This window comes from Flexithrix dorotheae DSM 6795 (assembly GCF_000379765.1).
Classification (GTDB): domain Bacteria; phylum Bacteroidota; class Bacteroidia; order Cytophagales; family Flammeovirgaceae; genus Flexithrix; species Flexithrix dorotheae.
Map to the genome: position 1 here is coordinate 1 of NZ_KB903443.1, position 57,671 is coordinate 57,671.

The 57,671-nt window shown below is 36.0% G+C and carries 43 protein-coding genes; 19 read left to right on the top strand and 24 right to left on the bottom strand.

The genetic code is table 11. From position 1 onward, the window contains the following. Positions 1-252: 252 nt before the first annotated feature. On the bottom strand, positions 253-2,019 hold the full coding sequence (locus tag A3EM_RS45870) for a tetratricopeptide repeat protein (RefSeq protein WP_020529121.1): 1,767 nt from the start codon (positions 2,017-2,019) through the stop codon (positions 253-255). Positions 2,020-2,501: 482 nt separating this feature from the next. Here A3EM_RS45870 and A3EM_RS42545 point away from each other — a divergent pair, with 482 nt between their 5' ends. After that, entirely contained in the window at positions 2,502-6,371 is a 3,870-nt protein-coding gene (locus A3EM_RS42545; RefSeq protein WP_020529122.1) for a T9SS type A sorting domain-containing protein, read from the top strand. 60 nt (positions 6,372-6,431) lie between these two features. On the opposite strand, the gene A3EM_RS42550 is transcribed toward A3EM_RS42545, so the two are convergent. Continuing rightward, positions 6,432-7,427, bottom strand: coding sequence for a glycosyltransferase family 2 protein (locus A3EM_RS42550; RefSeq protein ID WP_020529123.1), 996 nt, complete (start codon positions 7,425-7,427; stop codon positions 6,432-6,434). Between the two features lie 122 nt (positions 7,428-7,549). Further along, positions 7,550-7,816: a hypothetical protein gene (locus A3EM_RS0115420; RefSeq protein ID WP_020529124.1), complete on the bottom strand. Its 267-nt coding sequence runs from the start codon at positions 7,814-7,816 to the stop codon at positions 7,550-7,552. Positions 7,817-8,129: 313 nt separating this feature from the next. On the opposite strand from A3EM_RS0115420, the gene A3EM_RS0115430 reads away from it, so the two are divergent. From A3EM_RS0115430 to A3EM_RS0115440, 3 genes are all read left to right on the top strand, one after another. Continuing rightward, positions 8,130-10,427, top strand: a complete 2,298-nt coding sequence (locus A3EM_RS0115430) for a TonB-dependent receptor (RefSeq protein ID WP_026210321.1) — start codon at positions 8,130-8,132, stop codon at positions 10,425-10,427. A gap of 25 nt (positions 10,428-10,452) precedes the next feature. After that, a complete protein-coding gene (locus tag A3EM_RS42555) occupies positions 10,453-10,938 on the top strand; it encodes a thioredoxin family protein (RefSeq protein ID WP_157637912.1) in 486 nt (161 codons plus the stop codon). A gap of 219 nt (positions 10,939-11,157) precedes the next feature. After that, positions 11,158-13,692, top strand: a complete 2,535-nt coding sequence (locus A3EM_RS0115440; RefSeq protein ID WP_020529127.1) for a sodium-translocating pyrophosphatase — start codon at positions 11,158-11,160, stop codon at positions 13,690-13,692. A 56-nt stretch (positions 13,693-13,748) separates the two neighbouring features. On the opposite strand, the gene A3EM_RS0115445 is transcribed toward A3EM_RS0115440, so the two are convergent. Next, complete coding sequence (locus A3EM_RS0115445; protein ID WP_020529128.1) at positions 13,749-14,864, bottom strand: tyrosine-protein phosphatase; 1,116 nt, start codon at positions 14,862-14,864, stop codon at positions 13,749-13,751. A gap of 32 nt (positions 14,865-14,896) precedes the next feature. Next, positions 14,897-15,325, bottom strand: coding sequence for an arsenic resistance N-acetyltransferase ArsN2 (gene arsN2 / locus A3EM_RS0115450; RefSeq protein ID WP_020529129.1), 429 nt, complete (start codon positions 15,323-15,325; stop codon positions 14,897-14,899). A gap of 168 nt (positions 15,326-15,493) precedes the next feature. Between arsN2 and A3EM_RS0115455 the strand changes: the two genes are divergently transcribed. From A3EM_RS0115455 to A3EM_RS0115465, 3 genes are all read left to right on the top strand, one after another. Beyond that, positions 15,494-17,068: a polyamine aminopropyltransferase gene (locus A3EM_RS0115455; RefSeq protein WP_020529130.1), complete on the top strand. Its 1,575-nt coding sequence runs from the start codon at positions 15,494-15,496 to the stop codon at positions 17,066-17,068. Positions 17,069-17,168: 100 nt separating this feature from the next. Then, positions 17,169-17,765 carry an RNA polymerase sigma-70 factor gene (locus A3EM_RS0115460; RefSeq protein ID WP_020529131.1) on the top strand — a complete coding sequence of 199 codons (597 nt, stop codon included), beginning with the start codon at positions 17,169-17,171 and terminating at the stop codon, positions 17,763-17,765. 20 nt (positions 17,766-17,785) lie between these two features. Beyond that, positions 17,786-18,307 (top strand): MOSC domain-containing protein, encoded by a 522-nt coding sequence (locus A3EM_RS0115465; RefSeq protein WP_020529132.1) that lies wholly within the window; start codon positions 17,786-17,788, stop codon positions 18,305-18,307. A 49-nt stretch (positions 18,308-18,356) separates the two neighbouring features. On the opposite strand, the gene A3EM_RS47570 is transcribed toward A3EM_RS0115465, so the two are convergent. From A3EM_RS47570 to A3EM_RS0115495, 6 genes are all read right to left on the bottom strand, one after another. Then, a complete protein-coding gene (locus A3EM_RS47570) occupies positions 18,357-18,557 on the bottom strand; it encodes a hypothetical protein (RefSeq protein ID WP_157637913.1) in 201 nt (66 codons plus the stop codon). Positions 18,558-18,710: 153 nt separating this feature from the next. Further along, a complete protein-coding gene (locus A3EM_RS42560; RefSeq protein ID WP_020529134.1) occupies positions 18,711-19,079 on the bottom strand; it encodes a hypothetical protein in 369 nt (122 codons plus the stop codon). Positions 19,080-19,128: 49 nt separating this feature from the next. Continuing rightward, positions 19,129-19,899 (bottom strand): LytR/AlgR family response regulator transcription factor, encoded by a 771-nt coding sequence (locus A3EM_RS0115480; protein WP_020529135.1) that lies wholly within the window; start codon positions 19,897-19,899, stop codon positions 19,129-19,131. Further along, positions 19,896-20,927 carry a sensor histidine kinase gene (locus A3EM_RS0115485; RefSeq protein WP_026210323.1) on the bottom strand — a complete coding sequence of 344 codons (1,032 nt, stop codon included), beginning with the start codon at positions 20,925-20,927 and terminating at the stop codon, positions 19,896-19,898. The genes A3EM_RS0115480 and A3EM_RS0115485 overlap by 4 nt, the downstream gene beginning before the upstream one ends. 263 nt (positions 20,928-21,190) lie before the next feature. Next, the gene (locus A3EM_RS0115490) at positions 21,191-22,960 is read right to left on the bottom strand and encodes a fasciclin domain-containing protein (protein ID WP_083925245.1); all 1,770 of its coding nucleotides are present in this window, start codon (positions 22,958-22,960) and stop codon (positions 21,191-21,193) included. A gap of 172 nt (positions 22,961-23,132) precedes the next feature. Beyond that, entirely contained in the window at positions 23,133-23,669 is a 537-nt protein-coding gene (locus tag A3EM_RS0115495) for an SRPBCC family protein (protein ID WP_157637914.1), read from the bottom strand. A gap of 207 nt (positions 23,670-23,876) precedes the next feature. Here A3EM_RS0115495 and ffh point away from each other — a divergent pair, with 207 nt between their 5' ends. Further along, positions 23,877-25,202, top strand: a complete 1,326-nt coding sequence (gene ffh / locus A3EM_RS0115500; RefSeq protein ID WP_020529139.1) for a signal recognition particle protein — start codon at positions 23,877-23,879, stop codon at positions 25,200-25,202. Between the two features lie 187 nt (positions 25,203-25,389). Here the strand turns inward: ffh and mtaB are convergent, their stop codons facing one another. Both mtaB and A3EM_RS0115510 read right to left on the bottom strand, forming a co-directional pair. Then, complete coding sequence (gene mtaB, locus A3EM_RS0115505; RefSeq protein ID WP_020529140.1) at positions 25,390-26,709, bottom strand: tRNA (N(6)-L-threonylcarbamoyladenosine(37)-C(2))-methylthiotransferase MtaB; 1,320 nt, start codon at positions 26,707-26,709, stop codon at positions 25,390-25,392. 187 nt (positions 26,710-26,896) lie between these two features. Beyond that, complete coding sequence (locus A3EM_RS0115510; RefSeq protein WP_026210324.1) at positions 26,897-27,469, bottom strand: adenylate kinase; 573 nt, start codon at positions 27,467-27,469, stop codon at positions 26,897-26,899. Positions 27,470-27,834: 365 nt separating this feature from the next. Here A3EM_RS0115510 and A3EM_RS0115520 point away from each other — a divergent pair, with 365 nt between their 5' ends. Then, the gene (locus tag A3EM_RS0115520) at positions 27,835-29,835 is read left to right on the top strand and encodes a DUF3352 domain-containing protein (protein ID WP_020529142.1); all 2,001 of its coding nucleotides are present in this window, start codon (positions 27,835-27,837) and stop codon (positions 29,833-29,835) included. A 168-nt stretch (positions 29,836-30,003) separates the two neighbouring features. Further along, positions 30,004-30,462 carry a DUF3592 domain-containing protein gene (locus A3EM_RS0115525; RefSeq protein ID WP_157637915.1) on the top strand — a complete coding sequence of 153 codons (459 nt, stop codon included), beginning with the start codon at positions 30,004-30,006 and terminating at the stop codon, positions 30,460-30,462. A gap of 2 nt (positions 30,463-30,464) precedes the next feature. On the opposite strand, the gene A3EM_RS0115530 is transcribed toward A3EM_RS0115525, so the two are convergent. Then, positions 30,465-31,061, bottom strand: a complete 597-nt coding sequence (locus tag A3EM_RS0115530) for an RNA polymerase sigma factor (RefSeq protein WP_020529144.1) — start codon at positions 31,059-31,061, stop codon at positions 30,465-30,467. A gap of 447 nt (positions 31,062-31,508) precedes the next feature. Between A3EM_RS0115530 and A3EM_RS0115540 the strand changes: the two genes are divergently transcribed. From A3EM_RS0115540 to A3EM_RS0115560, 5 genes are all read left to right on the top strand, one after another. After that, complete coding sequence (locus tag A3EM_RS0115540) at positions 31,509-34,436, top strand: FAD-binding and (Fe-S)-binding domain-containing protein (protein WP_020529146.1); 2,928 nt, start codon at positions 31,509-31,511, stop codon at positions 34,434-34,436. 298 nt (positions 34,437-34,734) lie between these two features. Continuing rightward, positions 34,735-34,884, top strand: a complete 150-nt coding sequence (locus A3EM_RS0115545; protein WP_157637916.1) for a hypothetical protein — start codon at positions 34,735-34,737, stop codon at positions 34,882-34,884. A gap of 284 nt (positions 34,885-35,168) precedes the next feature. After that, positions 35,169-37,619: a bifunctional aspartate kinase/homoserine dehydrogenase I gene (gene thrA, locus A3EM_RS0115550; protein ID WP_020529148.1), complete on the top strand. Its 2,451-nt coding sequence runs from the start codon at positions 35,169-35,171 to the stop codon at positions 37,617-37,619. A gap of 119 nt (positions 37,620-37,738) precedes the next feature. Then, a complete protein-coding gene (locus A3EM_RS0115555; protein ID WP_157637917.1) occupies positions 37,739-38,596 on the top strand; it encodes a hypothetical protein in 858 nt (285 codons plus the stop codon). Between the two features lie 62 nt (positions 38,597-38,658). After that, positions 38,659-38,946, top strand: a complete 288-nt coding sequence (locus A3EM_RS0115560; protein ID WP_020529150.1) for a hypothetical protein — start codon at positions 38,659-38,661, stop codon at positions 38,944-38,946. Between the two features lie 68 nt (positions 38,947-39,014). On the opposite strand, the gene A3EM_RS0115565 is transcribed toward A3EM_RS0115560, so the two are convergent. From A3EM_RS0115565 to A3EM_RS0115605, 8 genes are all read right to left on the bottom strand, one after another. Continuing rightward, a complete protein-coding gene (locus tag A3EM_RS0115565) occupies positions 39,015-39,911 on the bottom strand; it encodes an aldo/keto reductase (RefSeq protein WP_020529151.1) in 897 nt (298 codons plus the stop codon). Positions 39,912-39,965: 54 nt separating this feature from the next. Beyond that, the gene (locus A3EM_RS42565) at positions 39,966-40,931 is read right to left on the bottom strand and encodes a hypothetical protein (RefSeq protein WP_020529152.1); all 966 of its coding nucleotides are present in this window, start codon (positions 40,929-40,931) and stop codon (positions 39,966-39,968) included. A gap of 247 nt (positions 40,932-41,178) precedes the next feature. Continuing rightward, the gene (gene gldJ, locus A3EM_RS0115575; RefSeq protein ID WP_020529153.1) at positions 41,179-42,405 is read right to left on the bottom strand and encodes a gliding motility lipoprotein GldJ; all 1,227 of its coding nucleotides are present in this window, start codon (positions 42,403-42,405) and stop codon (positions 41,179-41,181) included. Between the two features lie 150 nt (positions 42,406-42,555). Then, positions 42,556-45,933, bottom strand: a complete 3,378-nt coding sequence (mfd, locus tag A3EM_RS0115580) for a transcription-repair coupling factor (protein ID WP_020529154.1) — start codon at positions 45,931-45,933, stop codon at positions 42,556-42,558. A 246-nt stretch (positions 45,934-46,179) separates the two neighbouring features. Beyond that, positions 46,180-46,749, bottom strand: a complete 570-nt coding sequence (lptC, locus tag A3EM_RS42570) for an LPS export ABC transporter periplasmic protein LptC (RefSeq protein WP_020529156.1) — start codon at positions 46,747-46,749, stop codon at positions 46,180-46,182. Between the two features lie 198 nt (positions 46,750-46,947). Then, on the bottom strand, positions 46,948-48,303 hold the full coding sequence (locus A3EM_RS0115595; RefSeq protein WP_026210326.1) for a tetratricopeptide repeat protein: 1,356 nt from the start codon (positions 48,301-48,303) through the stop codon (positions 46,948-46,950). Between the two features lie 15 nt (positions 48,304-48,318). Further along, positions 48,319-49,587, bottom strand: coding sequence for a BamG family beta-barrel-assembly machinery protein (gene bamG / locus A3EM_RS0115600; protein ID WP_020529158.1), 1,269 nt, complete (start codon positions 49,585-49,587; stop codon positions 48,319-48,321). Next, on the bottom strand, positions 49,577-50,296 hold the full coding sequence (locus A3EM_RS0115605; protein ID WP_020529159.1) for a type III pantothenate kinase: 720 nt from the start codon (positions 50,294-50,296) through the stop codon (positions 49,577-49,579). The genes bamG and A3EM_RS0115605 overlap by 11 nt, the downstream gene beginning before the upstream one ends. A gap of 43 nt (positions 50,297-50,339) precedes the next feature. Here A3EM_RS0115605 and miaA point away from each other — a divergent pair, with 43 nt between their 5' ends. The 4 genes from miaA to purN all read left to right on the top strand — a co-directional run bounded on the left by miaA (position 50,340) and on the right by purN (position 53,996). Continuing rightward, on the top strand, positions 50,340-51,251 hold the full coding sequence (miaA, locus tag A3EM_RS0115610) for a tRNA (adenosine(37)-N6)-dimethylallyltransferase MiaA (protein WP_020529160.1): 912 nt from the start codon (positions 50,340-50,342) through the stop codon (positions 51,249-51,251). 112 nt (positions 51,252-51,363) lie between these two features. Next, positions 51,364-52,281 carry a hydroxymethylbilane synthase gene (gene hemC / locus A3EM_RS0115615; protein WP_020529161.1) on the top strand — a complete coding sequence of 306 codons (918 nt, stop codon included), beginning with the start codon at positions 51,364-51,366 and terminating at the stop codon, positions 52,279-52,281. Between the two features lie 103 nt (positions 52,282-52,384). Next, positions 52,385-53,266 carry a geranylgeranylglycerol-phosphate geranylgeranyltransferase gene (locus tag A3EM_RS0115620; protein ID WP_020529162.1) on the top strand — a complete coding sequence of 294 codons (882 nt, stop codon included), beginning with the start codon at positions 52,385-52,387 and terminating at the stop codon, positions 53,264-53,266. A 151-nt stretch (positions 53,267-53,417) separates the two neighbouring features. Beyond that, positions 53,418-53,996 carry a phosphoribosylglycinamide formyltransferase gene (gene purN / locus A3EM_RS0115625; RefSeq protein WP_020529163.1) on the top strand — a complete coding sequence of 193 codons (579 nt, stop codon included), beginning with the start codon at positions 53,418-53,420 and terminating at the stop codon, positions 53,994-53,996. Positions 53,997-54,019: 23 nt separating this feature from the next. Here purN and A3EM_RS0115630 read toward each other — a convergent pair whose 3' ends face one another. Both A3EM_RS0115630 and A3EM_RS0115635 read right to left on the bottom strand, forming a co-directional pair. Then, positions 54,020-55,300 carry an exo-beta-N-acetylmuramidase NamZ family protein gene (locus tag A3EM_RS0115630; protein WP_020529164.1) on the bottom strand — a complete coding sequence of 427 codons (1,281 nt, stop codon included), beginning with the start codon at positions 55,298-55,300 and terminating at the stop codon, positions 54,020-54,022. Positions 55,301-55,413: 113 nt separating this feature from the next. Further along, positions 55,414-57,306 carry an amidophosphoribosyltransferase gene (locus tag A3EM_RS0115635; RefSeq protein ID WP_026210328.1) on the bottom strand — a complete coding sequence of 631 codons (1,893 nt, stop codon included), beginning with the start codon at positions 57,304-57,306 and terminating at the stop codon, positions 55,414-55,416. Between the last annotated feature and the right edge of the window lie 365 nt (positions 57,307-57,671).

Sequence of the window (57,671 nt, forward strand, 5' to 3'; positions counted from 1 at the left end):
TTCTTATTCTTTTGATAAACACCATCTCCAAGACTTTCCTGAAAGACTTCCCGACCTAACTTTAACCACAATTCGGTAAAGCTTTTTTCATATTCATAGCCACTGGTTTGGTCGGCTTGTGAAGCATACCAGCTGGCTAATTCTTCCTTAAATTTTTTGGCTAACTGTTCTTGATTCATGTTTTGGATAGTTTGGTTATTGTACTTTTACAAGATAATACTTTTTATTTCCCAATGCCCAGTTTTTTTACCCTCAGGAAGTCCTTCGTACACCCCTGTAGTAAGCCACTCCTCTGAAATTAAAAATATTGGCATGCTTTAAATCAAGCTCAATTGCCCTGTTATAGGAAATTATGGCAGTATCATATTTTTGCAGATCAGCAGCCACAATTGCCTTATAGTAAAAATACTGAGGTTCCTTTTCATTCAACTTTTCCAATTTTTCGAAATCCTTAAAAGCTTCCTCCTTCATATCCAGGCTATAATAAGTATTTCCCCTGTTGAAATAAGCTTTTTCAAAAGTGCTATCCTTTTCAATTGAGATGGTAAAATCTGGCAAAGCATTTTTAAAATCATTCAGGTAATACTTGGAAAGTCCTCTTCGGTTGTAAGCATCTGCATAGCCCGGATTTAGCTCCACCGCTTTGTTAAAATCGCTTATGGCTCCATAAAAATCTCTTTTCCCATTTTTGGCTGCTCCACGGTTGTTGTAATAAACCGCCTCACCGGGATTTATATTAATTGCCTTATTGTATTCAATTATTGCATCTTCAAAATTGCCCGCTTTAAAATGGGCAATTCCCAGTTCATTAAAATGTTCACTTTGCTTAAAGACATTATTTTCTTTAGCTTTCAAATTTTCAGGAATTTCAAATAGACTTTCCTTCACTTCTTCTAAAAATTTAATTTCATCAAAATTAAAATGATTCACCATATCAAGTGTCACCTGCTTGATTCGTGATGGGATTGGAATACCGTCCACATCCTTGATATCATACAAATATTCCAACTCATTATTTTTATCCGTTCTGCACACAAAAAAGGAAACTTTATCCACAAATTTGGTAATCCTTGCCTCCTCTTTTTCAAAAACAATTCTATAAGCAGGTATATCATCTACAAGTGCTTCATTATATAGCACCACTTCATAGCCCTCATCAATCAGGCTTTGTAAATGATTTTTCTTATAGACAGATTTTTCCTTAAATTCCTCTACATCAAAATCCTCTACGGAAAGCTCGTCCGTCATAGGGTTATAAGACCAGGATTTTACGCCATTGGCAGCCATTAAAAAACTAAGGTTTTGCATTTCCATTTTCATGTAAAACTTATCTGGGTAGGCAAAAACAGAATAAGCCGGCATCTCCATTTTATTAATGATTACTTTTCCTGAAAATTCCAGGTTTACTGATGCTCCATCAAAAGGAGGGTTCTGCTCCCCATGTTTCCTGACTAGTTCCTCAAAAGAAAGATCAGGTTTTCCTTCCAAAACCCTGGTCTCACCAAATAACTTAATATTATTTTTAATTTTGTCCCCTATCTCAATCATCTCCTCTTTTGTTAAACCAGATTCCTTCTTGAGGTTATACCTGGCTTCCTTTTTTCCTTCCGGGTTCAACCAATACCCTGAAATGGTTTCAGTTTGTGTAATTGGAAATTTATATAATCCTCCAAACTTCATATCATAACCCTGTGTAAGTTCGTAATCACGGAGATAAAGTGTATCATTTTTTAATTCCCCTTCAAATTTGGATTTACTATTGAAATAATCCGGCCAGTACATAGTTCCGTAAACTTTACATTTCTCTACTTTTTCCACAGCAACTACCATCATAAATGTGGTTGGGGAATAGTCAAGTTCCCATTGCCCAAACCATTTTCCAACAAGATGTTTTACCTCACATTGGGAAGTTTTTTGTTTTGGCTTTTTTTGGCCAATCGCCTCTCCACTACCAAAAACCACCAACACCAATAGACAAAAACTGATTTCTCTTAAAACAGACATTCGATTATTTTTCATTAAAACTGGATGAATTTGTTTACGGATTTAAATCCGTTCTATTATTAAACTTTTTATTTATAAAATTATTTATAAATAGATATCAGGCTATCAATAAAAAAAGAGTGAATTTTGAAAATTTAACAAACATTCCCACTAATTGGGCTTAAGCTTAATAAGATTAGGATAAGGCACACCAAATCAGCAGATATCCTTTTTTATTCTTTATACCAATCTATTTTTCGAATAGCAAACAACCTATTCAACCCTGTCAGAAATCCCACAAGTTTAATGTGAATGTAACATAAAAGTAAATTTAGATTTCTCATAAAGTTTAAACTTCGTAATTATATTTGCCCACCTACCAAATTACAATAAGCAGTTGCTATAAAAACTATTATAATACAAAATTATATTGAAATCATACAATTTCTCAATCCTTGTAATTGCATCTGAACTTTTTAAAAAAACTAATCGAATCATTTAAACTACGTCCATTTAAAATGAAAGTAAAAAAATTACTATTTTTCAAGGCCAAAACAGTCCTTGTCTTTACGCTATTTTGGGTAATGGGATACCAGATATATGCCCAAACACCAGTTTTTATTAATGAAATCCACTATGACAATGCCAGTACTGATGTTGGTGAAAGCATAGAAATTGCCGGACCTGCAGATACTGATTTAACCGGATGGAGCATTGTGTTATATAATGGAAGCAATGGCAGTGTTTATAATACCTCTCCTTTATCTGGAACAATCAATGACCTTGGGAATGGTTATGGAGTTGTTACACAAACCTATCCTTCAAATGGCATCCAAAATGGAGCTCCTGATGGAATTGCCTTGGTAAATGCCGGAGGATCTGTCATTCAATTCTTAAGTTATGAAGGAACTTTTGCAGCTGTAGAAGGTCCTGCGAATGGCCTTACAAGTACTGACATTGGAGTAGCTGAGACCTCCAGCACACCTGAAGGAGCATCCCTCCAACTTAATGGGACAGGAACTAATTATGAGGATTTTACCTGGTCTATACCAGCAACGTCCACTTTCAATGCATTTAACATTGAGCAAACTTTTGGGACTCCTGTAGTTAAAATTGTTATCAATGAAATTGATTCGGACAATCCTGGGACTGATGCTTTGGAGTTTATTGAACTTTACGATGGAGGAGTTGGAAATTCACCCCTGAATGGCTTGATAGTAGTACTGTATAATGGCAGTAACGATGAAAGTTATAATACCATAGATTTATCGGGAGAAGTAACCGATGCCAATGGCTATTTTGTAATTGGTAGTGCAAATGTTACAAATGTAGATTTAGTGGCATTCACCACAAATGGTTTACAAAATGGTCAGGATGCTGTGGCGCTTTACATGACTGATCCAGCCTTATTCCCAAACAATACCCCGGTTACTACTACTGATCTTATAGATGCAATAGTTTATGGAACAGGTGACCCCGATGACACTGAACTCAGTATTTTACTGAATGCAGGTCAGGCCCAACTGGATGAAAATATCAATGGAGATAAGGACAATCAATCTCTACAAAGAATTCCAAATGGAGAAGGTGGAGAAAGAAATACTTCCAGTTTCGCAGCCACCACTCCAACTCCGGGAGCTTCCAACGCTCTTAATGTACCAGTTGCTGATTTCGTAGTAATTAATGAAATTGATGCAGACCAAATCAGTACTGATGCCGGTGAATTTATCGAATTGTATGATGGCGGAATAGGAAATACAGCATTAGATGGCCTAAGTATTGTATTTTACAACGGATCTGACAATGCCAGTTATGCGGCTTATGATTTAGATGGATTTACGACCAGTAACGATGGCTATTTTGTTTTGGGAAATGCGGCTGTTGCGAATGTAGGGTTAGTTTTTCCAGATAATTCATTCCAAAACGGGGCTGATGCCATTGCACTGTATAAAGGAGATGCAGCAAATTTCCCAAATGATACACCTTTAAGTCTTACTGATTTAATTGATGCGGTGGTTTACGATACTGATGATGCAGATAATCCAACCTTACTTACACTATTAAATAATTTAGAACCTCAGCTTAATGAAAATGAAAACGGAGCTAAAGACACTGAATCCCTGCAAAGAATCCCTAATGGCGATGGGGGGCAAAGGAATACTTCTGCCTTTTCAGCTGCCACGCCCACTCCAGGTGAGGCCAATGATGACTATGTTAATCCACCAACAGGTGATCCTATAAGCATAGCTGAAGCAAGAAGTAAAGCTATAGGAGAAACAGTTACCATTCAGGGGATATTGACGGTAGCTGATGAATTTGGAGGACCAGCCTATATTCAGGACACTACTGGAGGGATTCCGATTTTCGATAATTCTATTCATGGAAACGGTTTATTTCAAATTGGCCAGGAATTGAAAATCACTGCGGAAAGAACTGAATTTCAGCAGCAAATTCAATTGGGAAATGTTTCTGCAGTTACTTTATTAGGCGCTGCTTCAGTACCTGCTCCGGTTGATATTACTCTTGCTGAACTAGGTATTTACGAAGGCCAGTTGGTAAGAATTGCCAGTGCCACTTTCCCTAACCCCAATAATTTGTTTTATGGAAATAGTAATTACATTATTTCGGATGCCTCGGGAAGTGGAGAATTGAGAATTGACGGTGATGCAAGTGGTTTATCTGGAAAAACCCAGCCTGAAAACTGTGAGGTAATTGGAGTGGTGGGAAGTTTTGCAGGAACTCCTCAATTACTCCCAAGATATGGATCAGATCTTCCTTGTGCAGAGGCCTTTACCCCTCCTCCTGGATCAGGTTCATCAGAAACTGCCCTGGATATTGTTACCTGGAATATTGAATGGTTTGGAAATACAGGAAATGGACCTTCTCCTGAATCTGAGCAAAAAGACAGTGTAAAATCTGCTATCCTGCAAATGGATGCTGATATTTATGCCCTACAGGAAATTGCCGATGAAAACTTATTGGCACAATTGGTTAGTGAACTACCAGCATACGATATGGTAATTCAGACTGATTTTGTCTCATATCCTCCAAATGTTCCGGGAAATTCCCAAAAACTGGCCTTTGTTTACAAAACCGCTATTATTGCTCCGGTTTCCTCTAAAGGATTACTGGCTTCTATTCATCCCTATTATAACGGAGGAAATACCAGTCTGCTGCCGGGCTATCCCGATCCGGATGTATCCAGATTTTATGCAAGTGGAAGACTTCCATTTTTATTGGAAGCTGATGTAAACATAAATGGGACCACTGAAAGGGTTCATTTTGTAAACTTACATGCCAGAGCCAACAGCAGCAGTGATGCCCAGCTTAGATATGAAATGAGAAAATATGATGTAGAAGTATTGAAAGATAGCCTGGATGTACATTTCTCCGACAAAAATCTGGTTTTATTGGGTGATTATAATGATGATGTGGATGAAACCGTAGCGGATATTTCCAGCACAATGGTCTCTTCTTATGAAGCATTCGTAAATGATCCTGATAATTATGCGGTTAAAACTATTTCCCTAAGCAATGCCGGTTTTCGCTCTTATGCCTTCAGAGAAAATATGATCGACCATATTACCCTCTCTAATGAATTATTTGATAATTTTAATGAAGGATCAGAAATAGTGCATTTGGAATTTTTTAGCGGAAATTATACTAATACTACTTCCGATCATTTTCCTGTTTCATTAAGTCTTAATTTTGAAGAAGATATCCCTGAATCTCCTGTTTCTGGCTTTACTATGGTTAATCCCAAAACAGGGAAAGATATCGGATCATTAAATGATGGGACTATTATTAATATTCAGGATTATTCTGCTGAGCAAAGAACAAGTTTTATTGCAATCAAAGCGGAAACTGCTGAAAAAGAAGTAGAAAGTATTTATTTCAAACTTGAAGGAGATTACAATTGGAGATGGGTGGATAATAAAGCTCCATACAGCCTATTTGGAGATTTCTGGAAATTCTATTTTGGAAGAAGGCTAAGAGCAGGGAAATATACCCTTTCAGCTACGCCATACAGTAAAAATTATGCAAAAGGGGAAGCAGGTATTCCATTATCCATTTCATTTGAGGTAATAGATGGAACCGCATCCAATTCCCGAATTGCAGCAGAAATAAATGATCTGGAACTTCCAGAGATAACTTTTGATGTTTACCCTAATCCCTCTTCAGGAGATGTAAATTTCTTTGTAAATCTTCAGGAATTTCCTTCAGCCAAATTATCGGTTTACAATGCCATGGGGCAATCTGTTTTCCAAAAACAATTATCCCAAACCGGGGTGGAAATTATGGACTTTAGTAAACTAGGAAAGGGCATTTACTTTACGAAGTTTATTTTAGGAGATCGTATTCAAACTAAAAGATTTGTAATCGAATAAGCTATAAACAAATTACATTACAGAAAATCCATTGTCTTTCGATAATGGATTTTTTGTTTTCTAAATCCGCTTACCGTATTTCAGCCTGAAATAAATCCGGTAGGGGCCGTTTGCGGGAAACCTCATCCTTCCTAAAAAAAGGATTATTCGGTCTGAAATTTTCAGCTTATCGGTTTGCTTCAATAATTTGAAAAATTTGATGACAAGAGGAAAGTTTTCGGTAAAAAGAGAAAGCTTCATATGATACCTGATAGATACTGCCAAAGCCTGATTTTCGGTCTTGGTTTTATTAAGGTCAAAAGCCTTATAACAAACTCTTAAAGTAGAATGCAAATGCCGGTTGTTCTTTTTTTGATAAAAATGGGAAGTACTGGAATTTGAAATCACCCTTTTCTGCACAAGCACTTCATCGATGAAATGATATTTGTAATTTCTGCCTGATCTCACCCAAAAATCATAGTCCTCATAACTTAGCGATTCGTCATACCCACCCAATTCGTCCAATACCTTTTTCCGCATCATCATGGTAGGACTACAAATTACCATTTTTCTAATTAATTGCCTGTAAATTTCCCCGGAAGGGACTTCAGCAATTAATTTTCCCTTATGATTCCTTTTATAAAAATTTCCAATTTTATCAGACTTTTCATCAATGAGTTCGGCATCGGAAAATACCACTCCAAATTCAGTTGAAATGGAATTAAAAGCTTGTATCTGAGTGGAAATAGTGTGAGGAAATAATTTATCATCTGCAGCCAGGTCAATAATATAAGCTCCTTTTGCCTCCCGAAAACCTGCATTAAATGCTGCACAATTTCCCCTGTTCCGAGAAAGTCTTTTAAATTTCACCTGAGGATAATCCTCAACAAACCTTTCAATAATTTCAGGGCTTTTATCCTTACTGCCATCGTCAACCACAATTAATTCAATATTGGGATAGGATTGGGCCATTACGGAATGGAGACTTTCCAGCACAAACTTTTCGTGATTAAAACTAAGACAGATTACACTAACAAGTGGATTGGGATTGAGGGGAACTTCCAATGGCTTAATCAAATTTTAGTGGATAAACATACAAACCCAAATCTGAACAATAGTTTTAAAAAAACAAAAACTTAACCCCAAACACCAGCAACTTGTGTAGGATTAAGTTTTACTATAAAAAAATACTTCAGGTTTCAGATAGTTGCTCTGTTTCCCAAGTCCAATTCATTGGCAATTTTCAAAATCTTATTTCTAACTTTTTTTACCAGTTTTCTATAATCATGTTTTGAAATCTCTCCGCTTCTGTTCTCTCCTTCCAAATGATAATATTCTCCGCTTACCTTCAGGACCTGATTATAATGAGAAATGTCATTGTCTTTAAGGTAAATTTCCAGCTCATCAATTGCAGGTTCAATATAATCAATAGCCAATAATTTTTGAATTTTTGCTGAGATCTTCATAATGTTTGGGTATTTGGTACTATTAAAACAAAATCAATGGAAATTAATTCCTGGAAATTATAAAGTTTATACCTTAAAACCCTGCTAACTGATTATTGGTAATATTTAAATAGGTCCTGGCGGTTATTTCATTTTCCAAACCAATCTCCCCCTTTTAGCTTAAGTCATTTTCAAAAAAAGGCAGAAAATATATTCAATTTAAAATAAATTTAGACAAGTCTAAATTTATTTTTTTGCATACCAAATTAAATTTAACTAGATTTGAAAATAAATTATACAACAAGACTAAAAACATCATTCCATAAAACTAATTATGAAACCTTTTCTACTCATTTTTTGCTGGATTTTTACTTTGTTATCAGTTCATAGTCAGGACAAGGGAAGTATTTCAGGTAAAATAATTTTTAATGATGAACCAGTTGAGTTTATTAATATTGGTCTATTAGGCACCAATCTTGGAAGCACATCAGATTCTTTGGGACATTTCCACATTAAAAATATTCCGGTTGGAAGCTACCAAATAATTGCTTCGGGTATAGGCTATGAAACTTTTAAAGAAAATATTGAGATACAATCCAATTTGACAACGCTTAACATCAACCTGAAAGAAGGAGAAACTACTTTAGCGGAGGTGGTTGTTTCAGGGACGATGAAGGAAGTTTCCAAACTGGAGTCTCCAGTACCCATTGAAGTGTATACACCACTTTATTTTCAGAAAAACCCCACTCCCGCCCTTTTCGAAGCCCTTCAGATTGTAAACGGTGTAAGACCGCAGGTAAACTGTTCGGTTTGTAATACAGGGGATATTCATATTAATGGGATGGAAGGGCCATATACCATGATTTTGATCGATGGGATGCCCATCGTAAGCGGACTTTCCACGGTTTATGGTTTAAATGGTATTCCCAATAGTATGGTAGAGAGAATTGAAGTGGTAAAAGGCCCTGCATCCACCTTGTATGGCTCGGAAGCAGTAGGAGGATTAATTAATGTGATTACCAAAGTACCATCGAAAGCACCAGTTTTTTCGGTGGACGTATTTGGTACAAGCTGGGCAGAAATTAATACTGACCTTGCTGAAAAGTTTAATGTAGGGAAAAGTACTTCCATGGTTGGGGTGAATTATTTTGATTACAGCAATCCCATAGATAATAATGGAGACGGATTCACCGACCTGACCAATACCAAAAGGATATCAGTATTCAACAAATGGAGTTTTGGAAGGAAATCGAATAAACTGGCCACTTTAGCCGGAAGATATGTTTATGAGGACCGTTGGGGAGGGGAAATGGACTGGACTCCGGCATATCGTGGTGGTGATGAAATTTATGGAGAATCGATTTATACGGAAAGATTTGAATTAATTGGGAATTATCAACTTCCCATTAATACTGAAAATGTAATGTTAAGTGTTTCACTCAATTCCCATTATCAAAATTCGGTATATGGGGATGTTCCTTATTTGGCTGATCAGAAAATAGCCTTTGGGCAATTAATCTGGGACAAAGAAATTGGAAATCACGATCTTCTTTTTGGAGCAGCAATGCGATATACTTATTACGATGATAATACGCCAGCTACCAGAATTGGAGAGGAAACTAATGGAACAAATAATCCGGAAAACACATATTTACCTGGGATTTTTGTTCAGGATGAAATTACCCTTAGTCCTGTAACAAAGCTCTTATTGGGAATGCGGTATGACCATAACTCTCAACATGGCAATATTTTCACTCCAAGATTTAACTTAAAATGGGCCCCAAACCGAAACAATATTTTCAGGTTCAGTGGTGGAACAGGCTACAGGGTAGTTAATCTGTTCACAGAAGATCATGCAGCTACTACTGGAACCAGGAATGTTATCATTGCTGAAAAACTTAGCCCGGAGCAATCCATTAATTTAAATCTCAACTATCAGAAATTTGTCCATATTGGGAGCAGTATTTTATCCCTGGATGCAAGCCTGTTCCACACCAGGTTTTTCAATAAAATTATTCCAGATTACGATAGCAACCCCTCCCAAATCAATTATTCCAACCTGGACGGCTATGCAATTTCCCAGGGATTTACCTTAAACACAGATTTGTCATTTAGTTTCCCCTTGGTGATTAATGCCGGTATCACTTTGCTTGATGTTTATGCCATGGAGGAAGATGAAGATACAGGAGACTTGACCAGAGAGGAGCAATATCTTACAGAAAAAGCTTCTGGTACATGGACTGTTTCCTATACTTTCGATAAATCCAAAATATCCCTGGACTATACCGGGAATGTTTATGGCCCAATGAAGTTACCACTAATTTCTGAATGGGATGAAAGAGCACCTTATTCTCCTACTTATTCTATTCAGAATATCAAAATAAGCAAGGCTTTTAAAAATGGATTGACTATATATGGAGGGGTGAAAAATTTACTCAACTTTACTCCTGCCAAAAATTCCATTGCACGCCCATGGGATCCGTTTGACAGACAAGTGGAGTATGATGGTGAAGGAAATGTATTACGCACTCCGGATAATCCACAAGCCTTGTTTTTTGATCCGGCATATGTTTATACCTCCAATCAGGGAATCAGAGGGTTTATTGGCCTGAATTATATTTTTGGCCATTAATCTTCACCCCGAAAAAAAATTTGCCATGCGTCCTAATATTCACTTCTATATCATTGCACTAATTTTCACAGTCGGCCAGGGTTTCGGGCAATCCTCCGAAATTTCCTGGCTGAATTTTGACCAACTGGAAGATACTATGCGCTCCCATCCCCAAAAAGTGATTATTAAGATAGAAACTGACTGGTGTAAATACTGCAAACTGATGGATAAAACCACTTTTAAAGATCCTGAAATTGTAGCAGTTTTAAATGCAAATTATTATTTGGTGAAGCTGGATGCAGAGTCCAAATCAGACATTAAATTCCTTGGACGAAACTATACTTTTAAACCCAGTGGAAAAAACAACGGTATTCATGAATTGGCTGAAGTTTTGGGAAGATCCGGAGATGGTTTGGAATACCCTACAATAACCTTTTTAAGCGAAAGATTCCAACCCATAATTAATAAGAATGGTTACCTCAATAAAAAAGACTTTCTCCGGCTCATTACCACTGTAAAAGACAATTTTTAAATAATCTCTTCTCCCTTCTCTGACTGTATTCATTCCATTTATCCAAATTTTACTTAAAAAAAACTCCCATTTCAATAATTACTTAGAAGTATGATAGAATAAGCACGGATAATTCCTTTCCTGTTTTCTTTTTTTACCTCAAATCCCTAGCTTTGCAGCCTTACCATTGGGAACGTTTTAACTTATTACCAAAAACCATCAATTCATAAACAATAGAAAATGGAAAACATACTTTATTTGCTTTCAATTCCAGCTTTTGGACTAATAGCAATTCTTTACGTTGTGATCAAATCCGGATGGATTTCCAAACAAAGTGCAGGAGACGAGAAAATGCAAAAGCTCGCTGACCACATTGCAGAGGGAGCCATGGCATTTTTAAAGGCAGAATGGAAAGTTCTGGCTTATTTTGTAATTATAGCCGGTATTTTACTGGCCTATTCAGGAACATTGGTGGAAACATCCCACCCCTCTATTGCACTCTCATTTGTGTTAGGCGCTGTATTCTCCGCATTTGCCGGATATATTGGGATGAACATCGCCACCAAATCGAATGTCCGAACAGCTGAAGCTGCCAAATCAAGTTTACCCAATGCCTTAAAAATCTCTTTTGCCGGAGGTTCTGTAATGGGAATGGGAGTTGCAGGTCTGGCTGTAATTGGACTTGGTTCATTGTTTATTCTCCTTTACTACGTATTCGTAATACAGACCGGAGGAGATGTGAATGGTGTTGAAATGGAAAAAACACTGGAAGTATTAGCAGGTTTTTCACTTGGTGCTGAATCGATTGCCTTATTTGCCAGAGTTGGTGGAGGTATTTATACAAAAGCAGCCGATGTGGGAGCTGACCTGGTAGGAAAGGTAGAAGCCGGAATTCCTGAAGATGATCCCAGAAACCCGGCAACGATTGCAGATAATGTTGGGGACAATGTAGGAGATGTTGCAGGTATGGGAGCCGACCTATTCGGTTCTTATGTTGCCACTGTTTTGGCAACCATGGTATTAGGCCGTGAAATTGTTTCTGATGATAATTTCGGAGGAATCGCTCCAATCATTGTACCTATGGTTATTGCCGGAATCGGTATAGTTTTCTCCATGATAGGTACCTGGATGGTGAAAATCAAAGACAATAACGGAGATGTACAAAAAGCTTTAAATATTGGAAACTGGTTTTCGATTATTGCTACTGCAATCGTTTCAGTATTCGTGGTAGACTGGTTTTTACCTGATAACATGGTGCTAAGAGGATATGAATTCACCAAAAATGGTGTAATGATTTCAGTAATCATTGGATTGGTAGTTGGAGCATTGATGTCAATCATTACCGAATATTATACAGCCATGGGAAAAAGACCGGTAAATTCCATCATCAAGCAATCATCTACTGGTCATGCCACAAATATTATTGGCGGGCTGGCTATAGGAATGGAATCTACTGTACTTCCAATATTTGTTCTTGGAGCCGGTATTGTGCTTTCCTATTCTTTTGCCGGATTATATGGCGTTTCTATCGCTGCTGCAGCCATGATGGCTACCACTGCCATGCAATTGGCAATTGATGCATTCGGTCCAATTGCTGATAATGCTGGTGGTATTGCCGAAATGAGTGGGCTGGACAAAGAAGTTAGGGAGAGAACAGATATTCTAGATGCGGTTGGAAATACTACTGCAGCGATTGGTAAAGGATTCGCCATTGCCTCTGCTGCATTAACTGCTCTTGCACTTTTTGCAGCATTCGTGGGAATTGCCGGAATTGACAGCATTGATATTTATAAAGCTCCAGTACTTGCAGGTTTGTTCCTTGGAGGGATGATTCCTTTTATTTTCTCTTCATTGGCAATTTCTGCAGTTGGTAGAGCAGCCATGTCCATGGTGGAAGAGGTAAGAAGGCAATTCAAGGAAATTCCCGGTATTATGGAATATAAAGCCGAACCCGAATACGAAAAATGTGTGGATATTTCCACCAAGGCTTCTATTAAGGAAATGATGGCACCTGGATTAATTGCATTACTAGTGCCTCTATTGGTAGGATTTGGCTTTTACGGAGTTTTTGAAAAAACCCCTTCAGCCGAAATTCTTGGAGGAGTTTTAGCAGGCGTAACGGTTTCAGGTGTGTTGATGGCACTTTTCCAATCTAATGCGGGTGGGGCTTGGGATAATGCTAAAAAATCATTTGAGAAAGGTGTTGACATCAACGGAAAGATGGAATACAAAGGGTCTGATGCGCATAAATCTTCCGTTACGGGTGATACTGTTGGTGATCCCTTTAAAGATACTTCCGGACCATCTATGAACATTTTGATTAAATTAATGTCAATTGTTTCATTGGTGATTGCACCACATATTGCCGTTGATCATGCCGGGCATGGCACTTCACAGCATGAGAAAATAAAGATTGAACAAAAGGTAAAAGTTACAAATACCGAAACAAGCCAAAATACAATTGTAGATTATGTTCCTGAAGGACTGATAGACATTATTTTCACCGAAAAAACTGAAGGTTTAACCAAAGCACATGAAGACTGGCTGAAAGGGCTTGCTATCAAATTAGGCATGGATGAGTCTGTAAAAATTGTGCTTGAGGCTGAAACTAATGAAAAGCTTAAATTTGATCTAAAAGAAAGAGAGCAATTGATTAAAGACTTTTTTGCCAAAGAAGGAGTAAGTGAAGACCGAATAGCCCTGAATATGGAAATTCTTGAAGGCGGAAACCATAGCAATATCACGAGAGACGTTCAAATAAAAATCGTGCAATAAACATCTTATTTCTGAATTAAAGGGTTGAATGATAAAAGAAACATTCAGCCCTTTTTTTATTGCAGGTAAATTTTCCGCATGGCCACCATTTTGTCTTTCCCCATTTTTAACTCATTTTCAAAGTAGTTCTCCCAACCTTCATATTTTTCTTTTATAGCCAAAAATGAATTTTCCAAATAGCTTTTATCTACAAATAAAAAGGGTTCCATAACATTCCTTTTTAAAAAGTACCCTCCTTTTTCCAGAATATATTCATTATCATAAGTCCGGTAAAAATTTGAAAGTAAATAATCTTTAAAAATAGTCTTTTCGGGTACACCCAGGGCTTTAAGGAAAATTGCAGCAGCAAAACCAGTTCTATCCTTGCCTGCTGTGCAATGAAAAACCAGAGGAAGATTTTTTTCATCACTTAAAATCTCCATGATTTTGGTGAACTGTTCGCTGGCTTCAGTCACAAAATATTCGTAAATATCTTTCAAAATCTCTTTGCCATCCAACAAATCCCCTCGTCCGGAAAAAACCATTTTTTTAATAAATTTTTCATGATTTCCCTGGGCAATATTCAGGTGGATATGATGCTTCACTGAGGAGGGTAATCTATCGGGGCTGGATTTCATTTCAGTTTGACTTCTAAGATCGATTACCGTCTTAAAATTTAAATCGGATAATTTTTTAAGATCGGCTTTACTCAATTTTCCTAAATGATCAGCCCGAAAAACTTTACCCCATTTTATTTTTCGTCCCTCTCTGGTAAAATATCCACCCAAATCCCGAAAGTTGCAGGTGCCATCCAGCTGAATCAATCGCTGTTTTAATAGAATAGGTTTATTACGGTCTACAATCAGTTCAAAAAATGACTGGTCGCGAAATTGGTCTGAATTTAATTGTAAAATATTTTCATTCTTGGTGGAAGCTACATCTTCAAGACTAAATTTCCCTTGTTTGTATTTTAATTCTTTTAGACTAAAATCCCCTGTTTTTAGTATTTCAGGGAGATGAATTTCCAAGCCATTCTGCTCATTTTGATGTAACTCCGGTAGCACATTATCTCCTACCAGAAGTGAATAATCAGGCTTTATATCAAAATCATGTTTTTTGTTTAATCGCAAAAAACTTTTCAAACCGTTATCCAGGTAATACCAAATCAGCTTACTTACAAATGATATGTGCATTAATTATTTTTTTATTATAAATCCTGTTGAACTTAGGACAGTTCCATCATAAGGCAATCTGCCGAAGCCGGACAAACGGAAGCAAATTCAGTTGTATTGATAATTTCTTCAGGCACTTTACCCCGCTCTGTTTCAGTAAAACCCAAATCTATAAAAAAGGGTTTAGCAGTGGTGGTAAGTAAAAACACCTTTTTTACCTTCTTCCCTTGTAGATAATTTAAAGCATAGCTACATAATTTCTTTCCCAATCCGGTTCCTTTTTTACCATCTGCCACTACTAATGAACGTAAAAGGGCAGTTTCGGGAAAAATCTCCAGACCTACCACCCCATTTAATTGCTGTTGATTCTTTATTCCAAAAAATTCAACCTTACCTGAAATATCTTCCACAGGCAAATTATTTTCAGTTAATAGTGCTTTTATCTCTCCCAGGTCTAACTTTGAAAGCGGTTCGATTCTCATAACTATCTAAAAATAAAAATTTATACATAAAAAATGGCCAGATAAATTTACACCACTTTTTTACAAATCAATTTATCGGAGATTGTAATCTTTACTGTTATTTTGCCCACTAACCGAAAAAACTAATAAATTACTAAAACCAGTTCTGTTTTTCAGATTTTAAAAATTATGCTTAGTAAATCCAATATATTAAAACTAGCCTTATTTGCCACCGGACTTTCCGGAATTGTAGCCGAATATATACTTTCAACTCTAGCCACTTATTTTTTAGGAAATTCTGTTTTGCAATGGACCATGATCCTGTCTATTATGCTTTTTTCCATGGGTTTGGGAAGCAGAATCAGCAAATATTTTGAAACACATTTACTGGAAAAATTCATTCTGATAGAATTTATCCTTTCTCTATTGGTGTCCTTTTGTTCCGTTTTGGCCTATGCTGTATCCATTTATGCCAGTTTCAATGAAGACCTGTCCTATTATACTTTCGAACTTGATGGGGTGGCCATCTATTTGATGAGTATCCTGATCGGGCTATTAATCGGAATGGAAATTCCATTGGTCACCAGACTAAACGAAGATTATGAAACACTTCGGGTAAATATTTCCAATGTAATGGAGAAAGATTATTATGGAAGTTTACTTGGAGGAGTATTTTTTGCCTTTATTGGCTTGCCCTACCTTGGCCTTACCTACACTCCTTTTATTTTGGGAATAGTTAATTTTCTGGTTGCTGTAGGACTTTATTTCCGCTTACAGGATTTGGTTGATGAAAAATATAATTTCTCTATCAAACTGGGAACCATCTGTATTTTTTTTGTGATAGGTACTGGGGTTGTTTTCGCCAAAAATGTGGTAGAATATGGCGAACAGAAAAGATATAAAGATAAAGTAATTTTTCAGGACCAGTCCCCTTTTCAGAAAATTGTGGTTACGCAATGGAAGGATTATTATTGGTTATATCTCAACGGGAATCCTCAATTAAGCACTTTTGACGAATGGCTTTATCACGAGCCTTTGGTACATCCCGTAATGAAATTATCCCAAAACCCTAAAAATGTTTTAGTACTTGGTGGTGGTGATGGCTGTGCGGTAAGGGAAATATTAAAATACCAGTCTGTGGAGAGTGTCACTTTAATTGATCTGGACCCCAAGGTCACTCAATTATGCGCTACACATCCCATTTTCACTGAACTTAATAAAAACGCACTCACCCATGAAAAAGTAACCGTAAAAAATGAGGATGCATTTACCTATTTACAACAAGGAACAGATTTTTATGACGTGATGATCATAGATTTCCCTGATCCCAAAACCATAGAATTAAGCCGCTTATTTAGCAAAGAATTTTACAGAATGTGTCACCAGCACCTGAGACCGAATGGACTAATTGTAGTTCAGGCTGGCAGCCCATATTATGCCACAAAGGCCTTTAATTGTATTGAAAAAACCATTGATGAATCGGGATTTAGTGTAATTCCTATTCATAACCAGGTACTTACCCTGGGAGAGTGGGGCTGGGTAATCGGCTCCAAATCAATTCCTGAAAATGAATTAAAACCAAGACTTCACAGTCTGGATTTTCAGGATATTGAAACCCGCTGGATAAATAATGAGGCCATGCAATTGATTACCTCTTTTGGAAAAAACCTTATTCAAATTGATTCCAGCCAAATAGAAAGCAATACTATTCATAATCCGGTTTTGCCAGTATATTACAGAAATGGAAACTGGGATTTGTATTAGGTTTCACTGCTTAGTTTTAATCATGTTATCCATTATTTAATTTGCTTATTTAAGGAAAGCTGTTTATGATTGACAACTTTTTGGATAATGCGTTACATAAATGCCTGATAATAACCAGAATTTGCTAAACACCTACCTTTCTGAACTCCTGCATACGGATAAGGAAAAGTTTATGGAATTACTTTTCAAAAGTTATTACAGCCAGTTGTGTAATTTTGTTTTTCAAATGGTGAAGGAAAGAGACACTGCAGAGGATATTGTTCAGGAAGTTTTTCTTAAAGTTTGGAAAAATAAGGAAAACCTTGACCCTGAAAAATCTATTAAAGGCTATCTGTATCGCTCGGCATCAAATGCTACCCTGAATTTTCTTGAGAAACATCAAAGAAATGTGCCAATGGAAGAATCCCATCTCCAGTCCTCTGAACTCACCAAAAATGAAACTGAGGAAACGCTGGGGGTAAAGGAAATTGAAGAAAAAATATCTCAGGCCATTGATACACTCCCACCCCAGGCAAAGACTTCCTTTATCATGAGCAGATATGAGGAAATGAGTTATGCAGAAATAGCTGAAGCCTTGGGTATTTCGGTAAAAACGGTGGAAAAGCACATGGGTAGAGCGTTGTCTCAATTACGAAAATCTTTAAATGCCTACCTCAAACATCTGATTTCAATACTGATCTTTCTAGATTTGTTTTAGCAGAAATAAATACCCTGACCATGAATGATCAAAAAATATCTCCAAAAGCAGATTTTAAAACGCTTCAAAATTCAATTCCACAGGTAGGCGAAGTAACGTGGATTGGAGTAAGGCCTGGCAGCAGGCAACCAGTAAAAGAATTAGAAAAGGTAATGGTATCAGAAGAATCCGGCCTGGATGGAGATCGATTTAAAGGAGGTAAAAGAAAAAACCGTCAGGTTACTTTAATTCAGGAAGAACACCTAGAGGTAGTTGCAAAAATATTAAACATAGACCAGGTACATCCTGCTTTATTAAGACGTAATATTGTAGTAAAAGGAATTAATTTATTGTCATTAATGCACAAAAACGTACAAATAGGCAACGTGATTCTGAAAGTGACTGGAAATTGTCATCCTTGTTCGAGAATGGAAGAAAACCTGGGTGAAGGCGGATATAATGCCATGAGGGGCCATGGAGGAATAACTGCTGAGGTAATCCAGGGAGGTGAAATCCTTGTTGGAGAAAAAGTCAGTTTAAAAAGTACAAAAAAAATAGAATAAAAGGGTTATAAGCTCTTATTCTATTTTTATTTCGTCTTTTTCATAATTACTATGCTACTCTTTCTTCAATAGATACCGAATCAATGTTTACAGAACCCGATTCTAATGATAAGTTTTTATTTTTAATGCTTTGGAACAAAATCTCTTCATCTGGATGAGGCTGTGCGGTATAAGCAAAATAAATATACAACAAGGTAGAAAAGGTGAATGCGCCTACTAAAAGACATACGATGAATAATAGTGAACTCATAAGTTAATGTTTTATATGGTTAATGATATTAGTTTAGCTTTAAACAAATATCTATATTGAGTTACACTTTTTCTTTCTTCAAATAAGGCAAACATTGCTAATGTAATTTTTCTTAAAAAAAACAACTTTTTTAAAGAAAACAGTTGAATCATTTTAACGCACCTTTTTTTTCCTGCCCCCTGCTTTTCCAATGTATTTGAAGGAATCAATTAAAAGTACTGTTCCTGTAATACCTACAGCCCCTCCGGTATAGAGTAGCGCCTGACCCAAATCATCATTATCTCTCCCAAGCATTTGCCCTCCGGCAATGGTAATGGCGTAACCAAGCGTGGCGGTAATTATTCCAATTTGTAACTTGGGCTGCGCTTTTGAAAGATTCAGCTTTATTTCATCTACATCAGATTGAAGCGCAAGAATTTCATTTTTTATGGAATCGGAGTAGACTGCGGGGGTTTGGGCAAAAGAAAAGTTACTTAAAAAGGCAAATAGGATTCCCAACCCCACTATTTTGAAGTGTTTCATATAAATAAAGTTTAGTTTTAGTATGAAGATTAAATTAAGCCAAAAATATTTATTGGTCCAACCAATCTTTAAAATCACCTACTCTGTCCCGACTGACGATTAAGTCATGCTCACATGGGGTATGTAGAATTAATTTTAACCTGCTATTGTAATAGGGTTTTACATCGGAAATGGCATCAATACGCACAATAAATTTTCTGTTGATTCGGAAAAAATCAGAGGGGTTTAGTAATTGATTTTCCAATTCTTCAAGGGTATGATCAATGATATATTTTCGACCATTTTCATTGGAAATGATGTAAATAGTTTTACCATCTGCAGCTATATGACTTATATTTTCTACAGTTTTGAATTGTATCCTATTCCCAAATTTAACCAAAAATCTTTTTTTATAGCCGGTTGAGGCATCTTTTATTACTTCTTTTAATATCTGATAGTTTATGGGGGCAGGATTGTTTTTTTTCTGCCAGATCCTTTTGTACTTATCTATGGCATTTTTTAATTCCCCACTATTGATTGGTTTTAAGAGATAATCAATGCTGTTCACTTTGAAAGCATTCAGGGTAAACTGATCAAATGCAGTGGTGAATATTACCGGAGCATCCAGATTAATCTGATCAAAAATTTCGAAACTTTTTCCATCTGATAGCTGAATATCCAAAAAAAGCAAGTCTACTTCTTTCCCTTCTTTAAAAAAATTCACTGTATCTTCTACAGTATCCAATCGATCAACAATATTAATATTTTGATCACAGTCAGTAACAAGTTCAGAGAGGCGTTCACTGGCATGAAACTCATCCTCTACGATTAAAACATTCATGAGTTCGGGATTTTAATTAATGGTACCTTTACTATAAATTTTTCTCCGTCTTTTCTTACATCTACTTCTTCATCACTAATAAACCTATATCTGTCCCGAATGTTTTTTAATCCTACTGAGGTGGAAGCTTCTTTTACATTTTTTAATTGAAGGTTGTTTTCAATAATAATCACATCTTCTCCATTTGACTTAAAATTGATGGTCAAGGGTTGTTTTTTAGAAATTATATTGTGTTTTATGGCATTCTCTGTGAGTAACTGCAAAGTAGCCGGGGGAAGAAAATATTCTTTAAACTTTTCTTCTATATCACTTTTTATTAGAAGGTTATCTTTAAATCTGATTTTTAAAAGGAAAATATAAGAATTGATAAACTCTAATTCGTCCTTCAATTTTACCACCTTCTGGCTTTGGTAATACAATAAATATCTGTAAACTTTTGACAGCTCCTGAATAAAATCTGTGGCAAGTTGGGGTTCTTTCGTAACCAAATTCGATAACACGTTCAGGCTGTTGAAAAGGAAATGCGGATTTACCTGATTTCTGAGAGCCTGAAACTGCGCCTCTACATTTTCTTTTTGAAGTTTTTCTGTCCTGAGTTTTGCATCTGAAAGCTCATTCATAAAATAGACAATGGCATTCACGCAATTCAAAAACAAATTAACCCTAAATGAAAAACCAAGAGATAATTTAAAATTGATGAGTAAATTGGAAATAGGCTGTCCTAAAAGTATTAGAATTAACCCAACGGAGAGAAATGAAATTAAGGTAACATTCAATAAACTAAAAATAAATATCCGGATTAATGGATGAATTTTTTGAATAAGGGGAACAGATAATAATTTCAGGTTTTGCGCAATCAGTCTGTTTCCCTCCCAGATTAGCGTAACATTGATGAGGATAATGGCAAACAAATATGCCCAGTTTAGGTCAAAAACAAAAAGTCTGTCTCCTTCAATCAATAATATATTAAAGAAGGAATATAAACTTAAAAGAAGAATATAAAGATATCGTCCTTTCGTTTTATACATAATTATTTTTTTAGAAGTTAATCTCCCTATTTATCAAAACGCTAGAATTGAATGCTCAATCTTAGATAGCTTTAATGACATTGAGTTCAGCACTAACTCAATACCTACTCCATGAAGTTAAATAATTCTAAAATTAAAGGTAGTTTAAATAAAGAACTCATGCTTAAAAAACATGAGCTCTCCCAAAATTTCAATCATTTATAACCCATATCTGAAATTTTCACAGATATTTTTTAAAAGTCTTAGTTCACAGAACTGGATCCTTAGTTGGGTAATATTACTTTATCAATGATGTGGATAACTCCGTTCGTTCCCTGAATATCTGTGGCGGTAATAGTTGCATCAGGACTGTCGGTATTTCCATCAGTAATGGTTACATTTCCATTTACATTAATAGTAAATTTAGCATCGGCTAATTTTGTTTCTGCCTCCAATCCATTGGTTATTTGTGAGGAGAAAACTTTTCCATCTAACACGTGATAGAGTAAGATATCGGTAACCTGCTCATCAGTTAAAGTGGAAGGATCGATTCCCAAATCTTCGAAAGCCTGATTTGTAGGAGCAAATACTGTAAAGGCATCTTCTGTTGATGACAGTGCTTCCTGAAGTCCTACTCTTGTAATCAGGCTTACCAGGGTGGTGAATTCAGGATCGGAACCTACTGCAATTTCCACTACATTTTGAGAAGGAGGAAGTAATACCCCGTTTATTACATGAACCACACCGTTTGATGTTTCCAGGTCAAGTAAGTCTGCATTTAATCCGATCATATTATCATTGGCATCAATCAGGTCAAGATTACCAGCATCGAATTTAATCGCTGCTCCATTTAGTGTGGTATAAAATGAGCCGTCTACCAAATCAGTTGAAAGAGCTGGAGCATCCAATCCAAGTACATGGTAAGTTAATATAGGAGTAAGTGCCTCTACCGGAACATCATCCAAACTACTAAACCCTAAAGCTTGTAATGCTGCAGCAAATGCATCATTAGTAGGCGCGAACACTGTAAGATTCTCAGCATTGTCAAGCGTTTCTACCAGTCCTGCTTTAGTGAGCGCTGCTACCAGAGAAGAGAAGTTCTCATTATACACTGCTACATCTACTACAGTTTGCTTGGGTAGTAATACATCATCAATGATATGAATTACACCATTCGTTGCAAAAACATTTGCATTTGCAGGGCTTACTTCTTCAGTCCCATTCACCACAATTCCGTTACTCAAATCAACACTTAAAGGTCGTCTTGTATTCAATGTAGGATAATCCTGAGAAACGAGATCGGAAGAAAATGCTCTGCCAGGAACTACGTGAAATTTCAAAATGTCTGCAATTTCAGCATCTGATTTGGTGGCAAGTGCATCACTGATTTTTTCAAATGCTTCATTTGTTGGTGCAAATACTGTGAATGGTCCGTCTCCACTTAAGGCATCAACTAAATCATATTGTTGCAATAGCGAAACGAGAGTACTGAAATTTGAATTTCCAGCAGCGATTTCAGTTATTGACTGACTTGCCGGCTCAAGCACTGCATCAATAACATGGATTACACCATTTTCAGTAATTACATCGGCCTGAGTTACTGTTGAAATACCATTAATTGTTACTCCATTGTTTACATTAACATAAGCAGGACCACTCAATGTTGTCACTTCTCCATTAGATAAATCAGTCGACCTGACATTTCCGCTCACTACGTGATACTGAAGAATTTTCTTCAGATCGGGACTATTCAAAAGCTCATCTGCAGTAATACCTTTGGCAGTTAAGTAAGCTTCGAAAGCAGCATTGGTTGGAGCGAAAACAGTGAAAGGTCCATCACCAGATAAAGTACTTACCAAACCTGCCTGATCCACAGCCGCCAGTAATGTGGTAAATCGGTCATCTTCGGCAACCACTGTGGTAATTAAAGTTTTGGGAGGCTCTTCCATGGGATCATCATCGTCATCACAAGCGATTATTACGAGAGCCAAAATGATAAATGGGATAAAATGCTTGAAAGTGTTAAGCATGTTAAATAGATTTTGCTTCTTCATGATTATAATTTTTTCAGATTAAGATTTTGAAATTTGATAACCTAACCTGTCTGAAGAAGCAATCAGGGAGTAAAAATGGAGTCATTTACCTTATTTACTACCTGAATTGTATAATTGGAGGAGTGAATTGCAATTAAAGTGTTTAACGAAAAATACAAATCATTAAACAAAATTAGTTCTCACAAACTGATTTTAAAGCCAATAATCGTGATAAATAAACCTCTTCCATGTTTCCCTCAAAATCAAACAGCTTTGCATTTAATCTGGAAGAAAAATCTAAACCAAAATCACCAGTCTCAGTAAGCACCAACTTTATCTGGTCATTTTCCTGGATAAATTCAAAAGTTAATTCGGATTCCTGCCCACCTTTTATATTGAGAATTTTTGCTTTAATAAGCTCATAGGGCTCAGACTCAACAATTTCAATTCTAACAGTATTATATTCATCAGTCCATTCAATAATTGCCCCTACTCCGTCTTCTGGTCCTTGTAAATACACTTCAGGGCGCTCCTCAGGTTTTTGATCCTCAAATGCCCATTTCCCCCAGTTTTTCATATAATCCACCTGATTAAACACATTTTTCTGAGTGGCACTAATTAAAACCTGTTGCTGAATTTTATAAGGAGAAGGAAGAAAAAAAAACACAATTCCTCCCATTATGAGTAGGGCAACAACAATTCCTATTGAAAATGATAAAAAGAATTTCACGGATAAAAATGAATTTTAGAATTGATAAATGGTCTGCAAAACTAAAGGACGGAGGTTTCCTGAAAAACTGTTCAGTTATTTTTCTTTTTGAAATTAGGATATGCCATATGCCGAATACATCTCGCCAAAACTCAAATTGTTTTTGTTACTATTAAGTAATAATTTTGCTGCTTATATTTTTAATTGCTTCAAAACAACATTAAAAGCATGTTCGAAAGTTTAAACACCAGGTTGGATTCAGCCTTAAAAACCTTAAAAGGCCAGGGAAGGATTTCAGAAATAAATGTAGCAAACACAGTTAAGGAAATCAGGAAAGCATTGCTTGAAGCTGATGTTAACTACAATGTTGCCAAGCAAATTACCAATGAAATCAAAGAGGAGGCTATGGGAAGAAAGGTATTGACTGCCGTTTCCCCAGGTCAGCTTTTTGTGAAAGTGGTAAATGATAAGCTTGCCGAACTAATGGGAGGACAGGCTGCTGCATTTAATCCTAAGGGGAATCCAGGTGTGGTGCTTATTTCGGGTTTGCAGGGTTCTGGTAAAACCACATTTACAGCCAAACTGGCTAATATGCTTAAAAAACAAGGTAACCAGGTTTTGATGGCTGCCTGTGATATATACAGACCTGCTGCGATTGACCAGTTGAAATCTCTGGGAGAGCAAATTGATGTAGAAGTTTATGCAGAGCCAGAGAATAAAAATGCCGTAGAAATAGCCAATAATGCAATAAAATCGGCAAAAGCTTCAGGTAAAAGTATTGTGATTGTGGATACCGCTGGTCGTTTGGCTGTGGATGAAGCAATGATGAAAGAGATTACTGAGGTGAAAAAAGCAATTAATCCTCAGGAAACGCTCTTTGTAGTGGATTCTATGACTGGTCAGGATGCTGTGAATACCGCCAAAACTTTTAATGAAAGGCTAAACTTTGATGGAGTTGTGCTAACCAAACTTGATGGTGATACCAGGGGTGGTGCAGCTTTATCCATTAGAACAGTAGTAGAGAAACCTATTAAATTTATCAGTACTGGAGAAAAACCAGATACTATCGATGTTTTTCACCCGGACAGGATGGCCCAAAGAATTTTGGGTATGGGTGATGTGGTTTCTTTGGTAGAAAAAGCCCAACAGGTATTTGATGAAGAGGAAGCCAAAAGGTTAAATAAAAAATTAAGAAAAAATCAGTTCGATCTTAATGATCTACTTTCCCAAATTCAGCAAATTCAGAAAATGGGAAATATCAAAAGTTTGATGGAAATGATTCCCGGGATGGGGAAAATGATAAAAGGCGCGGATATAGATGATGATGCTTTCAAACCCATAGAGGCTATAATTTTCTCTATGACTCCCCAGGAAAGAGAAAAACCAGAAATTATCAACTCTACCAGAAAAAAGAGAATTGCCAATGGTAGCGGGACTTCAGTTCAGCAAGTAAATGGTTTATTAAAACAATTTAATGAAATGAAGAAAGCCATGAAAAAAATGAACATGATGGGCATGGGCAAAAAAGGAAAAATGAGGGGCATGTTTGGTTGATACCCATTCATTTCAGTTGCACAAAAAAACTCCTGCTTTATTTTAGAAAAGCAGGAGTTTTTTTTATTTCCTCAAAAGCCTTTATTCTTAAATGAAAAGCCAATTAAGTGGATTAGGCTTTCGATACTTTTCCATTCGATGAAAAGTGTCCTAAAATTTCTTTTGAGCAAAAGGTCAATTTTTAAACTTAATGACTTTCATAAACCGGCTCTACTTCTTCTACTTCCACTAATCCAGATTCATTAACTTTCACCAAATTCACTTCTTTGGTTTCATTAATCAGCATAGGATCATATTTGGCAGTGACTCTTACATAATTTTCGGTAAAACCATGCATCATTCCATTTTCCACATCATTTTCAAACAGCACTGTTGATTTTCTACCAATATTTTCTTCGTAGAAAGCTCTTTTCTTTTTGTGGGAAAGTCCTCTAAGCATTTTAGACCGCTGATTTCTAACTTTCATAGGCACCACTCCCTCCAACTCAATGGCCTCTGTATTTGGTCTTTCCGAATAGGTAAAAACATGGAGATAAGAAATATCCAGTTCATTCAGGAAATTATAAGTTTCCAGAAAATCCTCATCAGTTTCTCCGGGAAAGCCAATAATCACGTCCACTCCAATACAACAGTGGGGCATCACTTCTTTTATTTTTGCCACTCTGTTGACATATAAATCCCGCTCATATCGCCTCCTCATCAACTTTAGTAATTTATCGGAACCCGACTGTAGGGGAATATGGAAATGAGGAACAAATCGATCGGAAACTGAAACGTATTCAATGATTTCGTTGGTAAGCAAATTTGGCTCAATGGAGGAAATTCGAATCCTGTCAATGCCTTCTACCTGATCGAGTTCTTTTACCAAATCAAAAAATTTCAATTGCCTTCTTCCATCAATTATTCCATAATCACCCAGATTAACTCCGGTCAATACTACTTCTTTCACTTCTGTGGCCGCAATTTCCCTGGCATTTTTAATCACATTTTCCATGGTATCACTTCGGCTTTTCCCTCTGGCCAGCGGAATAGTACAAAAAGTACAATTGTAGTTGCATCCATCCTGCACTTTCAGGAATGTTCTTGTGCGATCGTTAATAGAATAGCCACTCACAAAAGTATTTGCCTCTGATATTTCTGAAGCCAGTACTTTTACCTCCCGTTCTTTCACAAATCCATCCAACAATTCAATTAACCTAAATTTTTCAGCAGCCCCTAATACAGCATCTACACCCTGGATTTCAGAAATTTCTTTCGGTTTTAACTGGGCATAGCATCCTATAATAGTCACATAACTATTAGGGGAAATCGCTTTGGCTTCTCTCACAATCTTTTTACACTTCTTATCCGCATTTTCAGTAACCGAGCAGGTATTGATAATGAAAATATCAGGTGTATCAGAAAAATCCACTTTCTGGTATCCCTTTTCCTGAAACATACGGGAAATGGTGGAGGTTTCACTGTAATTTAACTTACAACCCAATGTGTAAAAAGCTACCTTTTTCATAATAATGACTACTTAGTTTTTTCTGAAAAACCTCTAAGAACAATTTCAATTAATCAGAAAAAACTTATCAATTTATTTGTGGACTGATTTCAGGCTGCAAAAGTACGAAATTTTGACAAACAAATAACCCCATGCTGGTGCATGGGGTTTTTATCCTCTCAAAATGAGTTGGTATTAACCTACAAAATTAAAGCGCATCAATAGCTTTTGTAAGTTTGTTAAAGATATCTTCGATATCACCAATACCATTTACTGATTTAAATTTATCCTGCGATTTGTAGTAATTGGCAACTACCGCAGTTTTTGATTCATATTCATGAATCCTGGTTTTAATCTTATCTACATTCTGATCATCTGGTCTGCCAGAAGTCTCTCCTCTTTTCAATAATCTTCCTGTAAGTTCTTCTTCACTCACTTCAAGGGCAATCATTCCGGAAATCGCAGTACTATTTTCCTCCATTAATTTATCCAGTGCTTCAGCCTGAGCCACAGTTCTTGGAAATCCATCAAAAATAAATCCGTTAGCATCAGGGTTTACCTTCAATTTGTGGTCAATCATCCCAATTACAACTTCATCAGGCACCAATTTTCCTTCATCCATTAATTTCTTTGCTGTTAATCCTAATTCGGTTCCATCAGCAATTTCGGATCGCAATAAGTCACCTGTTGACAAGTGAATTAATTGATATTTTTCCTTGATTTTGGCACTTTGTGTTCCCTTTCCAGCCCCCGGAGGTCCGAATAAAACAATGTTTAGCATTTTCAATAATTTTAATTTAAAATAACCCTCTCCTGTCCAAAAACCCACTTAAGATATCAAAGATAGAAGATTGCCTTTCAAATTCAAACCTTGATCATAATCCATTCATTCACCAGTATTTTTTTACTTGAGAATAATCCTGATTGAAAATTATGGCACAATAGTTTAGTAAAGCATTAAAAATAACCAATTCCATTTAACTTGTCATTTTTTCCAATTTGTAGTTGTAAAAAGCCTCACTTAGCTTAGGCTATGCTCCGTTTTTACGCCTAATTTTGAACAAAAATGGCTGCCTTTACTAAAGCGGTTTATTTCTAAATCTTTATTTAGATTTCTGTTTAAAGATTTTTTTAACAATTAATACCATGAACAAAAGAAAAATTATTCTCCTGTTTTTTATCTCCTTATTTGTAATCCTTGGAGGATACCTCGCCTATTTATTTTTATTTCCAGCTGAAAGCCATTTCAAAGGGGTGAGCTTAATCCCAGAAAATGCAGTTTATATCATTTCTACAGATGAACCAGTGGAAAACTGGGACCGGATCAAAAACAGTCCTACCTGGAAACATTTACAAAACAATGAATATTTCGCCCAACTTACCAAAGATGCTAACCAACTGGATAGTCTTATCAGGGAAAATGAATCTGTCTTTCAATTTTTCGGTTCCAGACAGGTATTGATCTCCGCCCATACTTTTGGCCAAAAGGAATATGATTTTTTATATATTATTGATTTAAAGCAAGTTGCCAAGTTGGCTCCCTTAAAATCATTTATAAAAAACCTTACTGATGAGAATTATGAAGTTTCTATAAATGAATATAAAAATAAAGAAGTTATCTCTATCATAGAAAAAGGCTCTTCAAGTGCTCTAAATCTTTATTTCGCTGAAAACTTCCTTGTCTTATCATATACAAATTCCCTGGTTGAAGCCTCAATTGATCAAATTGAAAATCCCTTGATTAGTCTGGATGAACATTTTGTGGAAATAAATCAAAGAATTGGAAATAAGGGAATGTTTCAGTTTTTTCTGAATCACAAGGAAATTGACAATTATATGAATATTTACCTGGCAGAGCAGGATGATTATGTAGATGCAGCCAGCAAGCAGTTGCATTTCACAGGTTTGTATTTTTCGCTGGAGGAGGATGGCAGCATCGCCATGGAAGGCTATAGTAATGTGAATATGGAAGAAAATTCCTATATCCAGGCCTTGTTGAATTCGGGAAATGGAAGCATGGAAGCCCTTTCCATAGCTCCTCAGCGAACTGGTTTTTATGCAAGCCTTGGCTTTGAAAATTTTAATATTTTCATTGATAACCTGGAGGAAATCTACAAACAAGATGCTGAAACCTACGATCAGTATATGAGCAATATCGACAAAATGGAAGGATATCTGAAAATTGATATTCAACAGCATTTTTTTGACTGGATCGCGGATGAGGTTGCTTTTCTTCAACTTAAGCCATCCGGATTAGGCAGGAATAATGAATTTGCTGTTGCCCTAAAATCAAAAAACAGGAATGATGCCGAGGAAAACCTGAATTATATAGCTCAGCAAATCAGGAAAAAAACCCCTGTTAAATTTAAATATGTGGATTATCAGGGTTATAAAATTAAATATTTATCGGTAAAGGGTTTCTTCAAACCATTCCTGGGGAAATTGTTCTCTCAACTGGAAAAACCTTACTATACTTTTATAGATGACTATGTCATTTTCAGCAATCATCCGCAAACGATTAAAAATATCATTGATGACTATGAATCTGGAAATACCCTGGTAAACACCGAAGGTTTTGATGAATTTACAGAAGATTTCCAAAAAGAAAATAGTGTTTTTCTTTACCTCCAAACCCCAGTCTTCATTGATAGAATGGAAGATTTTGTGAGTCCAGAAACATGGAAATCCATTCAAAAAAACAGAAACTTTATTGCCTGTTTCTCTGATATCGGTTTTCAGCTTCAGGCTCAGGATAAACTGTTTAAAGCAACTTTTAATGCCAGGTTTAAAGATTTAGAAAAAATAGCTAAAAGCCAAAAAGACTTATTGGCTCAATTAGAAACCTATGGTTTTTTGAATACTGATTCCATATTTCAGCTTACCACTTCTATTGAAAAAGATGATGTAATCGCCATTGATGAAATTGTGCTGGATGATTTAGATGCCAAAACCAAGGAAGAATTTTATGAGGATGGTTCGCTGAAAGCAGAAGTGAGTTTGAAAAATGGCCAAATGCATGGCGCTTACCGATCATATTTCCCTAATGGAGATCTGAAAATTAAAGGGAAATATAAGAATGGTGAAAAAAGTGGGACATGGAAGTTCTATGATGAGGAGGGCAAAGTGGTGGAGAAAGTGGCTTATTGAAAATATATTTCTCCACCTTTTTTAACCAAGTCTAACGAGGAGATTGTATAGCTATCAAACCAGAAAAAAATTAACTTCATCTATGAATAATTATTCAATCAGGTTGTAATAAAATAAATACAAGCTGCGACTATCGAAGGAAAACATCTTTCTACTAAACCAGCAAAAATGTCATATTTATTCTTGCATCTTCCTTTGTGCATTCCTCTTTATTTAGTCTACATGGCTCTCTATGAAATATATGAGGAAAGAGAATTTAAAAAATTTGCCATCCAAACAGAAGGAGCAATTGTAGGAATTTTAAATGGTAAATATGAAGACCAAACTCATACTTATTATCTACATACAGTTCATATAAATGGCAAAGTTGTTAACGGACTCCTAATTGTAGAATTTGAAACAGATAAAGGAGATATCTATAGAGTCAGGACAAAAAAAACTTACCCTGAATATACCAATAATATTATAACAGTAAGTTATAATCCTCTTGATCCAACTGATGTGATGATTGATAATTATTATAAAAGTGGAATTTCAAAATATTTAAGACTTGGGGGCGGAATAATTTTTTCCGCAGCAATGTTCGTAGGAATTCAGGCAATGATTGAGGTAATGTCCAGGCAATAATTCTATAAATGCATTAAGGTTATTAAAACCATTGTAAAGGAAACATTGCTTTTCAATGCGTCAAGGGCTTTTGAAATCAAGTTGTATACTGATTGATGGTTAATACCCATGACTTCAGAAATTTCATCGTATGAAAGATTTCCATAAAATCTCAGGAAAACAGATTCTTTTTGGCGGGGAGGGAGTTTGTTTAATTCTTCTTCTAATTTCAGGCTTCTTCCAACCAAAGTTTCTGCCTCAATCAGTTTGATTTCCGGAGATAATTCTAATTCAAACTCCTGTGCCTCCAGAAAATCTTCATGATTAACTATTTTCTTTTTTTTGATCAGTTTCTTTGTAAGATTCCTACGAAAAGCTTTTAGAAGGTAACTTTTTATAAGTGGAGTATCACTGAGGTTTTTTTTGTTTTTCCAAAGGTCGATGAACATATCATGGATGGCATCTTTAATAAGATCCTGATCCTGGGAAAATCGAAAACCGTAGTTGGAAAGAATATCAATATGTTGTTGATAAATATATGCAAATGCCTGATTATCACCCTTTTTAAAAGACTGCCAAACCTTTAAATCTGTACCATTTCCGATTTTTTTTACTTTCATAAAACCCTAACTCAGAGCATGTTTTAATTTCTCACCTGTTTCACTGTAAATGCCCACTAAAGCGTCTGGCCGCTTCTGAAACCTTGTTTCAAAATAAAATTTCTATGGGTCTGAAAATTCAGTTGTGCTACTTCTGGAGCATCAGCCCGATGAAAAATTTTATTGTCTCAAGAGGTCTCAAAACTGAACTTTTCCACTTGTGTTCTACATTTCGGAAAACCTAAATTTTTAACAAGCTCTCCCACTAATTCATTCATAATTAAATATTTTACCTTTCAAACACAATGATTTATTTAAAATAAATCCGATTTTTGAAGTTTGTGAAAATTATGGATGAAACCTGTTTCAGTAAACTATTCATTGAAACATTTTTTAAATATAAAAAATTTAGTCTTGTAATGAATGCAGGACATAAACTAAAATAATACATACACCTTTGATCGCAAAATGAGAAGAAAGCTGGAATACCTGGAAGAAAAATTAGAAGGAGAACTTTATTATGATACCACCATGCGTACCTTGTATGCTACCGATGCCTCAGCCTATCGGGAAATGCCTCTGGCGGTGGCTATTCCAAAATCGGAAAAAGATATAAAAACCCTTGTTCATTTTGCAAGAAAAGAAAAAACTTCCCTCATACCACGAACTGCAGGAACTTCTCTTGCCGGTCAGGTAGTTGGGGATGGAATTGTAGTGGATGTTTCCAGAACTTTCACCAAAATTCTGGAAGTAAATAAAGAGGAAAGCTGGGTAAGATTACAACCCGGAGTGGTAAGAGATGAATTAAATCATCATTTGAAAAGCTATGATTTATTTTTTGGACCGGAAACCTCTACCGCCAACCGGGCCATGGTGGGAGGAATGGTTGGTAACAATTCATGTGGATCAAATTCTGTGGTTTATGGCAGTACAAGAGATCATCTACTTGAAGTAAAAGCAATTTTGAGTGATGGAAATGGAGTAACTTTCAAAAACCTGAGCAATGAGGAGTTTGAAGCCAAGTGCCGGGGAGAAAATGTGGTGAGTACACTTGAACAAAAAATTTATCAGGAGACAAAAGCTATTCTGGAAGTTGAAGAAAACCAGAAAGAAATCAGAGAGAAGTTTCCAAAATTCAGTATTCCCAGAAGGAACACAGGTTATGCCATTGACATGCTGCTGGAGACAGCACCTTTTACTAAAGGAAAAGAGGATTTTAATTTTTGTAAATTAATTGCCGGATCAGAAGGCACACTGGCCTTTATTACTGAAATTAAATTACATGTAAACCCGACTCCACCCAAATATAAAGCCCTTGTTTGTGCGCATTTTACTTCAGTTGATGAATCCCTAAGGGCAAATCTGGTGGCTTTGCAACACAACCCTAGTGCCTGCGAATTAATGGACCATTACGTACTGGAATGTACAAAAACCAATATTGAGCAACGGGCTAACAGGTTTTTTGTAGAAGGAGATCCTCAAGCCATTTTGGTGGTAGAATTATCAAGAGATAGTGCTGAACAACTGGATAAAGATGCGCAGGCGCTTATTGATGATTTTAAGCAGAATAATTTTGGATACCACTATCCAATTGTTTCCGGAGGTGATGTAAAAAAAGTATGGACCCTGAGAAAAGCAGGGTTGGGTTTATTGTCCAACATTCCGGGCGATGCCAAACCTGCTCCTGTAATTGAGGATACAGCTGTGGATGTAGCCGACCTTCCTGCCTACATTGCCGATTTCAATGAAGTATTGAAAAAATACGATCTTTTCTGCGTGCATTATGCCCATGCCGGGTCGGGTGAATTGCATTTAAGGCCAATTCTTAACTTAAAAACAGAGGAGGGAAATCAGCTTTTTAGAACAATTGCCGAAGAAATTGCCAAACTGGTCAAAAAATATAAAGGCTCCCTGAGTGGGGAACATGGTGATGGGAGGCTAAGAGGAGAATTCATCCCATTTATGGTAGGCGAGAAAAATAATAAACTCATTGAAAGAGTAAAACTGGCCTGGGATCCGGAAAATATTTTCAATCCCGGAAAAATTGTAAATACTCCTTCAATGAATTCTTCTTTAAGGTATACTCCGGGACAGGTTACTCCTGATTTTAATACAACCTACGATTTCTCAAAAAACCAGGGAATTATCAGGGCTGCGGAACTTTGTAATGGAAGCGGAGATTGCCGAAAAACGGAAATTACTGGTGGGACCATGTGTCCAAGTTACATGGCTACCAGAAATGAAAAAGATACTACAAGAGCTAGGGCTAACATTTTGAGAGAATATTTAACACATTCTCCTAAGAAAAATAAATTTGATCATGAGGAAATAAAAGAAGTGATGGATTTATGCCTTTCATGTAAAGGTTGTAAATCTGAATGTCCTTCCAATGTAGATGTAGCAAAACTTAAGGGAGAGTTTTTGTCACAATACTACAAAGCCAATGGAATAGGTTTAAGAACGAAACTGATAGGTCATTTCCCAACACTTACTGCTCTGGCAGCACTCACTCCAAGCCTTTATAATTTTATTTTTTCGAATAAGCTTACCGGTAATTTGGCTAAGAGCGTGGTGGGTTTTGCTTCGGAACGGCCTATGCCAAAATTGCATAAAACCACCCTCAATAAATGGTATAGGAAAAACAGAAAAGATAAAAAGAGCGATAAGAGAAAGGTTTATTTATTTAGTGATGAATTTACCAATTATAATGATACGGATATTGGCATTACCACTTTCCGGTTGCTGGAAGCCCTGGGTTATGAAGTGACTATACCCAAGCATATAGAAAGTGGCCGGACTTTCCTTTCTAAAGGGATGCTCAAAGAAGCGAAAGAGATTGCCATTAGAAATGTTGATCTGTTAAAAGATATTGTAGATGAAGAAACGCCAATAATTGGTATTGAGCCTTCTGCTATTCTTACTTTAAGAGATGAGTACCTGGATTTGGTTCATCCTTCACAAAAGGAGGCTGCACAAAAAATTGCTAAAAACACATTCTTTATTGATGAATTCATTAGTAATGAGATTGATAAGGGAAATATCAAAAAAGAACAGTTTAAAAGCGACAAAAAACTGATAAAATTACATGGGCATTGTCATCAAAAAGCACTTTCCAGCTTAACCTTTACCAAGAAAATGTTGAGTTTGCCTGAAAATTATGAAGTGCATATGATTCCATCTGGATGTTGTGGAATGGCGGGTTCATTCGGATATGAAGAAGAACACTATGAAGTTTCTATGAAAATTGGAGAATTGGTTCTTTTTCCTACCGTAAGAGCTCAACCACAGGAAGTTATCATAGCGGCTCCGGGCACAAGTTGCAGGCATCAGATCCATGATGGCACAGGCAGGAAAGCTTATCATACTGTAGAAGTACTGTTTAACGCCTTAAAGTAATTTGGATTAATAAAAACAAAAAAAGCCTTTATCTTTCAATAAAATCGTTGAGCGATATAGGCTTTTTTTCCTTCAGAAAACGGACAGACCTTACATTATCCCCCTCAAAACAATTCTTTTACTTAAAATTATTTTTATCCTCAAGGGTTACATTTTTCTTACATGGTGATTAAAATCTGATTTTTAACCATAAAAACAGAAAGCGAAGCCTGATGTTAATAGGTGTAAATACTACTAATTCCAGGATATTCTTTTAACCATGAAAAACTTTTTTATAACCCTTGGAATAATTGTTTATATGTCATTCATGTTTGTGATGGCAGGTTCGGTTATTCTTTCAGACATTCAGAATCAGAATCAACCTCTAGAAGTAAAAGCGTCAATCGAGCTTCCAGAAAAAGTTGAAATCAGGAATAATATTAATGATCAAGTATCATTTAATAAGTAGATGAAATTTTATCATTTGATCACAGGTTTAGGTGATTGACTAAAGGAGCTTAAAAAAGCTCCTTTTTTTATGCACAGTCCCATTACATGCAGTTGATAACTAAAGTTTATCACATTTTTTCTTTTTTCTCCCTTTTTTGCAAAGTTTCCTCATAAATTTTGAGAAAACCCTAAGAGAATTCCCCACATGTTTGCAAATTTGCACCCTGAAATAGAATGCTTTGTTTTTCGGTTTGCAGGATTGATCATTTTACATAATTATTCTGCTACTAAAATTTGTTTTTGATGAGAGTTTTAAAGTTTGGAGGAACATCTGTAGGAACACCTGAAAGAATTTTGCAGGTAATTGAGATTGTAAAAGATGCATTACAAAAAGAAAAAGTAGCTGTGGTAGTCTCTGCCTTTGGTGGCATTACAGATCAATTGATAAAGGTAAGTGAGATGGCTTCCTCTGGAAATGAAGGCTATAAGGATTTACAGCGGGAGATTGAGACCAGGCACATTCAGGCTATTAAAACACTTGTTCATGCCAGAAGGCAAAGTGGTGTAGTGGCAGAAATCAAATTCCTGCTCAACGAACTTGAAGATATTCTTCATGGAATTTATTTGGTAAAGGAGTTAAGCCCTAAAATGAAGGATTTTATCTTAAGTTTTGGAGAAAGGCTTTCTGCCTCAATCATTGCAGAAGCCTTCAAAGAAAAGGAGATAGATGCCCGATTTACGGACTCGAGGAATCTCATCATCACCGACAAGAACTTTGGTAATGCCAATGTGAATTTCACAGAAACCAATGAAAGGATTCAGAAGCATTTTATTAATGCACAGGGTGAATTGATGATTCTGCCCGGGTTCGTGGCCAGTACTAAAAATAACGAAACGACTACCTTAGGCCGTGGAGGTTCTGATTATACGGCATCTATTTTTGCCGGAGCCCTTCATGTGGAGGTTTTAGAGATATGGACAGACGTAAATGGAATGATGACTGCTGACCCTAGAAAGGTTAGGACAGCCTTCACCATTCCTGAAATATCCTATGAAGAAGCCATGGAACTTTCATACTTTGGGGCAAAAGTGATTTATCCTCCAAGTATTCAGCCAGCTTATCAAAAGCAAATTCCTATTCTTGTAAAAAACACCTTTGATCCAAAAGGGAAAAATACGATTATTAGTGGTGATGCTCCTGATGATGAAAAGCCAATCAGAGGGATTTCATCAATGAAAGATATTGCCCTGGTCACACTTACAGGAAGTGGCTTAGTAGGGGTTACTGGTTCGGCATCCAGGTTGTTTAATGCTCTTGCTAAAAGTCAAATTAACGTTATTTTAATTTCCCAGGCTTCTTCAGAACATTCTATTACCACAGCAGTAGAAGAAAAGAATGCTGAATTGGCCAGTAAAGTCATTTACAAAGAATTTAAGGAGGAGTTTAAAGGACAAAAGTTGGATCAGGTGATTGTGGAGCAGGCACTTTCAATCGTGGCTGTTGTGGGTAAAAACATGAAGAAAACTCCCGGAGTTGCAGGGAAGTTATTCAGTTCACTTGGTAGAAATGGCGTAAATGTTTTGGCTATTGCTCAAGGCGCTTCTGAACTTAATATATCATTGGTTGTCAGGCAAATAGATGAAAGAAAAGCAGTTAGCATTATTCATGAGGCATTTTTCCTTTCCGAAACCAAAGCGCTGCACCTTTTCATCGCGGGAAGTACCGGACTTATTGGAAAGACGCTACTTTCCCAGATAACCAAGCAATTTGGGTCACTTAAAGAAAATAGTGCTATAGATATTCGCCTTATTGGCTTAATGAATACCAGAAAAATGGTAATTGAACCTCAGGGAATTAACCCCGGTTCAGCGAATGAAGTAATTGAAAATGCGGATAAAAAAAGTAGCCTAGATTCTTTCGTAGACGAAATGATCTCACAAAACTTAAGAAACACTGTTTTTGTGGATGCCACAGCCAGTCAGCTGATTTCGGATCAATATGAGAAAATCCTCAATGCAAATATTTCAATAGTAACGCCAAATAAGCTGGCTTGCTCTGGGGATATTAATTATTATAAAAGGCTGAAAAAAATTGCCAGAAAAAGAGGGGCTAAATTTCTATTTGAGACCAATGTTGGAGCTGGTCTGCCGGTAATCAGTACTTTGAATGATCTAATCCAAAGTGGAGATAAAATCATTAAAATCGAGGCAATTCTTTCCGGGACTTTAAATTACATAACAAACAATGTAAGTAAGGACAAAAAGATTAGTGAGGTTGTTTTAGATGCCAAAGAAGCCGGATTAACTGAGCCAGACCCTAGAATTGACCTTAGCGGTTCGGATGTTGCCCGAAAAATTCTTATTTTAGCCAGAGAGCTGGGCTATGACTTGAATATGGAAGATGTTGAATCTGAACCATTTATTTCTAAAGAAAGCCTGGATGCCAGTGATATTTCAGATTTTTTTGAAAAGTTAAAAGCTTATGATGAAACCTTTGAAAAGGAAAGGTCTAAGCTTGATGCTAAGGATGAAAAATACAGAATTATTGCTACCCTTGAGGATGGAAAACCAAAAGTAAAGGTAAAAACTTTTGACAAAACCCACCCTTTCTATATGGCAGAGGGTAGTGATAATATTATCCTTTATACAACCAATAGGTACAACGAGTTGCCTTTAATGATAAAAGGCCCGGGAGCAGGAGCAGAAGTAACAGCAGCAGGTGTATTTGCAGACATTATCCGGATTGTTGATTAGTGTCAAGTCAGCCTTAAGCTTTCGGAAATCCGAGGCTTAACATGACAATAGATTTAAAAAAATTTATATTATTATTAAACCAAATAGAGCAGCATTTTCCTGCTCTATTTTTATTTACAATGAAAATGAAAAATGCCATTTCAACTATTCTGCTTGCGCTAATCTTTCATCAGGCCTTTTCAGTGACCATTGAAGGAGGAAATTATGAAGGAAGACCTCAGTTCATTATCAAAACCAAAACTGCCACTTATTTTTATGATAAAGCTGGGGGAGGTTTTTCCAGAATGATTGATAAAGAAGGGAAAGACTGGATTAGTTTTAAAAAAGATCCCTTATCAGAATATCCGATTTCAGCTGGAGCGGGATTTAGAGGATTACCCAACATGGTTTTTGGAAATGAAGATGGAGGAGCAGGCCACCCAGGCCATGATAAGTGTGTAAGTGAAATTTTGAATGAACACACCATTATTACCAAAAGCAAATCTGGCAAATGGGAATGGATTTGGGAATTTGAGGAGAAATTTGCCCGACTTACAGTTAAAAAAACCGATCCAAACCATCCCTATTGGTTTCTTTATGAAGGCACCATAGGAGGAAAATTTAGTCCTACTTATCATTACTGGGGAACAGATAAAGGGGGACCAAACAATGAAATTTATGATTTTTACAAGGGGAAAAAGCTTTTTGAAAAGTGGAATTGGATTTATTTTGGAGATAAACAAATTGACAGAGTCCTGTTTTTACTTCACCAGACGCCTGATGACAAGGAGGATGTGTTGGGCTACCTGGGAAACTCAGACAAAGGAATTGATTCCGAAGATGGGATGGTAGTTTTTGGTTTTGGAAGGGCAAAGGGTTCCAAACCTCAAATGACAGCTGAAAACAATTCTTTTATAATAGGATTTCTGGAGAAAAGGATTGAGGATGGTCAAGGACACGATAAGGCAAAGAAAAAAATAGAAAAGTTGAAAAAATAAATGAATTATTTCAATTATTTTCTTTCAAAATAGTTGAAATAGATGAACTAAACTTATCAAATATGCTTGAAATAATTGCCATTGTCACTCTGGGAAAACACATCAGTAAAATTGTAAGAGCAAAAGGATTAAAGCCTACAAAATATGTAATCATTATGGTAGTCCTTTGGATAGGGCTGGAAATTATAGGTTCTATTTGCGGTACTTTATTAATTGGAGAAGGATTAGCAGCCTATCCATTTGCATTAGCTGGAGCTGCACTGGGAGGTTTTATAGCATACTCCATAGCAAAAAATGCCTCCGCTGCTACTAATCTGGAAAGTGATGAAATCTTAGACCTGAATGTCTAAATTCTATCTTCAGGAAAAATGGGCTTGATTTTTCATAAAACAAGCCTTTTTTCTCCCTCAATTTTTACTCACCTGTGTTGCTCATAGAAATTTACAGGTAGGACATTTTGTAATTGAGAATATTCATCTTCCTTCAGCCACGGGACCTCATATACTTTTACTAAATCTAAAAGCTGTTCCTGGGTTCGGATACCAGAAACAGCAGAAGAAAGTGCAGGATGTTGCAATACAAATTGTAAAGCCAATTGAGCAGGAGATTTCTCTTTACCGATTAAATCTTTAATATAATACTGAATTTTTTCTACTTCTTTTTCAGTATAATTTAAATATGTCTTTGCCGGCTTATCTATAAGAAGCCCTTTTGCTACACCTCCTCTAGACAGAACACCAATATTATTTTCATAGAGTAAATCTAAACAAGATTCCTCTGGACGCCTATCCAGAATACTGTATTGCATCATTACACTGGTGATATTCGATTTTTTTACATATTCTCGAATCACATTCGGCCGAATGGAGGAAATTCCATAATATCTGATTTTACCTTCTGCTTTAAGCTTTTCAAAAGCTTCTATTGTTTCATCTATAGGATCCTCTATAGTTCCTCCATGCAGTTGGTATAAGTCAATATAATCTGTATTAAGCCTTTTCAGACTTTTTTCTACTGCTTGTATAATATATTCTTTTGAAGGATTCCAGATCCATCCACTTCCATCAGGTTTTAACTGGTTCCCTACTTTTGTGGCAATAAGGACCTTATCCCTAATTCCTTTAAATGCCTTGCCTAAGGATATTTCATTTTCCCCATTCTGATATAAATCTGCTGTATCAAAAAAGTTTATTCCATTATCGTAGGCACTATGTAATAGGGAAGAGTTTTTGGCATCATCATTCCCAAGGGACATACACCCAAAACTTACTTTACTTACATATAATTCCGAGTTTCCTAATTGTTGGTAAGTCATAGAATTTTAGGATGATTTTTATTTCAAAATAAGAAAAATAGCGAATAAGTTCATTTAATTGAATTTAAAAACACCCTTTATTTTTTTCAGGAATTCATCCTTCAGAATGTCAAAATCCCAAAAATTTGAAATGAGGCCTTTTTTTGAGGCCTGTATAATTTTTCTAAAGATAGGGTCATTAAAAGTGGTTTCACCTTTTTCTGCAAGAGAAATTGCACTCAAAAATTCATTATTAACCATACAAAAAACACATCCTAATAAATATTCTCTAATAGAATAGTTTTCATTTTTAAAAGAATTAATATAGGTTATTTCTGCCCATCTGGGAGATTTTTTCACAGTTACCTTTGCAAGTTTTTTATAAAAAGGATTTGAAAATAAACTATCGAAACCTTTTCTGGAAATTCTGGGCACTCCATTAACATTAATATCAGCCAACCAAAAATTTTTACCATCCATATACCTCATTACATCAAACAGTTTATCCTCACCTTCATAGGATCCATGGATTCCAGGTTCAAACTCCAGTAATAATATGTCATCCTGAGTATCATTTAAAAGGTTCTGATAAAGCCTGAGGTCAATTCCTTGCGAATCAACCTTCATCCAATCAATCTTGTCAATGTTTAATTCAGACAAGGCCGCATTTAGGGAAATGTTATCTAATTTAACAACATCCTTAATTTTATAAAAAGGAGCATAAATATATCCTTCTACTTTTTTTAAATCTGGCTTTAAACTGCTTGATGTATATGGATATTCAGTAAGATAAAAATCAATTTTCTTATCTTCTTTATCCGACACTATACAGTTGTATACAAATAACTTTTTGTAATCCTTAGATTCCTCTTCAGAAATATTAAACTCCCGTTCATCAGCATCGAAGGCAATACAAATAGCATACTTTGCAAAAGTTTTCCATTTTGGGTGAATCTTCCCCGAAGCACCAACATCAATTAAAACAGGGGGTTGAGCTACTAATTCTGGCCGTTCAAAAATTTCCTTAATCAGACTTTTCATATTTGATTTAATTTAATTCTCTATTACCGGACATCCATTTATTTTATTACTAAAAGGTAAATAGAGTTTATCAAATTTGCTCAAATATCTAACTTTCTGAATCAATTTAAAATGTTAACCCAGATTATCCTAAAATTTCAAACATTTGATTCTGTCATTTTAACTAAAGGGTTTCGAAAAGCTTGAATAAAAAAAAATACTCGAGATAATTAAATCCCGAGTATTTTATATTTAGTTTTTTTAAAGCTTATCTTGGAGCATTACCATCTGCACTAATCATTGCACATCTAAACCCAATTGTTGCTGTTGCAGAATCCTCTTCTAAGTATCTTCTTGTTCCTGGAGCTAACCAATAAGCTACATCTTTCCAAGATCCACCTTTGTAAACTCTTACATGGTTATCAATAAAGGTTGTCCATTGCGGCTTGTCATAAATGTAATCCCAACTTTGGTCATCAAGGAATCCACTATTTCGAACCGGGTTTAAATCTTCAAAATCCTGGTAGGAAAGAGGTCGATAAATATCTTCAACCCATTCATTTACATTACCAGCCATGTTATACAAACCATAATCATTTGGAGGATTATCATAAATACCTGCAGTTATCATGGCTGCATCATTTAATTTACCTGCAATACCGGCATAGTCACCTCTACCTCTTTTAAAGTTTGCCATAAATGTACCCATTTCATCACCATAAGGATTTCTAGTGGAGTGTCCATCCCAAGGGTAAATTCTTCTATGGCTATGGTTTTCATCATATTCCTGAACACCAATCAAAGCTTGGGCTGCATATTCCCATTCAGCTTCAGTAGGTAATCTATAATTAGGAACAACAATACCTGATTCCAATGGAATTCTTTCTCCTCCCTCCACAGCTGAAACTTCCTCATCTGTACCATTTTTCATAGCAAGATTTCTATTTACCATAGTAGTCCTCCATGCACAGTAATTTTTGGCCTGTAACCAATTAATACCAACTACTGGATGAAATCTAAAACCTGGATATCTAAAATAATGGTCAACATAAGGATCATTAAAGGCTAATTCTTTTGACCAAACAGTAGTATCAGGAAGAGCCTCTTCATAATATGTCTGACCAGAATCTCTTGCATAATGCAAATATTCTAACCAGTGGATATTTGCTACTTCCGCTTCATCCATGTAAAATGAATTAACAGTAACAGTCCTTTCAATGTTATCCATTGCCCCGAGCAAATCTTCTTCGTAAGACCCCAGGATTATTCTTCCTCCTTCAATATACCTTAGTCCAGGACCATAAGGTTGTCCACTGTATTTTCTAACACCAAAAGAATTTTCATCTTTCCCATTATAGGCCATTCCAGTAGTCGTACTAAATTTCCCTGGATTGTCAGCAGTTGCAAAATCATTTTTTTTACCACAACTGGACAAAATGCTTATCCCTATAAAAAGCAAAGATGATAAATAAAAAAAGCTCCTTACTTTGTTCATGATTAATTTGTTTTTTAAAATATCGAGGTATTCCGACTTTAGCTAATCATCTAACTTTGGTAAATTAATATTATTGCTTGAAGAAGATGATTAAGTTTGGATAAAACTATTTACTAAATTCCTAATAATTCAATAACTGTACCTAAATGTTTAAGATTTTATTTCTTGTACACAATTTAATGCCTGATCAATACTAAAAACATCATTAACGATTAAGATCACTCTTTTTTTAGCATCTTTCATTTGACATTTTCTTGGGTTTTTATTTACAAACCTTAAAAACTTCCCAAAGGTTTCACCTTGGTAATAGGAAGTATTATTATGTTCCACTAAAGAAGCTTTAAAAACACCTCCCTTTAAAATCAATTTTTCAATCCCTAAACTTTCACAGATCCATCTTAATTTAACGACTTCCAATAAATTAAATACTGGAGTAGGAATTGGTCCAAATCGATCCGATAATGAAGATCTAAACTTTTCAAGCTCCTCAGCATTTTTTATGGCATCCGCAGCAATGTATAAATTAAGTCTTTCGGAAATATTAGAAACATAGGATTCTGGGATAATTACCTCGAAATCTGTTTCAATATTACAATCAACTTTTAATTCTTTTAAATCTAACTCATTTTTACCCACAAATAATTCTCTAAATTCAGTTTCCTTAAGCTCTGTAATCGCATCTTCAAGAATTTTATTATACATATCAAATCCAAGGTCAGATATAAACCCACTTTGTTCTGCCCCGAGTAAATTTCCTGCCCCCCTGATATCTAAATCTCGCATGGCTACCTTAAATCCATCTCCCAGATCAGAAAACTCCTCCAAAGTACTCAACCTCTTCCTTGCATCCGGAGTAATATGAATGAGACTTGGGGTAATTAAATAACAATAAGCTTTCCTATTCGACCTTCCCACTCTTCCTCTCATCTGGTGAAGATCAGAGAGTCCAAACATATGTGCCCTATTAATTATAATGGTATTGGCATTTGGTATATCTAATCCGGATTCTATAATGTTGGTGGAAACCAAAACATCATATTCCCCATCAATAAATTTAACCATTAGTTTTTCCAACTTCTGCCCTTCCATCTGTCCATGAGCATACACTACCCGGGCATCCGGCACTAAGCGAACTATATTATTTGCAATGCTTTCAATATCTCCAATCCTATTGTGTACAAAGAATACCTGTCCCCCTCTGTTAAGTTCTCTTCTTACTGCATCTCTGATTACTTCATCACTGAAAGTATGTAAATTTGTTTCTACTGGTTGCCTGTTTGGGGGTGGAGTAGAAATAACTGACAAGTCCCTGGCCCCCATTAAGGAAAACTGTAAGGTTCTTGGGATAGGTGTAGCTGTTAATGTTAAAACATCTACATTCACCGTCATTTCCTTTAATCTTTCCTTGGTTTTCACTCCAAACTTTTGTTCTTCATCAATTACCATTAAACCCAAATCCTTAAACTCCACAGCTTTTCCGGTAATTTTATGAGTTCCAATCAGCACGTCTATTTTCCCTTCCTTTAATTCTTTCAAAATCCTTTTGACATCTGAAGGAGTTCTAAATCTATTCAGGTAATCTACTTTACAAGGTAAATTAGAAAACCTATCCTTAAAGGTTTTATAATGCTGCATAGCCAAAATTGTGGTTGGCACTAAAACAGCCACCTGCTTACTATCGCAGACTGCTTTAAAAGCAGAACGAATAGCGACTTCTGTTTTCCCAAAACCAACATCACCACAAACTAACCGATCCATTGGATGGGGCAATTCCATATCAGCTTTTACATCCTCTGTAGCCTTCGCCTGATCAGGAGTATCTTCATATATAAAAGATGATTCTAATTCTGCCTGAAGGTAACTATCTTTAGTAAATGCAAAGCCTGGAGAGGTTTTTCTCTTAGCATAAAGATTTATTAAATCTTTGGCGATGTCCTGAACTCTCTTTTTAACTTTTCGTTTTTTCTGCTCCCACTCCTGAGAGCCTAACTTACTAATTGGAGGCATTCTTCCCTCTTGGCCGGAATATTTTGATATTTTATGTAAACCATGAATTCCAACAAATAAAATATCATCATCTCTATATATTAACCTTACCGCTTCTTGCTCTTTTTCATTGTTAACAACCTTTTCTAAGCCTCCAAATCGTCCGATTCCATGTTCAATATGTGTTACAAAATCTCCAATTTTCAATTCCCTCAGGTCTTTAAGCGTTAGTGCCTTTGTTTTGGAAAATTTCTTTTTGACATAATATTTATGGAATCTTTCAAATATTTGATGATCAGTATAACATACTAATTTTAGATTGTCATCAATAAATCCGCCTTTTAGAGAAATATTGAGTTCGGAATAATTCAATCCAGGATCTATTTCAGCAAAAATGGTTTTAAGTCGCTCTAGCTGTTTGTGGGACTCTGCAACAAGTACATTTTGATAGCCATTTAATTCATTTTGGTCCAAATCTTCTACTAATAAATTAAAATCTTTATTAAAGGAAGGCTGGGATTTGGATTCAAAATTTACCACCAAACTTTTTTTATGATAAAATCGGTTTCCAAACTCAAGGCTTGAAAAATCCTGAAACGCCTTTTCAAATGATTCCTGAGATTCAAACAAATCGCCCGGATCATTAATGATTTGTGTATCTCCTGAACTGGAAACAATTTGATCAAAGTTACTCTGGGCAGCAGAGAAATTTTTGGAAATAGTGTCTAATGTTAACTCGTAATCCTTTACCCAGATTTTAGTTGATGAAGGAATAAAAGATAATATAGATTCCCTCACCTCCTGCATTAATTTTGTCTGAACATTAGGAATTATAGCGATTTGGTCGAGTTTTGATATGGATAATTGTGTGAGTGGATCAAATGTTTTAATACTTTCAATTTCATCTCCAAATAACTCTAATCTAAATGGAAGTTCATTGGCATATGAAAAAATATCAATTATCCCTCCCCTTACAGCAAACTGACCTGCCTCATAAACAAAATCTTCTTTTTCAAATTCATATTCCGTAAGTAGTTCCGAAATAAATTCTGTGTTTACTTTTTCTCCTACCTTCGCTGAAAATGTATTCTCCAATAACGAGCGCTGGTTAATGACTTTTTCCGTTAATGCTTCCGGGTAGGAAACAATAATATCCCCACCTTCCTTTTTTCTGTTTATCTGACTTAAAACCTCAGCCCTTTGGAGCACATTAGCATTTTCTACCTCCTGAAACTGATAGGGTTTTTTGTATGAAGTCGGAAAAAAAAGGATATTCCTGCCAGGCAATAAATTTTTTAAATCATAAAAAAAATATGAAGCCTCTTCTTTATCATGTAGGACAAAAAAATGAGATTGTGGAATTAATTCTATTACTGAAGCAGAAATAATCGCATCAAGACTGCCCTTCAGCCCTTTAAGCTGCAATTTTGATTTTGCGTTTTTTTTTAAAGCTTCTAGAATAACCCTGGTTATTCCATCAGCCTGATAAAGATTTAGTAAACCTTCAATTGTTAAAGCACTTTTTTCCTTATATTCTTCCACAACTAAATATCTAATTCAATCCATTAGAATAAAACAGAATTTGCTGATCTAATTCTCCTTCTTTTTCTTCTGGTATTGGAAAATTAAAAAAAATATTCCGCTTAACATAAAAGCCCAATAGCTTTCCTTCAATCCGTAGAGAAAAGTTTGATGAACACCTATGATAAAAAAAACTGACGAAATGGAAAGCGTAATTACTTCTGCTAACTTCATTAATAAAACATTAAAACCCTTAAGTTGGCGAAATTATAATTCATCCTTAATAGTAAAAATTCCGGTGACTCCTCCTGTAATTTCAAATTCACTAAAGTCTTGTTTGGCAGTCATTCCGTTCCCCTCAATTATTTCCTCCTTAGTAGTAATTTTTACAGGAGTAAGGGTATCTGTATAAATTTCCTTTTTTACCTGACTCCAATGCAAAATTTCAGTTTCTAATTTTTGATTTTCTTCCAGGTTTATTACCACTACATTTCCCCTTACTCTATAAGAATCGTCTGAGGCTTCATGAAATCCACTATCAGCCTCCAGGGTGGTGGTTTTCCTTCCAAGTGAATCAAAAAATTCCAGAAAAACTCCTTCAGGATAGCTTTCATCATTGTTTTGATATTGATGTTGCAAAGGAGCCTTAACTTTTACCCTTACAGTTGAGCTCTGGCTAAAAGAAGCCGAAACTTCGGTAAACTCCATAATAGGGATATTTTCCCCTTCTTTTTTCTCCGTAATCTCTTCTTCTACTGCTTTTTCACTGCAACTCGCAAATAAGCCCAAAAAACTCAGTACTGAAATAATTATAAAATAACCCCCGACTTTATTCATCGATAAAAAAATTTAGGTTCAACAGATAAAAACCGGCCTCGATATTATCAGTTTCATTTACAAAGATGCTTTATTCTCAAGGTTTTATATATAAACCCTCCTAACAAATCCAGTATTTTTAGATTTTTTTAACCAAAAGCAAAAAAAAATGCGCCCGACTTAACCGTCAGACGCATCCTTTTGTGTAGGTAAATAATTTTATTTCCCGTCACTTGGTCTTTTCCTAATTGTAGTAGATACACCTACCCAACATCCTACAGAAAGTGATTCACCTTCTTTTCTACCATAGGTAAAAATATCAGTCATAGAAGGGAATTGCTCTCTGGCTTTGGCCATCTTTGTTGAATTTCCAGCTTTCTGATACATATCGAAAGCGGCCAGATAAACAGCTCTTGATTTAATTGGATCGGCATCAGCGCAATCTTTTCCACTTGTATAATATAAATCACCAATCAATTCATAAGCTTCTCCAGCTTTTGCAGGGTCTAACTCTATTACTTTATACGCTTCTGTTCTTGAACTTGATTTTTTCCCTTGAACACTGTAAATCTGAGCAATTTCAAAGGTAAGCTCAGCTTGTTTGGTTTTATCATCTCCAGCCAGCTCAATACCTTTTCTCTTCCACTCAATTGCCTTTTCGTAATCTTTTTCAATTTGGTATTTTTTGGAAATAGTACCTGCCAAACCAGCAGTAGGTTCTGCGTTATAAAGATTTTCAGCAGCAAGCAGGAATAAAGGATCGTCAGTACACTTATCGTTCAACATGTACTTGATAGCTCTTTTGGAAGTTTTTACATCCTCAGGATTATTTTGGATTTTATCTGCCATTTTTTCCCTCACAAATGCACAGTCAATAGTAACAGCTTTGGACAATAAACCATCTATTTTATCCTGACAATCTTTCCAGGCATTTTGGCTCTCTCCTTTCGATTTGGCAATGTTTTTCTCAATAGTTTCACTTATTTGATCATAGTAATCAAGAACCTCTTCTTCTGTAAGTTTCTTCTTTGCTTTCTGATTAACTACCGCCAACATTAAAAATGTTAAATTACTTCTGGACGTTTCCACACCATTCAGCTCAAAGATGTGATAATATTCCTTCATCATGGTATCCCATCTTTCAGGATCATCCTTTCTATCTTTCATATAGAAATATAATAATTTACCCATTCTTGCTCTTACGTCAGCCTCTTCACCAAAATATTTAATCCTGGTTTCATATAAGTCTAACACCTTGTCCTGTAGAGCCACCACTTTTGCTGGGTCATTTGCTCCCTTTTCCTCTTTCTCTAACAGTTCACTATAAAGAGAAACACCATGAATGTAGATAGACTTATTCAGATTAGGTGTATTTTCAAGAAGCCAATCCAATGGTTCCTTTGCGGCATCATATGCCTTCATTTTAATATTATCAGATGCTAAAGCATACTTTTCTTTTGCTGTTCCCGGATCTGCTCCCCAACACCATCCATTTTCACAATCATCACTTTGAGCAAAAGATACCTGGGCTACCAGGAAAAACAAAAGTGACATTATTAGTGGATACGTTTTCATAATTGTGCTCAATTTTTAATTAAATCTACGTCTTACAAACCATCGGTCATTTATTGTTACACCGAGGAAAAATCTTATATAACTTTCTTTTATAAATTCTTCATTATTCAGCTGGGTCCTTCCATATTCAAAGGCCATATCGATGCTCGAAAGCCCTCTGTTCATTGGTAAAGACAAACCAAATCGGGCTGAAACGTCAAGCAACTGTTCATCATTCACCAAATATGGTAATTCTTTATATGCCAACCCTGCTCTATAAGTCATCCTTTTAAGATAACTTGAGATGGAAGTGTAATCAGGAACCCATTCCCCTCCTATTCTTACTGTTCTGGCATCCAATAACCCTTGTCTGCCCTCAAAGTCCTTATAGTCCGACCATCTTTGGAAGGCCACATCCACACTTACTAAGTAATTAAATTCTTTCTCAAATGTCAACCCCAATTTTAAATCTGAAGGCAATGTTACGTTTCCTGCTGTATTAAATCTTAGGGTATCCACACTTACTTTATCATCCGAACCCGGTATTAGCCTTTCCATGGTTTCCAGCTTTTTCACTCCGAACTCTTTGGTTCCCTGGTAGACCGCTCCGAACCTGATAATTGATTTTTCTCCAATTTTTCCAGAATAATTTATACCAGGTACAAAAACAAATTCTGAAAAAGTAGTCCGATCATAAAAGTTAATCTGATAATTGGTTACATCTGCATTATCTTCAATGGTCGACCTTGTTTGTTTATTGATTGACCCAAAGTTTAATGAAGCTTCGAGCCCAACTGAAAATCCTTTAAATAACCTTACACCGTTTGACCAATAAACCTGGTTAATTCCCCCATCACCAAAATATTCATATTTGGCAAATTTCCCTGATCCATCTATTTCATCTATGGCAGAGACCTTCGAATTTACAGCACTAACAGGTCTAAGTCCAAATGCCATTCCCCAATTTTTGTTAATTGGGAAGCCAAAAGAAATATTATAGATGTTTCCGCCAACATCTGTTTGCCTTACATTTGTCGATTTTACCTCTCTATATTCTGTATAAAGGCTTAAATCGAAAAATGTATACTGGTTATAAGTCAGGTTAGCTGGATTAATTATATTTCCGGAAAGTGGATGTGGTGAACTTACACCCACACCGCCCATTCCTACACTTCGGATGTTTCCCTTGTCTACCAATTCCCCTATTCCTAGAATAGAAAATGGAGAATTACCTCCCTGGCCGAAAGCGTTAGTCACAAATCCCATCACTAACACTAAAATTAACAATCTTAGTTTAGTTAACATTTTCCCTCAATATTTTATTTAATCCCAATAAAATGAGATTATGATTCACAAAGATGGCAGGTTTTACTATACTTTCAAAAAATTTTGCGTCTCCACCACACAAAATCACATTAATTTGTCCAAATTTTTCTTGAAATTCTCTGATAGTTCCTTCAATCTCGTGAACTATTCCTGATACTACTCCCGATCTTAAACTGGAGATTGTATCCACTCCAACTTCCATTTCGCCTTGCTGTGGTCTTTCCACCATGGGTAATTTTGCAGTATAATTATGCATTGCTTTCCATCTCAGTTGCATACCGGGTGATATTCTACCACCAAGGTACTCTCCCTTTCTATTAATAAAATCATAAGTGATACAAGTTCCCAAATCTATAGATAAATTGGCAGAATCCGGAAAAATCACTCTAGTACCTACTACAGCAGCCAGGCGATCCATTCCTAATGTTTCTGGTGTTTGATATTTATTGATTATTGGTATCCTGGTTTTCGGATTAAGGAAGATTAAATTCGATTCACCCGCAATTTCATTAAAAATAATCTCTTTTCCATTACTAACATCACAAATTATTGCGAACTGGGGCTTTTTTCTTCTCAGATAGCTTTTTAGACTCAAAAAATCCAATTGGTTTTTTACTTCCAATAGTTCATCTCCATCAAAAAGCCCTACTTTTGTGAAAGTATTCCCGATGTCAATTGCTAAATTCATTTACTCTTTTTTATAAGAAATTTCTAATATTTGATTAAGTACTATGCCTGAAAAATTCCTTATTGTTATAGCAGGTCCAACCGCAATTGGAAAAACAAAGTTAAGCATAAAGTTAGCGAAACATCTCAACACAGCTATAATTAATGCAGATTCAAGACAGGTTTATAAGGAATTAAATATTGGCACTGCAAAACCTTCATTATCGGAATTATCAGAAGCCAAACATTTTTTGGTAGATTTCCTACCCTTAGATATTACTTATAATGCAGGCCAGTTTGAGAAGGATGCTTTACAGATTTTGGATTTCCTTTTCAAAACTAAGAATATGGTAATTGTTAGTGGAGGTTCAGGGCTTTACATTAAAGCACTATGTGAAGGAATGGACGATATTCCTCAGGTTCCCGGGCATTTTCGAGAAGATCTAAACCGATTTTATGCGCAACATGGCATAACCCCTTTATTGAAAGAGTTGACAGAAAAAGACCCTGAGTATTTTGAATATGTGGATAAAAGCAACACAAACCGTGTGATTAGGGCATTAGAAATAATTAGAGGTACTGGAAAAAAATTCAGCTCTTTTAGAAATGATAAAAAAAAGACACGAGATTTTACGATAATAAAAATTGGGCTGGAAAGGAACAGGGAAGAACTATATGAGCTAATTAACCAGCGAATGGATTTAATGATTGCAAAAGGGCTCGTAAACGAAGCATTTTCCCTGAAAGCATTCAAAAATTGTAATGCCTTGCAAACTGTAGGCTACAGAGAAATCTATGATTATTTTGAAGGTAGATATAACTGGGAAGAGGCAGTAAGACTGCTCAAAAGAAATAGTAGAAGGTATGCCAAAAGGCAAATGACCTGGTTTAAAGGAGATAAAGAATACCAATGGTTCAATCCTGAAAATTTTGAAGAGATATTAGATTTCATTCGAAGAAAAACAGGAAATAATTAAAATCACTTGGTAAATTTGATTTTTAAGTCGGGATATTTCCAATATCAGGGAATATTCGAATTACAAAGACTGGAATAAGTAAATAAATTTAAAGAACTGTATTTACATTGGTATGGCAAAAATTAGGATTGGCACAAGGGGGAGTAAATTAGCTTTATGGCAGGCTTATTATATTGAAAGTTTATTAAAGGAAAAGGGCCATGAGACTGAAATTGTTACCATAGAAACTAAAGGAGATAAGATTTTGGACAGAGCTCTTTCCAAAGTGGGAGGCAAAGGGGTATTTACAGAGGAATTGGAAGAACAGCTAACGAACAAAAAGATAGACATTGCTGTTCATAGTGCCAAAGATCTTCAATCTGACCTTGGTCCTGATTTTAAAATAATTGCCTTTACGGAGAGAGAATTGGTGCATGATGTAATTGTAAGCTATGATAAAAATTGTTTAAAGAAAGAATCGCCTGTTTTAGGGACTTCTTCTGTAAGAAGGACAGCTATGGTGAAGCATTACCTGCCAAATTGCCAAACAGTAAACATGAGGGGGAATTTGCAAACCAGGTTAAAAAAATTAAAAGAAGGGCAATGCGATGCTTTGATTTTGGCTTATGCCGGAGTTCACAGAATGGAATATAACAACCTGATTGTTCAGGAATTAAATACGGAAGAATTCACACCTCCTGTAGGCCAGGGATCTGTTGCCATAGAAGTAAGCACCGGAATTGAGCCTGGATTGGAAGGCAAAATAAGAGAAGCAGTTAATCACAAGGCGTCTGAATACTGTCTTTTGGCTGAAAGAGCATTTTTAAAGAAACTTGAAGGAGGATGCAGCATCCCTGCTTTTGGAAATGCAGTGCTTTCTAATAATTCCATTACTCTGACAGGAGGAATTATAAGTCCGGATGGAACTCAATTAGTAAAAAAAGAAATTAAAGGAGACCTTACCAATGCTGAAACGTTAGGCACTTCCCTTGCGATAACTGTTTTGGAAAACGGAGGCCGGGAAATTCTGGAAGAATTAAAGGTGAATTAAACATTTGAAGTCTTGAGCCTGAATACTCAAACTTTAAACATATGCTTAGATTTTTTATCAATTAAAATTTAAAATAATTCAACTAAATATTAAATAAACAGGGATGTCAAGCCTGACCCTCCAAAGCAATTTCGTCATTAGGTCAATTTCCGGTTTTCAAAAACTGGTCAGGCTCCCTAACCTGCTTATCATTGTAGCAACCCAGTATTTAGTCAGAATATTTTTGGTCGGCCCTGCCTCCGAATGGAAAACTTTTATTTTTGACTATCGTTTCTTTTTACTCTCTCTAGCCACTGTTTTTATAGCCGCTGCCGGGTACATCATCAATGATTATTATGACATAAAAATTGATACCATTAATAAACCTGACCGCGTTGTGGTGGGTAAATTAATGAAAAGAAGAGTAGCAATGGCCTCTCATACCATATTGAGTATTATGGGAATTGGTATAGGTTTATTGCTTTCCAAAGAAATAGCGGTAATTAATTTCCTGGCTGTATTTTGGTTGTGGTTCTATTCCAACCGCCTCAAAAGGAAACCCTTTATAGGCAACCTGAGTATCGCAGTACTAACCACACTTTCCGTATTGGTTGTAGCAGTGTTTTTTCGGGCAAATAATTATCTGGTTTACACCTTTGGGGTTTTTGCATTTTTCATTTCTCTTATCAGAGAAATAATTAAGGATATGGAAGACTTGAGAGGGGATATGCATTTTGGCTGTAAAACTCTGCCCATAGTTTGGGGAATTCGGAAAACCAAGGTGCTCATATTCTTAATATTTGGTTTTTTTATGGTCACCATCATGGGGCTTTCCTTTGTAATAAGCAGTGCAACCATGAAATGGTATTTCCTCCTCATGACCATTCCATCCATTTTCTTTGTATATAAGCTATACTGGGCTGATACTAAAAAAAACTACCATTTTTTAAGCTCATTTTGCAAATGGGTGATGATCTCAGGCTTGGTAATGATGATTTTTATTTGAGTTCTGATTCATAAATCTATACCAGGAACCAATTCTTATGAAAATCCGGTAATTTTAATAACTTCAACATTCAAACCATTACTTTTGCCGGAAATCTCTTTTGATGTTAAAATAATGCATCCCTGATTTTAAAAACTTAAACCATACAACCTTGTTCAAAAGAAAAATTCATATTGCCATTTTTGCTTCCGGAACCGGATCTAACGCAGTAAAAATTATAGATTTTTTTAAGGAAGAAAAAAACATTTCCTTTTCCGTGCTTTCTAATAAAAAAGATGCCCCCGTATTAGAGAAAGCTCAGAATCTTGGGGTGGAAACCTTTACCTTCAACAGGGATGAATTTTTTAAGCAGGAAGAAGTACTCAATTACCTAAAATCCAAACAAACTACTTTGGTTGTATTGGCTGGCTTTCTCTGGCTTGTACCATCAAATATTATTAAAAACTTCACCAATCGCATTATCAATATTCATCCTGCACTTTTACCAAAATATGGTGGGAAAGGCATGTATGGAATGAAGGTTCATCAGGCAGTGGTTGAAAATAAAGAGAAAGAATCTGGCATCACTATCCATTATGTAGATGAACAATATGATCATGGTACGGTAATCCTTCAGGAAAAATGTATCGTAGAAGAAAAGGATACTCCTGAGGATGTAGCCCAAAAAATTCACCAGCTGGAGCATTACCATTACCCACGTGTAGTGGAAGCTATTCTCAATATGATGTAAGAAAGGAAAACCCGACTTTAAAACTAATATAAATAATAAGGTTTGGACATGGCTTTAAATGTATCCACATCCTTTTCCCAATACCACTTTACTTTTTCATAATTAAAATCCTGGGTAAAAATTTCCCTTATCTTGTTACTTCCGCAAACTTTATCAAACATATCCAGTCTGGAAGGTTCGCACAATTCGAAAGGATTTTTCTCCGGATAAAGCTCATGATTAGCCTGCATAAAATAAAATTGAACTGCAGATAGGTTTACCTTTTCATGATCTGTAATATGTACCTGCACTCCATTGAGTTCTATACCTTTCATAGAGCTGTAGTAAGGTTTAAAGGAAATGGGACGGAAAACTATGCCCTCCATTCCAAAGCCATTCATTTTTTCTGCAAAAGCAATTGGATCAATCCAATCAGCAGCAAAGGTCTGAAAAGGGAGCGTATACCCCACCCCGATTGAAACTGAATACAATTCACCTAAAATACCTGCCATAGGATAAAAAAACGGAGAATCTTTATGGGGAATATGAGGAGAAGTTGGTACCCATTGCAAGCCAGTCTGCTCAAAAGTCATTTCCCGTGTCCAGCCATCCATTTCTATAATAGTCAATTTACACTTTTGTTGGTTGGAAAGCAGCCCTTCTTCATTTAATAGTCCTGCAAGTTCCCCACAAGTCAGGCCATATAAATAAGGAATTTTGAACTGACTGACAAATGACAAATACCCCTCTTCCACCAAATTTCCCTCCACTCTGTTTCCTCCAATAGGATTTGGTCTATCCAACACCACAAACTCAATATTTTGCTCGGCAGCAGCTTCCATAGCAAGTCCCATGGTACTGATATAAGTATAAGAACGGCAACCAATATCCTGAATGTCGTAAACTAAAACATCAATTCCTTCCAGCATTTCCGGACTTGGCTTTTTGGATTTGCCATAAAGAGAATAAACAGGCAGATTGGTTTTGGGATCTTTATAGAAAGGAACCCACTCTCCTGCTGAATGATCGCCCCTCACCCCATGCTCTGGACCCATTAAAACTTTCAGTTCCACATTGTTTGCTTCAAACAAAATATCTACTGTAGATTTTAAATTGCGGTCCACCCCGGTTGTGTTGGTAATCAGCCCTACTTTTTTTCCTGCCAACTCCTTAAAGTTTCTGTCTCTCAGAACTTCTATTCCGGTTTTTACAATTGTTTTTGACTTTTCCAGGTTAGTTGAATTTATTTCTGAGGCAGTGGTATTGGTACAAGATGAATAAATGTGCCCCAAAAAAAAGACAATAAGAGAGAACTTTATGCGCATAAAGCAGGTAGGTTATTTATGTTTAGGTTATTAAAAAATCTTGGGAAATAGTTTTAATAAATCAGCCCTTTCGAAAAATACTTCAAAAGGGCTGATTTTTATAAAGACAAAATTTAATAAGCTCTTTTCACTTTGCCATCCATAAAATACATAAATGATTTGTTTACCACTCTGTTTCCACCAGGAGTAGGATAATCTCCGGTAAAATACCAGTCTCCTTTATGATTCGGACAAGCTTTATGAAGATTTTCAACTTTTTGGAAAATCACGGAAATATCAGCTTTAATATGGTCTTGTTTAATGATTGCAGCCACCTCATTCGAAATTTCTTCATCTGTAAATGGCGCATAAATTTCTTTCACATGGTTTTCTACATCTGAATTCCCATGTTTTAAGGAAGCTTTACATTTATCATATACTTCATCCAGAAGTTTTTCCCTACCCGTCTTTTTAATCAAACTCATAGCCGCCCTAAATGCCACAAAATCAGACATTCTGGACATATCAATGCCATAGCAATCAGGGTAACGAATTTGAGGGGCAGAAGAAACCACAATAATTTTCTTGGGCTCAAGTCTGTCAAGCATATTGATAATGCTCTTTTCCAGGGTGGTTCCTCTTACTATTGAATCATCAATGACCACAATGGTATCTTTGTTCTTCTCAATTACTTCATATGTGGTATCATATACGTGAGTCACCAAATCATTTCTTCCCTCATCATCAGTAATAAAAGTTCTAAGCTTCACGTCCTTTATCACCAGTTTTTCTATCCTTGGCCTAAAGGAAAGTACTTTCTCCAACTCCTTATCATTCAATCCCTTTTTTATAGCATTTAACCGCTCTTTCATGAGCTGATCGTCAATGCCCTTTGTCATTCCAAGGAAAGAGGTTTCAGCTGTATTCGGGATATAAGAAAAGACTGTGTTTTCAAAATTGTATTTCAATTCCTCCATAATTTGGGGAATTAATAATTCTCCAAGTTTTTTCCTTTCCTCATAAATTTCCGGATCTGAACCTCTGGAAAAATAAATTCGCTCAAAACTACAGGACTTTTTCGGCAGCCTTTTCATATAAGCATGTTGCCCAAATTTCCCATCTTTTCCGATAATCAGGGCATTTCCAGGCTCAATTTCCTGAATCTGATTATACTCAATATTAAATGTAGTTTTTATGGCCGGCTTTTCAGAAGCTACTACTACCACTTCGTCATCAGCATAATAATAGGCAGGTCTGATTCCGGCAGGATCTCTGGCTACAAAAGCAGCCCCAAATCCGGTAAGCCCGGCCATGGCATATCCTCCATCAAAATCTTTACAAGAGCGAATTAATATATTCTGGATATTGAGTTCATCAGAAATTTTTTCGGTAATGATGGTATTTGAAAAACCTAAATCCTTATACTTTCTGAATAAAGTCTGGTTTTCTTCATCCAAAAAATGTCCTATTTTCTCCAGAACAGTAACTGTATCAATTTTCTCGATGGGATGTTGTCCTAGTTCTACCAGGTTATCAAATAACTCATCCACATTGGTCATATTGAAATTACCCGCCATGATTAAATTCCGGCTTTTCCAGTTATTTCGCCTGATCATTGGATGGCAATATTCTTCCCCATTCTTACCATGAGTACCATACCTCAAATGGCCCAAATATAATTCCCCCATAAAAGGCAGATTATTTTTGAGCCATTTAGCACTCATATATTTTTCCGGGTGTTCATTTCTGGCTTTTTCAAGCTTTTTGTTCACCTTCCCAAAAATATCCATAATAGGTTGGGCAGCAGCGGAACGATATCGGGTAATAAACTTCTTCCCGGGCTTCTGATCAATTTTAATATTCACCGCTCCTGCACCGTCCTGACCCCGGTTATGCTGCTTTTGCATCAGCAAATACAACTTATTAATCGCCCAGGTTGGAGTCCCATATTTATCAATGTAGTATTGCATTGGTTTCCTTAGCCTGATTAAAGCTATACCACACTCGTGCTTAATTTTGTCGCTCATTTTTTAATACAGATATTTACCCCTCACCGGGAATTTTAGTTGTTGATTAAATAAAGCTAAGTACCAGTACCTTTATAATATTGAGCAACATCATCCCAATACCAATCAGTTCCGGCAAATTATATGGTGGTCAGTTTTGTCCACCACTTACCTACCCTTGTTAACCAAATTTGACTAAACATTCAAATAGCAAATATTGACTTAACGCTGGTGTATTATTCCTGCAAAAGTAAATGAAGATATTTTAGAAACACTGGGAAAGAATTAATTTTTCGATGGGATAATCAATTTTCTCTTTGATTTCCCTTTTAAGCCTTTTCAGGTGAATTTTTAAGACTTCTTGTTAAATATTTATAAAACCAAAG

Coding starts and splice junctions, on each gene's coding strand:
- A3EM_RS45870 (WP_020529121.1), bottom strand. CDS start 2,019: ATGAAAAATAATCGAATGTCTGTTTTAAGAGAAATCAGTTTTTGTCTA.
- A3EM_RS42545 (WP_020529122.1), top strand. CDS start 2,502: ATGAAAGTAAAAAAATTACTATTTTTCAAGGCCAAAACAGTCCTTGTC.
- A3EM_RS0115420 (WP_020529124.1), bottom strand. CDS start 7,816: ATGAAGATCTCAGCAAAAATTCAAAAATTATTGGCTATTGATTATATT.
- A3EM_RS0115430 (WP_026210321.1), top strand. CDS start 8,130: ATGAAACCTTTTCTACTCATTTTTTGCTGGATTTTTACTTTGTTATCA.
- A3EM_RS42555 (WP_157637912.1), top strand. CDS start 10,453: ATGCGTCCTAATATTCACTTCTATATCATTGCACTAATTTTCACAGTC.
- A3EM_RS0115440 (WP_020529127.1), top strand. CDS start 11,158: ATGGAAAACATACTTTATTTGCTTTCAATTCCAGCTTTTGGACTAATA.
- A3EM_RS0115445 (WP_020529128.1), bottom strand. CDS start 14,864: ATGCACATATCATTTGTAAGTAAGCTGATTTGGTATTACCTGGATAAC.
- arsN2 (WP_020529129.1), bottom strand. CDS start 15,325: ATGAGAATCGAACCGCTTTCAAAGTTAGACCTGGGAGAGATAAAAGCA.
- A3EM_RS0115455 (WP_020529130.1), top strand. CDS start 15,494: ATGCTTAGTAAATCCAATATATTAAAACTAGCCTTATTTGCCACCGGA.
- A3EM_RS0115460 (WP_020529131.1), top strand. CDS start 17,169: ATGCCTGATAATAACCAGAATTTGCTAAACACCTACCTTTCTGAACTC.
- A3EM_RS0115465 (WP_020529132.1), top strand. CDS start 17,786: ATGAATGATCAAAAAATATCTCCAAAAGCAGATTTTAAAACGCTTCAA.
- A3EM_RS47570 (WP_157637913.1), bottom strand. CDS start 18,557: ATGAGTTCACTATTATTCATCGTATGTCTTTTAGTAGGCGCATTCACC.
- A3EM_RS42560 (WP_020529134.1), bottom strand. CDS start 19,079: ATGAAACACTTCAAAATAGTGGGGTTGGGAATCCTATTTGCCTTTTTA.
- A3EM_RS0115480 (WP_020529135.1), bottom strand. CDS start 19,899: ATGAATGTTTTAATCGTAGAGGATGAGTTTCATGCCAGTGAACGCCTC.
- A3EM_RS0115485 (WP_026210323.1), bottom strand. CDS start 20,927: ATGTATAAAACGAAAGGACGATATCTTTATATTCTTCTTTTAAGTTTA.
- A3EM_RS0115490 (WP_083925245.1), bottom strand. CDS start 22,960: ATGAAGAAGCAAAATCTATTTAACATGCTTAACACTTTCAAGCATTTT.
- ffh (WP_020529139.1), top strand. CDS start 23,877: ATGTTCGAAAGTTTAAACACCAGGTTGGATTCAGCCTTAAAAACCTTA.
- mtaB (WP_020529140.1), bottom strand. CDS start 26,709: ATGAAAAAGGTAGCTTTTTACACATTGGGTTGTAAGTTAAATTACAGT.
- A3EM_RS0115510 (WP_026210324.1), bottom strand. CDS start 27,469: ATGCTAAACATTGTTTTATTCGGACCTCCGGGGGCTGGAAAGGGAACA.
- A3EM_RS0115520 (WP_020529142.1), top strand. CDS start 27,835: ATGAACAAAAGAAAAATTATTCTCCTGTTTTTTATCTCCTTATTTGTA.
- A3EM_RS0115525 (WP_157637915.1), top strand. CDS start 30,004: ATGTCATATTTATTCTTGCATCTTCCTTTGTGCATTCCTCTTTATTTA.
- A3EM_RS0115530 (WP_020529144.1), bottom strand. CDS start 31,061: ATGAAAGTAAAAAAAATCGGAAATGGTACAGATTTAAAGGTTTGGCAG.
- A3EM_RS0115540 (WP_020529146.1), top strand. CDS start 31,509: ATGAGAAGAAAGCTGGAATACCTGGAAGAAAAATTAGAAGGAGAACTT.
- A3EM_RS0115545 (WP_157637916.1), top strand. CDS start 34,735: ATGTCATTCATGTTTGTGATGGCAGGTTCGGTTATTCTTTCAGACATT.
- thrA (WP_020529148.1), top strand. CDS start 35,169: ATGAGAGTTTTAAAGTTTGGAGGAACATCTGTAGGAACACCTGAAAGA.
- A3EM_RS0115555 (WP_157637917.1), top strand. CDS start 37,739: ATGAAAATGAAAAATGCCATTTCAACTATTCTGCTTGCGCTAATCTTT.
- A3EM_RS0115560 (WP_020529150.1), top strand. CDS start 38,659: ATGCTTGAAATAATTGCCATTGTCACTCTGGGAAAACACATCAGTAAA.
- A3EM_RS0115565 (WP_020529151.1), bottom strand. CDS start 39,911: ATGACTTACCAACAATTAGGAAACTCGGAATTATATGTAAGTAAAGTA.
- A3EM_RS42565 (WP_020529152.1), bottom strand. CDS start 40,931: ATGAAAAGTCTGATTAAGGAAATTTTTGAACGGCCAGAATTAGTAGCT.
- gldJ (WP_020529153.1), bottom strand. CDS start 42,405: ATGAACAAAGTAAGGAGCTTTTTTTATTTATCATCTTTGCTTTTTATA.
- lptC (WP_020529156.1), bottom strand. CDS start 46,749: ATGAATAAAGTCGGGGGTTATTTTATAATTATTTCAGTACTGAGTTTT.
- A3EM_RS0115595 (WP_026210326.1), bottom strand. CDS start 48,303: ATGAAAACGTATCCACTAATAATGTCACTTTTGTTTTTCCTGGTAGCC.
- bamG (WP_020529158.1), bottom strand. CDS start 49,587: ATGTTAACTAAACTAAGATTGTTAATTTTAGTGTTAGTGATGGGATTT.
- A3EM_RS0115605 (WP_020529159.1), bottom strand. CDS start 50,296: ATGAATTTAGCAATTGACATCGGGAATACTTTCACAAAAGTAGGGCTT.
- miaA (WP_020529160.1), top strand. CDS start 50,340: ATGCCTGAAAAATTCCTTATTGTTATAGCAGGTCCAACCGCAATTGGA.
- hemC (WP_020529161.1), top strand. CDS start 51,364: ATGGCAAAAATTAGGATTGGCACAAGGGGGAGTAAATTAGCTTTATGG.
- A3EM_RS0115620 (WP_020529162.1), top strand. CDS start 52,385: ATGTCAAGCCTGACCCTCCAAAGCAATTTCGTCATTAGGTCAATTTCC.
- A3EM_RS0115630 (WP_020529164.1), bottom strand. CDS start 55,300: ATGCGCATAAAGTTCTCTCTTATTGTCTTTTTTTTGGGGCACATTTAT.
- A3EM_RS0115635 (WP_026210328.1), bottom strand. CDS start 57,306: ATGAGCGACAAAATTAAGCACGAGTGTGGTATAGCTTTAATCAGGCTA.